Origin of the sequence: Acidocella sp. MX-AZ03 (genome assembly GCF_027626035.1) — a bacterium.
In the GTDB taxonomy this organism is placed as follows: domain Bacteria; phylum Pseudomonadota; class Alphaproteobacteria; order Acetobacterales; family Acetobacteraceae; genus Acidocella; species Acidocella facilis.
Window position 1 is genome coordinate 609907 of the sequence record NZ_CP110774.1, and the last position, 55685, is coordinate 665591.

Annotated in this window: 51 protein-coding genes and 8 pseudogenes (3 of these 59 cut by a window edge); 39 read left to right on the plus strand and 20 right to left on the minus strand. The window is 65.1% G+C overall.

Going from position 1 to position 55685, the window contains the following annotated elements; translation table 11 throughout:
• Both GT370_RS03475 and GT370_RS03480 read left to right on the plus strand, forming a co-directional pair.
• On the plus strand, nt 1-50 hold the 3' portion of the coding sequence (locus tag GT370_RS03475; RefSeq protein WP_270184348.1) for a p-hydroxycinnamoyl CoA hydratase/lyase. Its footprint begins 532 nt before the window's first position; the window shows 50 of its 582 coding nt (coding positions 533-582); its start codon lies beyond the left edge, outside the window; it ends in the stop codon at nt 48-50.
• A gap of 26 nt (nt 51-76) precedes the next feature.
• Nucleotides 77-1579, plus strand: coding sequence for an AMP-binding protein (locus GT370_RS03480; RefSeq protein ID WP_008493197.1), 1503 nt, complete (start codon nt 77-79; stop codon nt 1577-1579).
• An 8-nt stretch (nt 1580-1587) separates the two neighbouring features.
• Here GT370_RS03480 and GT370_RS03485 read toward each other — a convergent pair whose 3' ends face one another.
• Both GT370_RS03485 and GT370_RS03490 read right to left on the minus strand, forming a co-directional pair.
• A complete protein-coding gene (locus GT370_RS03485) occupies nt 1588-2340 on the minus strand; it encodes an AraC family transcriptional regulator (protein WP_442865529.1) in 753 nt (250 codons plus the stop codon).
• The gene (locus GT370_RS03490) at nt 2304-2459 is read right to left on the minus strand and encodes a hypothetical protein (protein WP_270183906.1); all 156 of its coding nucleotides are present in this window, start codon (nt 2457-2459) and stop codon (nt 2304-2306) included. The genes GT370_RS03485 and GT370_RS03490 overlap by 37 nt, the downstream gene beginning before the upstream one ends.
• A gap of 198 nt (nt 2460-2657) precedes the next feature.
• On the opposite strand from GT370_RS03490, the pseudogene pobA reads away from it, so the two are divergent.
• From pobA to GT370_RS03550, 12 genes and pseudogenes are all read left to right on the plus strand, one after another.
• Nucleotides 2658-3772 (plus strand): annotated as a pseudogene (gene pobA / locus GT370_RS03495) (4-hydroxybenzoate 3-monooxygenase).
• Nucleotides 3773-4118: 346 nt separating this feature from the next.
• Complete coding sequence (locus GT370_RS03500; protein WP_008493193.1) at nt 4119-4976, plus strand: helix-turn-helix domain-containing protein; 858 nt, start codon at nt 4119-4121, stop codon at nt 4974-4976.
• A gap of 616 nt (nt 4977-5592) precedes the next feature.
• Nucleotides 5593-6246, plus strand: a complete 654-nt coding sequence (locus GT370_RS03505) for a SphA family protein (protein ID WP_270183907.1) — start codon at nt 5593-5595, stop codon at nt 6244-6246.
• 30 nt (nt 6247-6276) lie between these two features.
• Nucleotides 6277-7587 carry an ABC transporter substrate-binding protein gene (locus GT370_RS03510; protein ID WP_008493191.1) on the plus strand — a complete coding sequence of 437 codons (1311 nt, stop codon included), beginning with the start codon at nt 6277-6279 and terminating at the stop codon, nt 7585-7587.
• Between the two features lie 80 nt (nt 7588-7667).
• The gene (locus GT370_RS03515; RefSeq protein ID WP_008493190.1) at nt 7668-8483 is read left to right on the plus strand and encodes an alpha/beta hydrolase; all 816 of its coding nucleotides are present in this window, start codon (nt 7668-7670) and stop codon (nt 8481-8483) included.
• Nucleotides 8480-9211, plus strand: coding sequence for an ABC transporter ATP-binding protein (locus GT370_RS03520; protein ID WP_008493189.1), 732 nt, complete (start codon nt 8480-8482; stop codon nt 9209-9211). The genes GT370_RS03515 and GT370_RS03520 overlap by 4 nt, the downstream gene beginning before the upstream one ends.
• A complete protein-coding gene (locus tag GT370_RS03525; protein WP_008493188.1) occupies nt 9208-9915 on the plus strand; it encodes an ABC transporter ATP-binding protein in 708 nt (235 codons plus the stop codon). The genes GT370_RS03520 and GT370_RS03525 overlap by 4 nt, the downstream gene beginning before the upstream one ends.
• 12 nt (nt 9916-9927) lie before the next feature.
• Nucleotides 9928-10824 carry a branched-chain amino acid ABC transporter permease gene (locus tag GT370_RS03530; RefSeq protein ID WP_008493187.1) on the plus strand — a complete coding sequence of 299 codons (897 nt, stop codon included), beginning with the start codon at nt 9928-9930 and terminating at the stop codon, nt 10822-10824.
• The gene (locus tag GT370_RS03535; RefSeq protein ID WP_081822085.1) at nt 10821-11894 is read left to right on the plus strand and encodes a branched-chain amino acid ABC transporter permease; all 1074 of its coding nucleotides are present in this window, start codon (nt 10821-10823) and stop codon (nt 11892-11894) included. The genes GT370_RS03530 and GT370_RS03535 overlap by 4 nt, the downstream gene beginning before the upstream one ends.
• 25 nt (nt 11895-11919) lie before the next feature.
• On the plus strand, nt 11920-13392 hold the full coding sequence (locus tag GT370_RS03540) for a benzaldehyde dehydrogenase (protein WP_051060200.1): 1473 nt from the start codon (nt 11920-11922) through the stop codon (nt 13390-13392).
• A gap of 10 nt (nt 13393-13402) precedes the next feature.
• The gene (locus GT370_RS03545) at nt 13403-14500 is read left to right on the plus strand and encodes an NAD(P)-dependent alcohol dehydrogenase (RefSeq protein WP_270183908.1); all 1098 of its coding nucleotides are present in this window, start codon (nt 13403-13405) and stop codon (nt 14498-14500) included.
• Between the two features lie 193 nt (nt 14501-14693).
• Complete coding sequence (locus GT370_RS03550; RefSeq protein WP_008493180.1) at nt 14694-15332, plus strand: hypothetical protein; 639 nt, start codon at nt 14694-14696, stop codon at nt 15330-15332.
• 110 nt (nt 15333-15442) lie between these two features.
• Here GT370_RS03550 and GT370_RS03555 read toward each other — a convergent pair whose 3' ends face one another.
• Entirely contained in the window at nt 15443-16309 is an 867-nt protein-coding gene (locus tag GT370_RS03555; RefSeq protein ID WP_270183909.1) for a PDR/VanB family oxidoreductase, read from the minus strand.
• A complete protein-coding gene (locus GT370_RS03560; protein ID WP_270183910.1) occupies nt 16221-17432 on the minus strand; it encodes an aromatic ring-hydroxylating oxygenase subunit alpha in 1212 nt (403 codons plus the stop codon). Before GT370_RS03560 ends, GT370_RS03555 begins: the two co-directional genes overlap by 89 nt.
• Before the next feature lie 109 nt (nt 17433-17541).
• Between GT370_RS03560 and GT370_RS03565 the strand changes: the two genes are divergently transcribed.
• On the plus strand, nt 17542-18258 hold the full coding sequence (locus GT370_RS03565; RefSeq protein ID WP_008493177.1) for a GntR family transcriptional regulator: 717 nt from the start codon (nt 17542-17544) through the stop codon (nt 18256-18258).
• A 46-nt stretch (nt 18259-18304) separates the two neighbouring features.
• Here the strand turns inward: GT370_RS03565 and GT370_RS03570 are convergent, their stop codons facing one another.
• Nucleotides 18305-19336, minus strand: coding sequence for a histone deacetylase family protein (locus GT370_RS03570; RefSeq protein WP_008493176.1), 1032 nt, complete (start codon nt 19334-19336; stop codon nt 18305-18307).
• A gap of 39 nt (nt 19337-19375) precedes the next feature.
• Nucleotides 19376-20413: an enoyl-CoA hydratase/isomerase family protein gene (locus GT370_RS03575; RefSeq protein WP_008493175.1), complete on the minus strand. Its 1038-nt coding sequence runs from the start codon at nt 20411-20413 to the stop codon at nt 19376-19378.
• A 116-nt stretch (nt 20414-20529) separates the two neighbouring features.
• Between GT370_RS03575 and GT370_RS03580 the strand changes: the two genes are divergently transcribed.
• Nucleotides 20530-21480, plus strand: a complete 951-nt coding sequence (locus tag GT370_RS03580; protein WP_008493174.1) for an AEC family transporter — start codon at nt 20530-20532, stop codon at nt 21478-21480.
• Here the strand turns inward: GT370_RS03580 and GT370_RS03585 are convergent.
• Nucleotides 21454-22236, minus strand: coding sequence for a helix-turn-helix transcriptional regulator (locus tag GT370_RS03585; RefSeq protein WP_035178751.1), 783 nt, complete (start codon nt 22234-22236; stop codon nt 21454-21456). The two genes, GT370_RS03580 and GT370_RS03585, sit on opposite strands and share 27 nt — an antisense overlap.
• Before the next feature lie 78 nt (nt 22237-22314).
• Here GT370_RS03585 and GT370_RS03590 point away from each other — a divergent pair, with 78 nt between their 5' ends.
• The gene (locus GT370_RS03590; protein WP_008493172.1) at nt 22315-23079 is read left to right on the plus strand and encodes a class I SAM-dependent methyltransferase; all 765 of its coding nucleotides are present in this window, start codon (nt 22315-22317) and stop codon (nt 23077-23079) included.
• Between the two features lie 124 nt (nt 23080-23203).
• Here GT370_RS03590 and GT370_RS03595 read toward each other — a convergent pair whose 3' ends face one another.
• The 4 genes and pseudogenes from GT370_RS03595 to xseA form a co-directional block, all read right to left on the minus strand.
• A complete protein-coding gene (locus GT370_RS03595; RefSeq protein ID WP_008493169.1) occupies nt 23204-23758 on the minus strand; it encodes a PqiC family protein in 555 nt (184 codons plus the stop codon).
• Complete coding sequence (locus tag GT370_RS03600) at nt 23755-25347, minus strand: PqiB family protein (protein ID WP_008493168.1); 1593 nt, start codon at nt 25345-25347, stop codon at nt 23755-23757. Before GT370_RS03600 ends, GT370_RS03595 begins: the two co-directional genes overlap by 4 nt.
• Nucleotides 25344-26586, minus strand: a pseudogene (locus tag GT370_RS21200) (paraquat-inducible protein A). Before GT370_RS21200 ends, GT370_RS03600 begins: the two are co-directional and overlap by 4 nt.
• Before the next feature lie 43 nt (nt 26587-26629).
• Nucleotides 26630-28112, minus strand: a pseudogene (gene xseA, locus GT370_RS03615) (exodeoxyribonuclease VII large subunit).
• Nucleotides 28113-28161: 49 nt separating this feature from the next.
• Between xseA and purD the strand changes: the two are divergent.
• A complete protein-coding gene (purD, locus tag GT370_RS03620; RefSeq protein WP_008493164.1) occupies nt 28162-29433 on the plus strand; it encodes a phosphoribosylamine--glycine ligase in 1272 nt (423 codons plus the stop codon).
• A 136-nt stretch (nt 29434-29569) separates the two neighbouring features.
• Here purD and GT370_RS03625 read toward each other — a convergent pair whose 3' ends face one another.
• Nucleotides 29570-30712, minus strand: coding sequence for an MFS transporter (locus GT370_RS03625; RefSeq protein WP_008493163.1), 1143 nt, complete (start codon nt 30710-30712; stop codon nt 29570-29572).
• Nucleotides 30713-30721: 9 nt separating this feature from the next.
• Nucleotides 30722-32479 (minus strand): ABC transporter ATP-binding protein, encoded by a 1758-nt coding sequence (locus GT370_RS03630; RefSeq protein ID WP_008493162.1) that lies wholly within the window; start codon nt 32477-32479, stop codon nt 30722-30724.
• A gap of 64 nt (nt 32480-32543) precedes the next feature.
• On the opposite strand from GT370_RS03630, the gene GT370_RS03635 reads away from it, so the two are divergent.
• Nucleotides 32544-33206 carry a tyrosine-protein phosphatase gene (locus GT370_RS03635; RefSeq protein ID WP_039885026.1) on the plus strand — a complete coding sequence of 221 codons (663 nt, stop codon included), beginning with the start codon at nt 32544-32546 and terminating at the stop codon, nt 33204-33206.
• A gap of 124 nt (nt 33207-33330) precedes the next feature.
• On the opposite strand, the gene GT370_RS03640 is transcribed toward GT370_RS03635, so the two are convergent.
• From GT370_RS03640 to rfaD, 5 genes and pseudogenes are all read right to left on the minus strand, one after another.
• Nucleotides 33331-34218, minus strand: coding sequence for a hypothetical protein (locus tag GT370_RS03640; RefSeq protein WP_144052661.1), 888 nt, complete (start codon nt 34216-34218; stop codon nt 33331-33333).
• The gene (pgeF, locus tag GT370_RS03645; RefSeq protein ID WP_008493159.1) at nt 34215-34952 is read right to left on the minus strand and encodes a peptidoglycan editing factor PgeF; all 738 of its coding nucleotides are present in this window, start codon (nt 34950-34952) and stop codon (nt 34215-34217) included. The genes GT370_RS03640 and pgeF overlap by 4 nt, the downstream gene beginning before the upstream one ends.
• Nucleotides 34949-35842: a class I SAM-dependent methyltransferase gene (locus tag GT370_RS03650; RefSeq protein ID WP_035178909.1), complete on the minus strand. Its 894-nt coding sequence runs from the start codon at nt 35840-35842 to the stop codon at nt 34949-34951. The genes pgeF and GT370_RS03650 overlap by 4 nt, the downstream gene beginning before the upstream one ends.
• A 23-nt stretch (nt 35843-35865) precedes the next feature.
• Nucleotides 35866-36722 (minus strand): annotated as a pseudogene (gene lgt, locus GT370_RS03655) (prolipoprotein diacylglyceryl transferase).
• The gene (gene rfaD / locus GT370_RS03660) at nt 36719-37702 is read right to left on the minus strand and encodes an ADP-glyceromanno-heptose 6-epimerase (protein WP_008493156.1); all 984 of its coding nucleotides are present in this window, start codon (nt 37700-37702) and stop codon (nt 36719-36721) included. The pseudogene lgt and the gene rfaD overlap by 4 nt, the downstream one beginning before the upstream one ends.
• A 45-nt stretch (nt 37703-37747) precedes the next feature.
• On the opposite strand from rfaD, the gene GT370_RS03665 reads away from it, so the two are divergent.
• From GT370_RS03665 to GT370_RS03705, 10 genes and pseudogenes are all read left to right on the plus strand, one after another.
• Nucleotides 37748-38008 (plus strand): accessory factor UbiK family protein, encoded by a 261-nt coding sequence (locus tag GT370_RS03665; protein WP_008493155.1) that lies wholly within the window; start codon nt 37748-37750, stop codon nt 38006-38008.
• A complete protein-coding gene (locus GT370_RS20720) occupies nt 37992-38429 on the plus strand; it encodes a class I SAM-dependent methyltransferase (RefSeq protein ID WP_333490014.1) in 438 nt (145 codons plus the stop codon). Before GT370_RS03665 ends, GT370_RS20720 begins: the two co-directional genes overlap by 17 nt.
• Nucleotides 38426-38659, plus strand: coding sequence for a hypothetical protein (locus GT370_RS20725; RefSeq protein WP_333490015.1), 234 nt, complete (start codon nt 38426-38428; stop codon nt 38657-38659). Before GT370_RS20720 ends, GT370_RS20725 begins: the two co-directional genes overlap by 4 nt.
• 99 nt (nt 38660-38758) lie before the next feature.
• The gene (gene sdhC, locus GT370_RS03675; protein WP_008493153.1) at nt 38759-39196 is read left to right on the plus strand and encodes a succinate dehydrogenase, cytochrome b556 subunit; all 438 of its coding nucleotides are present in this window, start codon (nt 38759-38761) and stop codon (nt 39194-39196) included.
• A gap of 5 nt (nt 39197-39201) precedes the next feature.
• A complete protein-coding gene (sdhD, locus tag GT370_RS03680; protein ID WP_008493152.1) occupies nt 39202-39609 on the plus strand; it encodes a succinate dehydrogenase, hydrophobic membrane anchor protein in 408 nt (135 codons plus the stop codon).
• Nucleotides 39610-39621: 12 nt separating this feature from the next.
• A pseudogene (sdhA, locus tag GT370_RS03685) lies at nt 39622-41435 on the plus strand (succinate dehydrogenase flavoprotein subunit).
• 15 nt (nt 41436-41450) lie between these two features.
• Complete coding sequence (locus GT370_RS03690; protein WP_008493150.1) at nt 41451-42233, plus strand: succinate dehydrogenase iron-sulfur subunit; 783 nt, start codon at nt 41451-41453, stop codon at nt 42231-42233.
• 213 nt (nt 42234-42446) lie between these two features.
• Nucleotides 42447-43009 (plus strand): annotated as a pseudogene (gene ahpC, locus GT370_RS03695) (alkyl hydroperoxide reductase subunit C).
• A 119-nt stretch (nt 43010-43128) separates the two neighbouring features.
• Nucleotides 43129-44709: an alkyl hydroperoxide reductase subunit F gene (ahpF, locus tag GT370_RS03700; RefSeq protein WP_008493148.1), complete on the plus strand. Its 1581-nt coding sequence runs from the start codon at nt 43129-43131 to the stop codon at nt 44707-44709.
• A 7-nt stretch (nt 44710-44716) separates the two neighbouring features.
• Complete coding sequence (locus tag GT370_RS03705) at nt 44717-45625, plus strand: hydrogen peroxide-inducible genes activator (RefSeq protein ID WP_008493146.1); 909 nt, start codon at nt 44717-44719, stop codon at nt 45623-45625.
• Nucleotides 45626-45758: 133 nt separating this feature from the next.
• Here the strand turns inward: GT370_RS03705 and GT370_RS03710 are convergent, their stop codons facing one another.
• Both GT370_RS03710 and GT370_RS03715 read right to left on the minus strand, forming a co-directional pair.
• Complete coding sequence (locus GT370_RS03710; RefSeq protein WP_008493145.1) at nt 45759-46013, minus strand: DUF3297 family protein; 255 nt, start codon at nt 46011-46013, stop codon at nt 45759-45761.
• Nucleotides 46010-47269, minus strand: a complete 1260-nt coding sequence (locus GT370_RS03715) for a D-alanyl-D-alanine carboxypeptidase family protein (protein ID WP_144052659.1) — start codon at nt 47267-47269, stop codon at nt 46010-46012. The genes GT370_RS03710 and GT370_RS03715 overlap by 4 nt, the downstream gene beginning before the upstream one ends.
• 171 nt (nt 47270-47440) lie before the next feature.
• On the opposite strand from GT370_RS03715, the gene lepB reads away from it, so the two are divergent.
• Complete coding sequence (gene lepB / locus GT370_RS03720; protein ID WP_008493143.1) at nt 47441-48205, plus strand: signal peptidase I; 765 nt, start codon at nt 47441-47443, stop codon at nt 48203-48205.
• Nucleotides 48202-48872, plus strand: a pseudogene (gene rnc / locus GT370_RS03725) (ribonuclease III). Before lepB ends, rnc begins: the two are co-directional and overlap by 4 nt.
• Nucleotides 48869-49762, plus strand: coding sequence for a GTPase Era (gene era, locus GT370_RS03730; RefSeq protein WP_008493141.1), 894 nt, complete (start codon nt 48869-48871; stop codon nt 49760-49762). Before rnc ends, era begins: the two are co-directional and overlap by 4 nt.
• A 273-nt stretch (nt 49763-50035) precedes the next feature.
• Nucleotides 50036-51421, plus strand: coding sequence for a hypothetical protein (locus GT370_RS03735; protein ID WP_270183911.1), 1386 nt, complete (start codon nt 50036-50038; stop codon nt 51419-51421).
• Nucleotides 51422-51512: 91 nt separating this feature from the next.
• On the plus strand, nt 51513-52289 hold the full coding sequence (locus GT370_RS03740) for a class I SAM-dependent methyltransferase (protein WP_168118393.1): 777 nt from the start codon (nt 51513-51515) through the stop codon (nt 52287-52289).
• Nucleotides 52280-53107: pseudogene (locus GT370_RS03745) on the plus strand (carbon-nitrogen hydrolase family protein). The gene GT370_RS03740 and the pseudogene GT370_RS03745 overlap by 10 nt, the downstream one beginning before the upstream one ends.
• A complete protein-coding gene (locus tag GT370_RS03750; protein WP_008493135.1) occupies nt 53104-53862 on the plus strand; it encodes an NAD kinase in 759 nt (252 codons plus the stop codon). Before GT370_RS03745 ends, GT370_RS03750 begins: the two are co-directional and overlap by 4 nt.
• A gap of 193 nt (nt 53863-54055) precedes the next feature.
• Entirely contained in the window at nt 54056-55147 is a 1092-nt protein-coding gene (locus tag GT370_RS03755) for a hypothetical protein (RefSeq protein ID WP_270183912.1), read from the plus strand.
• On the plus strand, nt 55102-55685 hold the 5' portion of the coding sequence (locus GT370_RS03760; RefSeq protein ID WP_270183913.1) for a hypothetical protein. It continues 1 nt past the right edge of the window; only the first 584 of its 585 coding nucleotides appear in the window; it begins with the start codon at nt 55102-55104; only part of the stop codon is in view: it crosses the right edge, with 2 bases visible at nt 55684-55685. The genes GT370_RS03755 and GT370_RS03760 overlap by 46 nt, the downstream gene beginning before the upstream one ends.
• Nucleotides 55683-55685, plus strand: partial view of a hypothetical protein gene (locus tag GT370_RS03765; RefSeq protein ID WP_270183914.1) — the beginning only. It continues 168 nt past the right edge of the window; 3 of the gene's 171 nt are visible here — the first part of the coding sequence; it begins with the start codon at nt 55683-55685; the stop codon falls past the right edge of the window. The genes GT370_RS03760 and GT370_RS03765 overlap by 4 nt, the downstream gene beginning before the upstream one ends.

Here is a 55685-nt window from a genome sequence, read left to right on the forward strand (position 1 = left end):
ATGAAAAAACCTACAAGCCTGGGCTTGGCGCCTATCGTTTGAAAGACTGAGCGCGCCTACCAGGGGAGGAACCGCAATGGTCAATATCGTGGACGATCCCGGCCTGCAGGCAGGGCTGCAGCCGGAAGCGCTGGCGGTGCTGGAATTCGCCAGCGGCCGCAAATGGAACTATGCGCAATGGGACGCGGCGATTGCCCAGACCGCCGGGCTGTTGGTGTCGCATTACGGCATCAAGCCGGGGGAGCGCATCGCGGCGCTGGGGCGCAATTGTGCCGAGCAGGCGCTGCTGCACCTCGCCTGCGCGCGCATCGGCGCGATTTTCGTGCCGCTGAACTGGCGCCTGGCATTGCCCGAGCAGCGCCGGCTGCTCGATGATTGCGATCCCGCCTTGCTGGTTGGCGATGCCGAGTTTCTGGACCCGCTCGGCGCTGCGGTGCGGCAGACCTTGTTGCCCGCGCTGCGTAGCGAGATTGAACAGGCTGCGGCGCTGGCGCCGGTGCCGTTCGACCGTGCCGCGCCCAGCCTCATTCTCTACACCTCCGGCACCTCCGGCCGGCCCAAGGGCGTGTTGCTGAGCGAACGCAACATCACCCAGACCGCGGTGAATTTCGGCCTGCTGGCCCGTGTCACCCATGCGAGCATGATGCTGGCGGAAACGCCGATGTTTCATGTCATGGGGATCATCACCAATCTGCGTCCCGCCTTCATGCGCGGCGGCGCGGTGCTGATCAGCGAGGGCTTTGACGCCGCCCGCACATTGGCCCGGCTCTCCGATCCTGACTTGAAGATCACGCATTATTTTTGTGTGCCGCAAATGGCGAAGATGCTGCGCGCCGAGCCGGGCTTCGACCCGCAACGCCTGCGCACCCTCACCGGTATTTTTTCCGGCGGCGCGCCGCACCCGGCCGCCGACATACGCGCCTGGCTGCGGGATGGCATCGCCATTGCCGATGGGTTTGGCATGAGCGAGGCCGGGACGGTCTCCTGCATGCCGGTTCATATTCCGCTGATCGACCAGAAGGCGGGTGCCGCGGGGCTGATCCCGCCCTCCATCCAGACGCGTATCGTCGATGCCAATGGCGATGATGTAGCGCCGGGCATGGCCGGGGAGTTGCTGCTGAAGGGCGAAAACATCTTCACCGCCTACTGGCGCGCGCCGGACGAGACCGCCAAGGCCTTCACCGCCGAGGGCTGGTTTCGCACCGGCGATATCGCCCGCCAGGATGAGGACGGGTTCTTTTTCCTGGTCGACCGCAAGAAAGACATGTTCATCTCCGGCGGCGAGAATGTTTATCCGGTGGAGATCGAGGCGGTACTGGCGGGGATGCCGGGGATCCGCGAGGCGGCGGTCATCGGCGTGCCGGATTCGCGCTGGGGCGAGGTGGGGCATCTGGCGGTGGTGGTGGCCGAGCCCGGGCCGGATGCGCAAGAGATCCTCGCCTTTCTCAATACGCGTCTGGCGCGCTACAAGATTCCGAAATATGTCAGCTTCCTCGCGGCGCTGCCGCGCACCGGCACCGGCAAGATCCTGAAGCCTGGCCTACGTGATCTGCTCTCCGCGCGGCCCGACCAGACCTGAGCGCCGCCTCACTGCGCCGCCGCCCGGAAGGCGCGCGGGGACTGGCCGGCATGGCGCGTGAAAAACCGGGAAAAATGTCCGGGATCGGCAAAGCCCAGCGCATAGCCGATCTCGGCGACGGACAGGTTTGAATAAAGCAGCGCACGCCGGGCTTCCAGCATTGCGCGTTCATCCAGCAAGGTGCCCGGGGCGGCGCCGGCGATGCGTGTGCAGGCGTTGCCCAAGGCGGTGACGGAGACGCCCAAAGCCGCCGCGTAGGCGGGGACCGGTTCGCGCAGCCTGAAGCGCTCTTCGATGCGCGCCCGCAGCCTGGCGACCAGCCCGGCGTAGTGCCCGGCGCGCGGCGCCGGTGCGCCGGCCTGCGCGCAGGCGCGGATGCCGGCCAGCAAAATCGCCAGCATTGCCGCATCCACCGCGGTTTTATGTCCGGGGGCGGACCAGCCTAGTTCACGCATCAAATCCCGTGTGTGGCGCTGCAAGGACGCTGCCGCGCCCGGCGGCAGCGCCAGTGAAGCGGCGTTGGCGAACAGGGCGCTGGCATCCGCATCGCGCGCGGTGAGGCCGGCGAGGTAGGTGCTGGCCATGGTGATCACCACCCCGGCGGTTTCCGCCACCCAGGTGAACCCATGGACGAGTCCGGCGGGCACCACCAGCAGGCTCGGCGCCTGAAAGCGCAGCGTGCGGGCCTCTGCGCGCATGTCGCCGCCACCCTTGCTGATGAAAATCAGCTGTGCCAGCTCGCGATGCGCATGCGGGCGGATTGTCCAGTCCGAGGGCGGGAGCGGTCATCCAGCGCTTCCGCGTGCACGAAGCCGGGGGCGGCGGCGCGGTGGGATTCGCCATATAAATAGAAGCTCGGTACCGCGCTGGAATCCTGCATGGCGCCACTTAGCCTGGACTTGGTGAAATATCCAAGTTTTTTGGCGTAGCCTCCATGGGCGGCGCGGCGCGGCTGATTATTATGTGATGTAACATATACAACGCGCCGTTATCCTGGCGTTTGGGGAACATCCTGACCATGAAAACTGACATCGCAATCATCGGCGCTGGCCCTGCCGGCATGTTGCTCGCGCATCTGCTGTCCCAGGAGGGGATAAGCGCGGTGGTGCTGGAGCGGCGCGACCGGGCTTATGTCGAGGCGCGCGTGCGGGCTGGCGTGCTCGAGCAGGTGACGGTTGATCTGTTGCGCAGGCTTGGGCTGAATGCGCGGATGGAGCGTGAGGGGCTGGTGCATGGCGGCACCAATCTGGCGCTGGATGGAGAGTTGTTCCACATCGATCTGGCAGCACTCACCGGCGGGCGGCATGTTGTTGTTTATGGCCAGCAGGAGGTGATGAAAGATCTGTTCGATGCCGCGCCGGCACGCGGGTCGAGATCGTCTGGAATGCCGAGGATGTGGCGCTGCATGGGCTGGATGGGGATGAGCCAATTGTGACCTGGACCGCGCAGGGGGAGGCGAAGCAGCTCGCCTGCCGCTTCGTGGCCGGGTGCGACGGGTTTCATGGCGTCAGCCGGGCGGCGATTCCCGCCACGGTGCTGCGCCAGTTCGAGCGTGTCTATCCGTTTGGCTGGCTCGGCTTCCTCGCCGATGTGCCGCCGGCGGATGAAGAGCTGGTCTATGCCAATCACGAGCGCGGCTTCGCCCTGGCCTCGATGCGCTCGCCGACCCGCAGCCGCTATTACGTGCAGTGCGGATTGGAGGAGAAGCTCGAGGATTGGCCGGATGAACGGTTCTGGGATGAGCTCTGCCTGCGGCTTGGCCCGCAGCTGGCGGCGAAGGTGACGCGCGGGGCCGCTTTTGAGAAATCCATTGCGCCGCTGCGCTCTTTTGTTGCCGAGCCGATGCGCTGGGGACGTTTGTTTCTGGCCGGGGATGCCGCCCATATCGTCCCGCCGACCGGCGCCAAGGGGATGAACCTGGCCGCCTCCGATGTCACGTTTCTGGCAGAGGCGCTTGTTGAATTTTTCAAGTCCGGCAAGGCTGGCGGGATTGAGGGCTATTCCGCGCGCGCCTTGGCGCGGGTGTGGAAGGCGGAGCGCTTTTCCTGGTGGTTTACGTCGGTGACGCATCGCTTTCCGGAGATGGATGGATTTTCCCGGCGGCTGCAAATGGCGGAGCTGGATTATATCCGCCAATCCGAGGCGGCGCAGCGGAGTCTGGCGGAGAATTATGTCGGCTTGCCAATGCTCTAGCTTTTGTGTTGGCGCGTCGATCTGAACCTGTATCGTATAGGGATCGCCCACGCGCTTTGGCGCCGGTCAGGTGGTGTTGTCTGCCGATGATGTCGCTGACACGGGCGGAGCCCTGGGCATGAGGCCGGTATGATATGATATATATTAAATCGATCTGACCCGAAATTCTTGACGGCGTTCCGCCGATCGCTCTATTCTGACCGTTAAAATCAAAACTAAAACAGCTGCTGCGGGCATTGGGATGAAACGGCATGTCATGTGAAACGACGCCGGGGACATGGATCGAGGCTGTTGGCGCGAGTCAGATGCCCGTTTGGGATCATGCGCTTTGGCAAATGATGGGGGGTTGAAATCCAACATCATTGACGACGCACCGTTTTTTGGACGTGCCCGCTTCCAGGAAGCGGGGCAAGTCAAGCTTTGCGAGCTTTCGTCCTCCTCTGTGGCGGTGGTGCGGGAGGCGCGCAGTGCCAATAACGGTCCACGTGAATTCGTAAAAGTCGCTGTCCAATTATCCGGACGCAGCCTGTTCGCCCAGGCTGGGCGGGAGGTGGTGCTCGACGGGGCGGGATGGACATTTTACGATACGGCGCGGCCCTATCGGGTGGTGAATCTGACCGAGGTCCACCAATTCGTGATTCTGGTGCCGAAGGCAGAGTTGCATTTACCCGCTGCCCAACTGGATTGTTTCGGGGTGCATGATTTCGGCCAAGTGTCGGCCGTAGGAAGAATTTTTCCGAATTACATCAACAGCATTCTGGCCGAGGGCGCGCGGGCCAACGCCAGCGAAGCGGCGGGGCTTGGGGAGGTGGCGACCAATCTGCTGCGCCTTGCCATCGCCGGCGCCGCGCAGGAGCGCGCTAGCGTTTCCGCCGCCCAGACGCTGGAATTTCAGGTGAAGCATTATATCCGTACCCATATCGCCGATCCGGAGCTTTCGGTGCAGACCCTGGCCGAGCAGTTCGGGTGCTCGAAGCGGCATCTGCATCGCGCCTTTGCCGGGAGCGACATCTCCTTGTCGGATTTTATCTGGCAGTCTCGCCTGGAGCGCTGTGCCCAGGCGCTGCGCGCCACGGCGCAACGCCATCTTGCTGTCGGCGAAATCGCATTCGCTTATGGATTCAATAATTTTTCGCATTTCAGCAGGGCATTTCGAGAGCGTTTCGGCTGCAGCCCCAGTGCGTATCGGCAGACGAACCACTAAACCCGGCCTGTGCCGCCAAGATTGAGTCTTGAGAGCCTGTCCCTTTCGGACAAATCTCCATGTCTCCCCTGGAACAGCGTGGCCGAGGCCAGAATGCGATAAGCTTCGCAGCGCCGGATTCAACGTGGCGGCAAGAGGCAAGAGGCAAGGGGAGGGAGGCTTGGAATGCCGTGAATGCTGTGCGGTATCTCTAAAAGGTATGTAATATAACATAACTAATGCTTGGGCCGCTCCATCGGTTCCTTAAAATCAACGCCGCAAAGGCGTATCCAATATGGGAGCGTTCAATGAAAACAAGAAAATTCAAGGCTGTTTCATCCGCGGTTCTGGCCCTGGCGCTGGCCTGCGGTGCGGCGCTGAAGCCCGCCCAGGCGGTGACGGTCAACGAGCCGTCGGGCATCAATCTCGGCGGCACCAGTTTCTTCGATGCGCTGGGTAAATACACGCCTGGTCTGATCTACCAGCAATATTTCCAGATCCAGCATTTCAACGCCATCAACGACACCAATGGCAACGCGATTCCGGTGTTCAAGAACACCAGCATCACCGCGATCGTCTCGCTCAACCAGTTCATCTATGTGTCGCCTTATCATCTGTTTGGCGGGGTGCTGGGGCGATGGCGATCGTGCCGCTGGTCGATCTCAATGCCTCCTTCGCGCATGACAGCCCGGTCCGGCTGGTCGCCAATCGGGGCATGGGGGTTGGCGACATCACCTGGGGTCCGTTCATCGCGTTTCCGCCGGTCATTCGCGGCGGCCGCCCGGTTTTCGCGCAGCGCATGGAATTCGACGTGATCTCGCCCAGCGGGTCGTATGACACCTCGAAGGACATCAATCCCAGCTCGGGCTTCTGGTCGATCAATCCCTACTGGTCGGTGACAGTGCTGCCGACCGCCAAAACCGAATTGTCGGCGCGGTTCAACTATCTGCATAATTTCACCAACTCCCAGCCGGCCTCCAGCGCGCCGCTGCCGGCCGGCACCACCACCCAGGCGGGTGATGCGGGCTGGGTGAACTTCACCGCCTCCTACGAGGTGCTGCCGAAGCTCAATGTCGGGCTCAACGGCTATTACTTCAAGCAATTCACCGACGACCAGGTGAATGGCGTGACCCAGAAAGGCACCGAGACGGAAAGCCTCTCGATGGGGCCGGGGGCGACCTACATGTTCAACCAGAACAATATTGGCTTCCTGAATGTCTATCTGCCGGTGGTGAAGAAGAACACCACCAACGGCTTCAATGTCATTCTGCGCTACATCCATGCCTTCTGAGATGCCAACAGCAAAGAACGGGGAAACACCATGAGCGTTCACGATTCAAACACCCGTGACGGGCTGTCGCGCCGGCTGCTCGTCGGCGCCGGTGCCGGCGTTGCGCTGGGGCTTGGCGCCGGCTGGCGCCCGGCGCGGGCGGCGGCGGCGAATACGCTGCGCATCGGCTTCATCAGCCCGCGCACCGGGCCGCTGGCCGGCTTCGGCGAGGGCGATCCGTTCATTCTCGGGCTGGTCCGCAAGGCATTCGCGAACGGGCTGACGCTGAACGGCACCACCTACGAGGTCACGATTTTCGACCGCGACACCCAGTCCGATCCCGCCCGGGCCAGCCAGCTCGCCAAGGATCTGATCAATGGCCAGCAGATCGATCTGATGCTGACCACCTCGACGCCGGAAGTGGTCAATCCGGTGGCCGATGCGTGCGAGGCGGCGGGCGTGCCGTGCCTGTCCACCATCGTGCCCTGGGAGTCCTGGTATTTCGGGCGCGGCGCCAAGCCGGGCCAGCCTTCGCCGTTCAAATGGACCTACCATTTCTGCTTCGGCACCGCGCAGTTCCGGGATCTCTACATCTCCAGCTGGAATAATGATGTGGCCAGCAACAAGCGGGTGGCGGTGCTGTGCCCCAACGATGCGGACGGGAATGCCATCCGCGCGCATCTCTTGCCCGACCTCGCCAAGGCCGGGTTCGATATGGTCGATCCTGGCGGCTACCAGGACGGCACCACCGATTATTCCGCACAGATCGCGATGTTCAAGAAGGCCGGCTGCGAGGTATTTTGCACCTTCCCGATCCCGCCGGATTTCACCAGCTTCTGGCGCCAGGCGGCGCAGCAGGGGCTGACCCGGCAGATGAAGATCGTCACCGTCGCCAAAACCGGTCTGTTTCCCTCGCAGATGGAGGCGCTGGGCCCGCTGGGCTACCGGATCAATGCCGGCGCCTACTGGCATCCGGCCTTTCCATATGGTTCGGCGCTCACCGGGCTCAGCTCGGCGCAGCTCGCCAGCACCTACCAGGCCACGACCGGGCGGCAATGGCAGCAACAGCTCGGGCCTTCCCTGGCATTGTTCGACGCCATGGTGGCCACGTTGAAATCCGCTGGCAATCCAAAGGACAAATCCGCGGTGGCGAAGGCGATGAGCCGGTTGCAGACGACCACGGTGATGGGCCGGATCGATTTCGTCAACGGTCCGGTGCCCAATGTCGCCACCACCAATCTCATCGGCGCGCAATGGCTGAAGGCGACGTCTGGCAAATATAAGCTGGATTACCGCACCTTCGAGCATGCGGAGGATCCCTCCGTGCCCATCCAGAGCCCGCTTGAGCCGTACAAGATGTGAGGAGGCGCGGCATGTCGTTGGTTGAACTTGATGCTCTTTTGGCAGTGATGGCGGCAAATCCTCCACCGCAAGGCGGTCCCTTGGAATTGCGGGATTGGTTCAACGTCGCGCATGCCGCCCTGCCGGTTCCAGAGGGGCTGGAGATCCGGCGCGTTGAGGCGGGGCCGGTGGGCGGGGATCTCATCCTGCCGGCCGATGCCGTGCCCGGCAGGCTGATCATTTATTATCATGGCGGTGGCTTCGTGCTGGGGTCCGCTCGGACCCACCGGACGGTGGCGGCCAATCTCGCCCGCGCCGCGAACATCGCGGTTCTGGCCGCGGATTACCGTCTTGCGCCGGAACACGCGTTTCCCGCCGCCCATGACGATGCTCTGTCCGCATTTCATTGGGCCTTGGCGGAAGGATACGAGGCAATTGCCCTGTCGGGGGACAGTGCGGGTGGCAATCTTGCTTTGTCCACGGCCGTCAGGGCACGCAACGGAGGAGGGCAAAGCCCCGCCGCCCTGGCCCTGATGTCACCTGCCCTGGATTTTGCGGGGGATGGTGGGACACATCACAGCGTCTCCGATGATCCGATTCTCTCCAAGGAGCTGGTCGATCTGTTCCTCAGCGCCTATTTGCCAGGCCAGAGTTTGCGCGACCCGGCGGTGACACCTTTATTCGCGGAGCTTTCCGGTTTGCCGCCGGTGCTCGTTCATGTCGGATCGCGGGAGATGCTTCGCGACGATTCCGTCACCATCGCGCGGAGGCTGCGCGATGCAGGTGTGCAGGCCGAACTGCGGGTTTGGGATGGCATGTGCCATTCCTGGCAGCTCTACGCGCCGCTGGTGCGTGAAGGGTTGGACTCCATCGAGGAGGTTGCCAGCTTCCTTCGCGGCCATTTGGTGGCTTCATGACCATGCTGCTGGAAGCAACCGGGCTGGTGAAGCGTTATGGCGCGCTGGCCGTCGTCAATGGCGTGGGGTTCCACGTGGCGGCGAACGAGGCTGTCGGCATTGTCGGCCCCAACGGGGCCGGCAAGACCAGCCTGCTCAACCTGCTCTCCGGCGCGGTGCCGGTGAGCGAGGGGCGCATCACCCTGCGCGGGGAGGAGATCACCGGGCAGGACGCGGCCTGGCGCTGCCGCCACGGCATTGGCCGGTCGCACCAGGTGCCAAAGCCGTTCGGCGGCATGACGGTGTTCGAAAATCTGCTGGTGGCGGCAACGCAAGGCGGCGGCTTCGCGCGGCGCGAGGCTTATGACCGGGCGGTGGATTCGCTGGAGCTGTGCGGCATGCTCGCCGTCGCCAACCGTCCGGCGGAAACGCTGGGGCTGCTGGAGCGCAAGCGGCTGGAGCTGGCGCGCGCTCTGGCCACTGGCCCGGATCTGCTGCTGCTCGATGAAATCGGCGGCGGCCTGACCGATGGCGAGGCGCTGGAGCTGGTGGAGGTGATTCTGGATCTGCGCCGGCGCGGCATCGCCATCGTCTGGATCGAGCATATCGTGCACATCCTGGTCAAAGTCGTCACCCGGCTGGTCTGCATGGATGCCGGGCGCATCATCGCCGAAGGGGAGCCGCAGGCGGTGCTGAAAGACCCCGTGGTGATCAGCGCCTATCTCGGTTCGGAGGAGGTTCCGGCATGACTCTGCTGACGATTGAAAATCTCAAGGCCTGCCATGGGCTGCTGGTCGCGCTGCATGATCTCTCCTTCAGCATGGCGCCTGGCGAGGTGCTGGCCATCGTCGGCGCCAATGGCGCGGGCAAGAGCACGTTGATGCGCAGCATCGCCGGCGCGCACCGTCCCGTGCAGGGGCGGATCATGTTTCGCGGGCAGGATGTCACCCGGTTGTCCGCGCACCGGCGGGTGCGGGGCGGCATCGCGCTGGTGCCGGAGGGGCGGCGGTTGTTTCCGGGGATGAACGTGCAGGACACGCTGCACCTCGCCGCCTGCCGCAAGGGGGTGTGGAATTTCGAGACCGTGCTGGAGGCGCTCCCCCAGCTCAAGCCCATTCTCAAGCGCCAGGCCGGGCTGCTCTCGGGCGGGCAGCAGCAGGCGGTGGCGATCGGCCGGGCGTTGATGACCAACCCTGAGCTGCTGCTGCTGGATGAGCTTTCGCTTGGCCTCTCGCCGGTGGCGGTCGATGGGGTTTACGAAGCCCTGCCGAAGCTGCGCACGGCCGGCACCAGCATCATTCTCGTCGAGCAGGATCTGCGCCGAGCCATGGCGGCGGCGACGCGGCTGGTTTGCATGCTGGAAGGGCGCATCGTGCTCTCCGGCGCCGCCGGCAGCCTGACGCGCGAGGCGGTGATGGACGCCTATTTCGGCCTCAACCGGCAAGCGCATTGAAAGGATGTAGCGATGTTCTGGCTTAATCAGATTCTGCAAGGCGTGCTGCTCGGCGGGTATTACGCCTTGCTGGCGGCCGGGCTTTCCTTTCTGTTCGGGGTCATGCGCGTCATCAATCTGGCGCATGGGTCGCTGGCGGTGCTGGGCGCCTTCATCATGATGGTGATCTATCAGACGCTCGGCATCTCGCCGCTGGGCGGTCTCGCCTTGATGTTGCCGGTGATGGCGCTGCTGGGCGTGGCGCTGCAACTCTGCATCATCGAGCCCAGCCTGAAAGGCGGCGCGCTGGTGCCGCTGCTGGCCACGTTCGGCCTGGCGCTGATCTGCGACAATGTGCTGTTCAGCATATTTGGCGCGGATACGCAGTCCTTCGCCGCGGATATCGGCACGCTCTCTTACGGCAGCTGGGCCATTGGCGGGATTTTCATCAGCCAGCTCGCCTGCCTGGTGTTCGCCGCCGCGCTGCTGGTGCTGGGAGGCACGCAGCTTTTACTTTCGCATACCCAGATCGGCCGGCGCATCCGCGCCACCGCGGAGGATGAGGATGCCGCCCGGCTCTCCGGGGTCGATACCAGGCTGGTCCGCGCCGCCACCACGGCGCTGGCCATGGTCATGGTCGGGTTGGCCGGCGCGGCGTTGGGGGCGAGCGGGAGCTTCGATCCCTATGCCGGTGGCCCGCAGCTGCTCTACGCCTTCGAGGCGGTGGTGATCGGCGGCACCGGCTCGCTCTGGGGCACGCTCATCGGCGGCATCGTGCTGGGGGTGGCGCAGGGCGTGGGCGGGGCGCTCAACACGCATCTGTCGCAAATCGCCGGCCATGCCGTGTTTCTCGTCGTGCTGATCGCCCGGCTCTACCAGGGCGGCGCGCTCAGCGCCTATCTCCGCCGTCTCCGCATGAGGGTCGCATGACGCACGCCTATCACGTCCAGCGCTGGACACGCCGCTCCATCGCCAGCACCGCCCTGATCGTGGCGCTGAATTTAGCACTCCTGGCGGGCCCGCTTCTGCTTTCGGCGAATGCGGTCGATCATCTGACCACCTTGTTCGTGTATGTGATGCTGGCGATCACCTGGAACGCGCTGGCCGGCTATGGCGGGCTGGTCTCGGTCGGGCAGCAGCTCTTCTTCGGCTTCGGCGCCTATGGCGCGATCCGGCTCTCCCAGGCCGGCGTGCCGGTCTATGCGGCGCTGCTGCTGGGCGGTGTGAGCAGCGCGGTGCTGGCGCTGATCGTGTCCAGCTTCATGCTGAAGCTGCGGGCGGGGGAGTTCGCCATCGGCATGTGGGTGCTGGCGGCGCTGGTGCAGCTGCTGGTCAGCCTGGACCCGATCGTGCAGGGCGCGACCGGCACCTCGCTGCTGGCGCTCAACAGCTTCGCCCCCGCCGCACGCAGGGCGGACACCTACTGGTTCGGGCTGCTGGCCATGGCCGGGGTGGCGCTGCTGCTGTTCCTGCTGCTGCGCTCGCGGCTGGGGGCGGCGGTGCAGGCGATCCGCGACAATGAGGAGGCGGCGCGCTCGGTGGGCGTGCAGGTCGGGCGCACCAAGCGCATCATCTTCGTGCTGGCGGCGCTGGGGGCCGGCATGGCCGGGGCGGTGTGGCTCGCCACCTCGATCTCGTTTCAGCCGAACACCTATTTCGGCGTGCAATGGACCGCCTACATGATCTTCATGACCCTCGTCGGCGGCATCGGCACGTTCGAGGGGCCGATCCTCGGCGCCATCCTGTTCTTCGCGGTGGAGGCCGGCTTCGGCGCCCAGGGCGTGTGGTATCTCATCGGCATTGGCGCCGCCGCGGTGGGGTTCGCCCTGCTGCTGCCGCAGGGCATCTGGGGCTGGGTGGAGCGCCGCTACGCGCTGCGCCTGCTGCCTGTTGGTTACATGTTGAACTTGCGGGGCGGGGAGGCTGGCCGGCAGCGTGGCTTCGCTCGCCGCCCCTCCACGAAGCCGCCCGCCGCAAGCCCGGCTTCCGAACCATCCTGAATCAATCAAACACGGAGTTAGCATCATGTTGGACGCAATCACCCAAGGCGCTTTCCTTGGTACCGGCTGGGAGGGCAAGCTGTTCAATGGCGACTGGGTCGCCGCCCCCACCATCGCTGACGTGCTGGAGCCCGCCACCGCTGGCGTGCTGACCCGCGCCGGCATTGGCGGTACGGCGGAGATTGCCGCCGCCGCCCAGGCGGCGACGGCGGCCCAGCCTGCCTGGTTCGCCACCCATGAGCGCCAGCGCGAGGCGATTTTGCTGAAGGCGGCCGAACTTTTTGAAACCCATGCCGAGGAGCTGGCGCTCTGGATCGCCCGTGAGACCGGCGCCATCGTCCCCAAGGGCCAGCACGAGGTGCGCGAGGCGGTGGAGATCTGCCGCGCCGCCGCCGCCCTGCTGCACCATATCCCGAGCCAGGTGCTGCCCTCCACGCCGGAGCGCCTCTCCATCGCGCGGCGGGTGCCGCTGGGGGTTGTCGGGGTGATCTCGCCGTTCAATTTCCCGCTGATCCTGGGGCTGCGCGCCGTGGCGCCCGCTTTGGCCATCGGCAATGGCGTGGTGCTGAAGCCGGACCCGCAGACGGTGGTCTCGGGCGGCGTCATCATCGCCCGCATCTTCGAGATGGCCGGGCTGCCGAAGGGGCTGCTGCATATGGTCCCCGGCTATGTGGAGGCGGGTGAGGCGGTCTGCACCGATCCCAATATCCAGATGGTCGCCTTCACTGGCTCCACCGCCGCCGGGCGAAAGGTGGGCGAGAGCTGCGGCAGGCATCTGAAGAAGGTCTCGCTGGAGCTGGGCGGCAAGAATTCCGTCATCGTCCTGGGCGATGCCGATCTCGCCGCCGCCGCCTCCAACGTCGCCTTCGGTGCCTGGTTCCATCAGGGGCAGATCTGCATGGCTTCCGGGCGCATCCTGGTCGAGCGGTCGCTGGTGCCGGCACTCACCGCGGCGCTGGTGGAAAAGGCCAATCATCTGCCGGTGGGCGATCCGGCCTCCGGGCAGGTGGCGCTGGGGCCGCTGATCAACCAGCGCCAGCTGGAGCGTGTGCACAAGCTGGTCACGGACTCGGTGGCGGCCGGCGCGAAGCTGGCGGCGGGCGGCACCTACGAGCAGCTATTCTACAAGCCCACCGTGCTGGAGGATGTGCGCCCCGGCATGCCCTGCTTCGATGAGGAGATTTTCGGGCCGGTGGTGAATATCGTACCCTTCGATACCGACGAGGAGGCGATCGCACTCGCCAACAACACCGAATACGGGCTCTCCGCCGGCATCATCGGCAAGGATATCGGCCGCGCCATGAAGATTGCCCGGCAGCTGAAGACCGGCCTGATCCACATCAACGACCAGAGTGTCGCCGATGACGTGGCCAACCCGTTCGGCGGGCGCGGCGCCTCGGGCAACGGCACCGCCGTCGGCGGCCCCGCGAGCTGGGAGGAATTCTCCATGTGGCAATGGATGACGATGCAGGCCGACGCGCCGATGAAGCCGTTCTGAGGAGGTCAGGATGCATATTCAGGCCGCTGTCACCCGCGCGCCGGGTGGTAAATTCCATCTCGAAACCCTCAGCCTCGAAGCCCCGCGCGCGGATGAGCTGCTGATCCGCATCACCGCCGTTGGCATCTGCCACACGGATCTGGCGATGCGCGACCAGGTGTTTCCGGTGCCCCAGCCGATTGTGCTGGGGCATGAGGGGGCGGGCATCGTCGAGCAGGTGGGGGCGGGGGTGTCCGGCTTTGCGGTGGGCGACAAGGTGGTGATGAGCTACCGCGCCTGCGGGGCCTGCCCCTCTTGCGCGGCGCACGCGCCCAGCTATTGCCACGGCTTCTTCCCGCTGAATTTCAGCGGCGCGCGGGCCGATGGCAGCACCGCGCTCAGCTGTGATTCAGGCCCGGTGCACAGCCATTTCTTCGGCCAGTCCAGCTTTGCCAGCCATGTGGTGGCGCATCAAAGCAATGTGGTGAAGGTGGCGGCGGATGCCGATCTCGCGGTGCTGGCGCCGTTTGGCTGCGGCATCCAGACCGGTGCCGGCGCCGTCATCAATGCGCTGAAGGTCGGGGTGGGGGAGAGCCTCGCCGTGTTCGGCACCGGCTCGGTCGGGCTCTCGGCGGTGATGGCGGCGAAGCTGGTGGGGGCCACCTCCATCATCGCCGTGGACCGCAACCCGGCCCGGCTCGATCTCGCCAGGGATCTCGGCGCCACCCATGCGGTGAATGCCGGCACGGACAATCCTGTCGAGGCGATCCGGCAAATCACCGGCGGCGGCGTGGCCTACGCGATCGACACGACGGCGCTGATCCCGGTGCTCTCCCAGGCGTTGGCGGCGCTGGCGCCGCGCGGCACGCTGGGCATCATCGGCGCCTCGCGCCCGGATGAGGTGCTGCCGGTGCCGGTGATCGACCTGCTGACCAGCGGCAAGCATATACGCGGCATCGTCGAGGGCGATGCCGAGCCGGCCGTGTTCCTGCCCAAGCTGATCGAACTGCACGCGCAGGGCCGCTTCCCGGCGGAGAAGATGATGCGGTTTTACGATTTCGCGCAGATCAACGAGGCGGTGCATGAGTCGGAAAGCGGCGCCTGTGTGAAAGCGGTTTTGAAACTCTGAGCGTGCAAAAAGGCATGGAGGCTTTGCGATGAGCCTCCATGCGCCCGCCTCGCGGTAGGCAGCGGCGGCTGCGCGAAATGTAGGCTGCGTAGTTTTGCTATCTGCATCAAAACAAATGGCCTTGTGACTGGGGCGCGCGCCGGTTATCAATATCTCTAGGCATTCAAAAAATGACAATGGCAAGGAGAGGCCGATGAGCAGACGCCAGTTAAAGGATGCGGCCTTGCGCGCCAGGGCGCTTTCCGACCAGGGCGTGGCCAAGCCGGAAATCTTCAACCAGATTGCGTCAGAGGTCCAAAAACCCCTGATGGCGGCGCGGATTGTCGCCTCCATTCCCTCGCCGGAAGGCATGCGCCGGTATCGCCGGATGAATATCGTGCTTGCGACTTTGATGATGCTGCTGGCGGTTCTCATCGGGCTGGCGAAGGCCGCGCAGGTCAGCGCCAAGCTGGGGCCGGAACTGGATCCCGGCACGTCGGCGGTCGTCGCCATCCTGCTCGGGCTTTTGTTTTTCGGCGTTTTCGCCTCTGTTTCGCTCAGTATCTTCAAATATAAATATGGCGGCTATATTGGCGCGGTGGTCTTGTTGCTGCTGATGATTCCGCAATCCCTCAGCGCCACCATGCAAACGCTGGCCGACCCGTCCTCCGGCGCGCTGCCGCTATTGGAGCTGTTGCTTGGCGTTCTGCTGCCGATTGTGCTGATCTGGTTGACTTTGAAGGTGCGCAACAATGTGTTTGTGAAGGCAAGGCTGTTCGGCGCGCCGCGTAAGAAGAAGGATGGCAGCTTTGAGTTCTCGACCGCCTTTGAGCTTCGAAACGCAAAAGGCTGATCGTAAATTTTTAAAAACGCGGCCGGTTTCGCACGGGCCGCGTAGCCTATCCAGTAGGCGGAACGGTCCGGCTTGATCGCCTCTTGATTCAAGCTGGACCGAGCGCCCTGTTAAAGATCCAGCACCAGTCTCGCTGTTTTGGCGCGTGAGCAGCACGGGGTGAATTGATCATTGGCGGCATGCTCTGCATCGGTCAGATAGCTGTCGCGATGCTCGGGCAGGCCGGATTTCACCCCCACCAGGCAGGTGCCGCAAATGCCCTGCTCGCAGGATACCGGCACGAACAGCCCGGCTTCGTCCAGAACCGCCCAGGCGCTGCGCCCTGGCGGCACGGTGAGCACCTGGCCGGTACTGGCGATCTCGATCTCGAACGCCTGGTCGCCGACGGTGTCCGTTGCCGGGGCTGTGAAATATTCCCGGTGCAGCCTTGATTCATCCCACCCCGCCGCCTGGGCGCTGGCGAGCACATACGCCATGAAGCCGCCCGGGCCGCAGACATAAAGATGCGTGCCTGCATCCGGATGGGCCAGCACGGCCGCGGCGTTCAGGGCCTGGGCCGGCGCGCCGTCATCGAAATGCGTGACCACCCTGGCCGCGAACGGCGCCTGGCGCAGCGCCTCCAGAAACGCGGCCCTGGCCGGGGTGCGGGCGCAATAATGCAGCTCGAACTCCGCCCCCAGCCGGTGCAGCCGCCGGGCCATCGCCAGCAGCGGCGTGATGCCGATGCCGCCCGCGAAGAGCAGGGTTTTCGATGCCGTCTCATCCAGGGCGAAGAGGTTGCGTGGCGGGCTGATCGTCAGCCTGGCCCCTTCCTGCAACCCGTGCATCGCCACCGAACCGCCGCGTGAGGCGGGCTCGCGCAGCACCGCGATTTCGTAAGGGCCGCCTTCATCCGGGTCGCCGCACAGCGAATATTGCCGGACCAGCCCGCCAAGCAGATGCACATCCACATGCGCGCCGGCGCTGAAGGGCGGCAACGCGCCCGCCACGCCAGCGAGGGTGAAATGCCGCACATCCAGGCCAGCATCGCGGACCGCGACCAGCTCGGTCTCGATCGTCAGCGGCGCCAGCATCAAGCCGCCTGCGCGGCCAGCAGCCGCTCGATGATCCGGCGGGACTGCACCCCCCCGCGTCGATATTCAGCTTCAGCAAGGCCCGCTCCGGCCAGCGCAGCAGATTTTGCTGCTGCTGTTCCAGCATCTCCCGGTCCTCGTTGAAGATCTTGCCCTGGCCCTCGCGGATCTTGGCGGTGAGTTCGGCATCGCCCGGTTTGAAATGCCGCGCCATGCCCCAGAAATACCAATGTGAGGTCTCGGTTTCCGGGGTGATGAAATCGACCACGATGCTGGAGGCCTTCACCGCCTCCGGCGCCTGGTAGCCGCCATGCCCGGCATGCGCCACCCCGACCTCGATCAACACATGCGAGGGCGGATGGAAATGGCAGATCTGCCAGCGATCAACCGCCACATCCGGCGCCAGATCATTCATCCGCAGCGCCATCTGCCAGAAAGGCGGCGCCTTGATATTTTCCATGAAACGGCTGGTGATGACGTGATCGCCGTCGAGCCTGGTGGAAACCGGCGCTTCGTCGATCTCCTTCTGGCCGATGGAGCCGGCATGCACATAGGTTTCGTGTGTGAGATCCATCAGATTATCGATCATCAGCCGATAATCGCAATTGATATGGTAGAGCCCGCCGCCATAGGCCCATTCCGGATTCACCGCCCATTCGAGATGATGGATGGTCGCGGGATCGGCCTTGGCCTTGTCGCCCGGCCAGACCCAGATGAAGCCGTAGCGCTCCTCCACCGCGTAGGATTTGATCGCGGGGAAGCCGTTCACGCGCTGGCCCGGCATCTCCAGCGCCTTGCCCTCGCAGCCCATCGCCAGCCCGTGATAGCCGCAGACGAGCTTGCCATCCTCGACATAGCCCAGTGAGAGCGGGGCGCCGCGATGCGGGCAGAAATCCTCCACCGCCGCCACCTTGCCGCCGGCGCCGCGGTAAAACACCATTTTTTCGCCGCAGATCGTGCGGCCCAGAGGCGTCTCCGCCAGCTCATCCGGCATCGCCGCCACATACCACGCATTTTTCAGAAACATCGCGTTTCCACTCCTGGATTATTCTTGCTAATGTATCCAATAAACGCGGAATCATGGGTGTGAGTCAATTTGAATCGACTAAATTGTATCCAATTTATGGGTTTTGGCCATGAGTGGTGAACGCACCGGGCAGCGCGTGCTGGTGACGCTGCGGCGGATGATCAGCGCCGGGGAACTCGCCGCCGGGGAGCGTGTGGCGGAAATTCCGCTGGCGCAGCGCCTTGGCGTCTCGCGCATGCCGGTGCGCATGGCCTTCCGGGAGCTGGAACAGGAAGGGCTGCTGGTGCGGGCCGGTGCGCGCGGCTTCGCGGTGCGCGCCGTGTCATCGGCACAGATCGTCGGCGCGGTGGAGGTGCGCGGGGTGCTGGAAGGGCTGGCCGCGCGGTTGCTGGCCGAGCGCGGCGCCAATCATGCGGTGCTGCAAACCCTCAAGCTCTGCCTGCGGGAAGGCGATGCCCTGCTGGAAAAGGGCAGCTTCACCGAGGCGGACGCGCCGCTCTATCTGGATCTCAATATCCGCTTCCACGCCGCCATCATCGAGGCCTCCGGCAATGCCGCCATCCAGGAGGCACTCTCGCGCAACGATCATCTCCCCTTCGCCTCGGTGAAGGCCCTGGCGATCGACCGCAATAATCTCGCCGCGGAATATAAGCGCCTGAATTACGCCCATATGCAGCATCACGCCATCGTCGAGGCGATCGCCGCCGGGCAAGGGGCGCGGGCGGAGGCGCTGATGCGCGAACATGCCAACGCCGTGCTGCGCTACACGGAATTGGATCCAGCGCGCGAGGGGGTGGCGATTCTGCGCAGCGGTCAGTTCAGCTGATGGCTTGAGCGGTTGTCAGAGGCCGGGGGCGGCTTGGATATGGCGGCTAAGCCGCTTCAAATCCCGTCAGCACATTCACCGCGTTGATGCCGATCTCCGCCACCGCATAGCCGCCCTCCATCACGAACAAGGTCGGCCGGTTCAGCGATTTGATGCGCGCGCCCATGTGGGTGAAATGCTCATGCTCCAGCTTGAAATGCGAAATCGGATCGTTCTTGTAGGTGTCCACGCCGAGCGAGACCAGCACCACATCCGGCGCGTAGGCATTGATGCGCTGCAGCCCATCCTCCAGCGCCGCACTCCAGTTTTCCCATTCCGTGCCCCAGGGCAGCGGATAGTTGACGTTGCAGCCTTCACCGGCTCCGGCCCCGGTTTCGTCCGCGAAGCCCAGCATATAGGGGAATTCCTGGTCCGGGTCGCCATGCAGCGAGACGAACAGCACATCGTCGCGGTGATAGAAAATATCCTGGGTGCCGTTGCCGTGATGGTAATCGACATCGAGGATGGCAACACGCTTCGCCCCCTGGTCCAGCAGGGATTGCGCGGCGATGGCGGCGTTGTTGAGGAAGCAATAGCCGCCGAACTGGCTGGCGGTGGCGTGGTGGCCGGGCGGGCGGCAGAGGGCGAAGGCGCTCTCCTCGCCGTCATTCAGCAATTTCGCGCCGGTGAGGGCGACATCGGCGGAGGCTTTGATCGCCTGCCAGCTGGTCGCGGTGATCGGCGTGCCGCAATCGAAGCTGTGAAAGCCCAGCTTGCCGTCTATCTCTTTTGAAACCCGGTCGGTGCGCATGCCGCGCGCGGCCCAAGTATAGGGGTAGGCGGCGCCGCTGCGGCCGCTGGCCAGCCACTGCGCGTGCGCGGTCTGCAGCAGCTCGACCAAGGCCGGGTCATGGATGCGGGTGATCGCCTCCAGCGAGAAGGATTCGGGGGCCAGAACCGGGCCCAGCCCGACTTCACGGGCCCGTGCCAGCACCAGCCGGGCGCGCTCTGGCTTCTCGAACGCCTCGGTAAAGCCGCCGAGGAACAGCTCGCCGGGGCTCTGATGCAGCTCATGGTCTTCGGAGAATATTATTTTCATGCAAGGAATATTATCCGGCTTTTCGGTAGCGGCAAGCGGTCAGAACAACTGCGCCCTGGCGGGGCGGAAATAGGGCGCGATCAGCGCCGGTGTGATCTCGGCCAGGCTGGCCGGGTTCCATTTCGGCTGGCGGTCCTTATCCACCACGGCGGCGCGGACACCTTCATAGAATTCGCCGGTCGCCAGCACCTGGGCGCAGGCGGCGTATTCGCGTTGCAGGCATTCCCGCACATCCGCCGAGGTACGGGCCGCGCGCAGCAGGCGCAGCGCCACCTGTATGCCGGTGGGGGATTTTTGCGCCAGCACGTCCAGCGTTTCCTGGGCGAAGGCCGAGCCCTCCCGCGCCAGCGCCTGGACGATCTGGCTTGCATCGTCAAAGGCGAAGCAGCGGTTGATGAGGTCCAGCTGTGCGGCGAGCTTTGCCTCCGGCACGGCGCGCGGCAGCAGGGCGATGATGTCCGCCCGTGTGGCGCTGGCCGGCAGGGCTTCGAGGTCCGCGCGCAGAGCGGGCAGGGAGGTGCTCTCCACCAGAGCGTCCGCCAGACCGGCCAGGATCGCATCGGCGCCGCCGATGATCTGCCCGGTCAGCGCCAGATAGGTGCCAAGCTCGCCCGGCGCGCGGGAGAGCAGCCAGCTCGCCCCGACATCCGGGAAGAAGCCGATGCCGGTTTCCGGCATCGCCAGGCGCGTGCGCTCGGTGACGATGCGCACCGAGCCATGGGCGGAGATGCCGACACCGCCGCCCATGGTGATGCCGTCCATGATCGCGATATAGGGCTTGCGGAAGGAAGCGATCTGCGCGTTCAGCCGGTATTCGGCGGCGAAGAAGGCGAGGCCCGGGCCGGTGCCCTCGGCGCGATGGTCGTAGAGGGCGCGAATATCGCCACCGGCACAGAGGCCGCGCTCGCCCTCGCCGCTGACCAGCACGGCGGCGATGGCGGGATCGGCGGCGAAACGGGTGAGGGCGGCGTCCAGCCCGTTCACCATCTCCAGGGTCAACGCGTTGATCGCCTTCGGGCGGTTGAGCCGGATGATCCCCAGCGCGCCTTTGGTTTCGATCCCGAGTTCTACTGACATGGCGTTCCGCTCCTGAGGTTTTGCGGGTAATGGACCATGACCCGTCCCACGCGCCAAGGGCAGCCTTGCGGAAAACTTATCTTGCCGCACCGTAAGAAGTCTGAAATCAGGACAGCATGGATCACGTAATCGCGTCGGTTTTTCCGGTTTTTGGGCTGATTTTTCTGGGCTTCATCGTCTCCAAGCGCGGAATTCTCGGGCCGGAGGCGACGGATGCGCTGAATAAATATGTGGTCTGGCTGGGGCTGCCGGCTTTGCTGTTTCAGGCGATGGCGCATATCGATGGCGCGCAGCTGGACCATCCGGCCTTCGTCGCGGCGTTTCTGATCGGCGCGCTGGCGTGTTTTTTACTCTCCTTCGCGCTCGGCCACCGGCATCTGCCGCCGGGGCATCGGCTCTCGGATCGCTCCATCGACGGGCTGAACGCCAGCTATTCCAATACCGGCTATATGGGCATTCCGCTCTGCCTGACGGCGATGGGCCAGGCCAGCCTGGTGCCCTCGATCATTGCCACCATCATCGTCGCCTGCGTGATTTTCGCCGGGGCGATCGTGCTGATCGAGATCGATTTGCAGAAAAGCCCTGGCATCGGTGCGGCGATTGTGAAAGTCGGCTCCTCGCTGCTGCGTAACCCGCTGATCTGCGCGCCGCTGGCGGGGCTGGGCTTCGCGTTGCTGCGCGGCGCTACGGGCTGGGCGCTGCCGGCGCCGGTGTTTCACCTGACCGACCTGCTGGGCGCCTCCGCCAGCCCCTGCGCGCTGGTGACCATCGGGCTGTTCCTGGCGCAGTCGAAAGCGGTGGCGGAAGTGAGGGTGATTGTCCGGTTGGTCGGGCTGAAGCTGGTGGTGCAGCCGCTGCTGACCTTCCTGCTGGCCTATAAGCTCTGGGCGATGCCGGAGGTCTGGGCGAAGACGGCGGTGATCATGGCGGCGATGCCGACCGGCACCGGGCCGTTCATGCTGGCCAAGCTCTATGACCGCGAGGCGGCGGTCACCTCGCGCTCGATTTTGATTTCCACGGTGCTGTCGCTGGCCACGGTCTCAGCCTTGCTCGCCTGGCTCGATTAGCATGATCAGCCGGTAGCGCTCGCCGGCCAGGTGCTGGAAATTCACCTGTGTGAAGCAAAGCGCGCCCTGGGTGGGGTGGTTGAAGCGGCGCAGCCCGCCCAGGCGTGCCTGCACGTCGCGCGCGGCCCAGGCCTTGGCGAAATCCGGGCTTTGCGCGCGCAACTCGTCGAGCAGCCGGTGCAGGCGTGGATCGTCTGGGGTTTCAGCGGTTTCGGCGCGGAATTCGGCGACAAGACGGCGCGCGCTGGCGGCCCAGTCCTGAATGAAATCCCGCGCGGCGGGGACCAGGAAGACGAAGCGCAGCAGGTTGGGCTCGCCGCTTTCATGCCAGGGGGCGAAGAGGGCGCGGGCCGGGGCATTCCAGGCGCGGGCGGTGAAACGGGCATCCAGCAGGTAGGCGGGGGCTGCGATGGCGCTGAGCGCGCGTTGCAAGGCGGCGGGCACCGGGGCCAAAGCGGGCAGCTTGGGCGGGGTGGCGGGGTCGCGGATCTGCCCCAGCGCGAAGAGATAGGCGCGCTCGGCCGGGGTGAGGCTGAGCCCCTGCGCCAGGGAAGCGAGGGTGCGGGCGGTGAGGGAAATATCCCGCCCTTGCTCGATCCAGGTATAGAGTGTGGGGCTCAGCGCGCAGCGCGTCGCGGCTTCCTCGCGGCGCAGGCCCGGGGTGCGGCGGCGGCCGCCGCCGGGCGGAGGGCTCAGCGCCTCGCGCCGGGCGCGGATGAAGGCGCCGAGTTCGCGCCGCTGCGGGAGGTGATCCATGGTGGAGTTTATACCAGGATAATTTTGCTCCTTATACCGGTTTATTTACCTGGATAGGGTGAGCCCAGGAGACAAGATATGAGCCAGACCGAGCCGAATTTCGCCGCCACCCACTACGCCCCGCGCGCCGATGCCTATGTGCAGAGCGCCGTGCATGCCGGCGGGGCGGATCTTGACGAGATGGAGGCGCTGCTGCGGGCGCGCGCCCCCGCCTGCGTGCTGGATCTGGGCTGCGGCGGCGGGCATGTGAGCTACCGTGCCGCCCCGTACGCAAACCGGGTCGTGGCGTGCGACGTGACGCCCGCGATGCTGGAGGCGGTGGCGCGGACGGCGTCTGAGCGTGGCCTGGGCAATATCGAAACCCGGCTCGCCGCCGCCGAGGCGCTGCCCTTCGAGGATGGGCTGTTCGATGCGGTGCTGTGCCGGTTTACCGCGCATCATTGGGCGGATGTGCCGGCCGGGCTGCGGGCGGCCAGGCGGGTGAGCAAGACGGGGGCATTCGGGGTGTTCATCGATACGGTGGCGCCGGCGAAGCCGGTGCTGGACAGCCATCTGCAGACGATGGAGCTGCTGCGCGACCCCTCGCACGGGCGCAATTACAGCGTCGCGGAGTGGGGGGCGATGCTGGCGCAGGCGGGCTTCGGGCTGCGCGGGATGACGGTGCGGCGGCTGCGGATGGAGTTTGCCAGCTGGGTGGCGCGCACCGCGACGCCGGCGGTGATGCAGCAGGCGATCAGGGCTTTGCAGCAGGGGGCGCCGGTGGCGGTGAAGGCGTATTTCGCGATTGCCGAGGATGGCAGTTTCGACCTCGAGGTCGCGACCATGATCGTGGATATGGTGTAAAAGTTTTTGGTGCAGCTTTTTTCAAAAAGCTGCGAAAAACGTTGGGGCGTATGCAACGCCGTCGCCACCACCCCAGACATTTCGCGACCCTTTTTGAAAAAAGGGTCGCCCCCAAAAACTTTTGCTAACTGAGCATCTCGGCGACGCGGTCGGCGGCCTCGCCCCAGAGGCTGCTCATCGCCGCGGCGATGCCCTGGGCGGTGGCGCCCCCCTGCGCCGTGCCGGTGAAGCTTTGCAGCTGCCATTGCTGTTGTTTCGCCGGGCGGGTCGCCAGCTGCGCGCTCAGCGTCACCTTGCCCGCCGCATCGGGCGCGAATTGCAGCACCTGGATTTCCACCAGCTGATCCGCCGCCGCGCCGATGGCGCCGCCATCGGCCAGCACAGTATCGCCCGGCAGGCGCTGGGCGAGGTCCTGCACCATCGCCGTCTGCAGCAACTGCGCCAGCGGGGCGGCCCATTGGTCGTTGGCGAAAGCATCCGCCGCGTAGGCGCCGCCGGGTTTGGGCACACCGGACTGGTTCAGCGCGCCGGGCAGGCCGATGCTGCGCACCCCGATGCGCTGCCCGGCCCCGCCGCGTGCCTGCCCCGGCAATGCCGCAATCTGCCAGCTTCGCACCTGCGCCGAGGCGCAGCCCGAGAGCAGCGCCGCGCCGCCGATGAGCACATAACGCCGCTTCATTTGCCGCTCCGTCCGAAGAGCACCGCTTGCGGGTGCTGGTTGAGGTAGGTGGTCAGCGCCTGCAGCGATTGCAGCGTGGCGTTGGCCTGGGTGAGAATCTGCTGCAGGCTTCTCTGGAAATCCGAATCATTGCCGAAGCCCTGGTTCAGCCCCTGCAGCGTGGTGTTGGCGGTTTTCAGCGTGTCGCTTAGATTTTTCAGCAACGCCTTGGTCTGCGCGCTGCCCAGCGTGCCGTTGGCGGTGGCCAGCAGCTTGTTGAGGTTATCGCCGATCTGCTTGAAGGGCATCTGATCGACCTTGCCGGTGATATCGGCGGCGTTGGCCATCAGCGCATCCAGCCCGCCTGGCTTGTAGGGCAGCACGATGGCGCCGCCTTCCATTGTCACCTTTGCCGGCGGCGCCTTGGGGTCGATGGCCAGATTAATCTCTTTCTGCCCGGTCACATAATTCTGCGTGCCGAGTTCGACGCGCATGCCGTTATCGACGAAACGCTGGAACACGGCCTGCGGATCCGGGGTTTTTGCGTTCGGGCCGAGCGAGAGGATGCGCTGCGGCTGCAGCTGCATGGTCACCTTCACCTTGGCGGTGCCGTTTTTCTGGTCGACCATCAGCTCCACGCCGGTGACATCGCCGACCTGGATACCAAGGGCGGTGACCGGGGAGCCCGGGGTGAGGCCGCTGACATCGCTGGTGATGTAGGAGACAACCTGGATCTGGGTGTCATAGGCGCTGGATTCCGCCTGCTGCTGTGACGAATAGAGCCGGAAATCGGCGCCGTTCGGGCTGGGTTTGTCGTCCAGCGCCGCATGCGGCAGGCTGAAGGAGATGCCGCCGGCCACCAGCGCCTGGATGGATTGCAGCTGCAATTGCAGCACGCCGCCCTTGATGCCGAAGGCAACGCCAGAGGAGTTCCAGAAGCGGCTATCCTCGCGCACCAGATCGTCGAAGGGGGCGCGGATGAAGATGCTGATCTTGATCGGCCCGATGCCGTTGCCGATGTCATAGCCCAGCACCTCGCCCACCGGCACATCGCGGTAGAAGATCGGCGAGCCGGAATTGATCGAGCCGATGGTGTTGGCGGTGAGTGTGTAGGTACGGCCGGGCTCGTCGGAGCGCACGCCGGGCGGCGTTTCCAGCCCAGTGAAATGGTCCTTGTAGGCGCCACGGGTCTTGCCGGGGTCCACGGAGATATAGGCGCCGGAGACGATGGTCTCGAAGGCGGAGATGTCGGAGAAATTCAGCCGCGGCCGCACCACCCAGAAGCGCGCGTTGGAATTGAGGAAGCGCTCGCCGACATCGTTCATCCGCACCCGGACGATGACGTGGGAATTATCCTTGGCGAGATCGATGCCCTCGACCGTGCCCAGCGCCACGGCTTTGTATTTCAGCTGGGTCTGGCCGGCGGTGAGGCCATCGGCATTGACGAAGCTCAGCGTCAGCAGCGGGCCGCGCTCCATGATGGTGCGATAGCCGAGATAGCCGGCGATGATCGCGGCGACGATCGGGATCAGCCAGACCAGATGGAAGCTCTGGCGGCGCAGCTTCGCACGCGGCGGTGTATTGGGCGGCGGCGCCTGCTGGTCGCTCATGCTTCGGGCTCCTGGTCATTGTCCCACATCAGGCGGGGGTCGAAGGCGTTGACGGCGAACATGGTGAGCACCACCACCGCCGCGAAGCAGATGGCCCCACATTCGCCCTGACATTGGCGAATTGCCCGAAATGCACAAGGGCGATGAGGATGGAGACCATGAACACGTCGATCATCGACCAGCGGCCAATGAAATCGATGATCCTGTAGGCCTTGGTGCGCCCCTGCAGCATATGGCCGCTGCAGAATTGCGTGGCCAGCAGCATATAGCCCATGCCGAGCAGCTTCAGCAGCGGAATGGCGATGCTGGCGAACAGCACCAAGGCCGCCAGCGGCCACAGCCCGACATCCGCCAGCTCCACGATGCCGCCCATGATGGTGTAGGACTGGGTGTGGGCGAGGCTGGTCAGATCCATGAACGGATAGAGATTGGCAGGAATATAGAGGCAGGCGGCGGCGATGGTGTAGGCCCAGGCGCGGGAGATGCTGGCGGGTTTGCGGGTGAACAAGGGCGCATCGCAGCGCCGGCAGAGATCGCCGGTCTCGCCATTGCTGACCTGGCCGCAGGCATCGCAGCTGATCAGCCCGCCAGCTTGTGCGCTCGGCGCGGTTTTGTCAGGCTGGTCTAGCGCCCGCCAGACGATTTCCTGGTCCAGCCCGGCATCGGCGGCGGCCATGGCCAGCATCAGCCCGATCAGCGCGTAGAGGGCGGTATCCAGCCGCACGCTGAACATGCCGGCGAGGCGGGTATAGGCGACCAGGAAGCCAAGCAGATAGACATCGATCATCGCCCAGGGGGTGATCGGGGCATAGTAGCGGAAAATGCCGCGCAGCCAGCGTTTGGGCAGGTGGAATTTCAGCCCCAGCAAGGTGGTGAGCGTGATCGCGAGCTTGAGCCCGGCAGCACCAGCGTCACCGCGAAGACCAGCGCGCCGACCAGCCCCCATCCGGCCTCGACCAGCCGCAGCGGCCCGGTTTCGATCCGCGCCAGCGAAAAGCGGCCATAGGCGTCCACCTCCAGCATCGGGGCGATCAGCGCGAAGAGGTAGAACAATCCGGCGGCGAGCGAGCAGGCCAGGGGAAAGTTGAGCGTCGCCCGGCGCATGCGCCAGAGCGTCTGGTCACAGCGCGGACATTCCGCCACCATCCCGGGCTGGATATGGGGCAGACGGCTGAACAGGCCGCAATGCGGGCATTCGCGCCAATCATCGTCGGGAGGGGCCAGCGGCGGCGTGGTCATGTCCGGCTGATTTGGCGCGCGCGCGGGGCCGGTTCAAGCTTTATCAAAGCCCGAGATCGAGCTGATCGGGCTTGGGCGCGGCGCCGGCTTTCACCTCCACCTTGCCATCGGCGAAGCGCAGCCGCAGCGCCGCGCCGGGTTTCACCGCGGCGGCGCTGGTCACGGCCTCGCCCTTGGACGTGGTGACGAGCGCGAAGCCGCGCGCCAGAACCCGTTCATAAGAGGCACTCTCCAGCCGGGCGGTGGCATTATAGAGCCGGGTGGAGGCTTCCTTCAGCCGGGCCGGCAGCGGCACTTGCAGCCGGTGGGCGGCCAGCGCCAGGGCGGCCTGGCGCGGCTGGAGCTGGCCCTGAGGCGGCGGCAGGCGGTGAGCGGTGGCATCCAGCCGGCGCTGGGCGGTGCGCAGCAGGGCGGGCAGGCCGATGGCGAGGCGATGGCCGAGGAGATCAACCTTGCCCTTGAGCCCGACCAGAATGTCGCGCGGGTGGCGCAGCACTTGGCGCTCCAACCGGGCGCGGCGGCCTGCCATGTAGTTGGGCAGGGCCAGGGCATGGCGCTCGGTGCGGTCATCCAGCCGCTGGCGGGCGGTGTTCAGCATCGTCGGCAGGTCCGGCAGGCGCGCGGCGGCGCGTTCCAGCCCGTTCGCGGCCTGGGTGGTGTGGCGGGCCATCGCCCCTTGCAGGCGGGCGGCGCGCTGGGCGAGGTCGGCCAGCAGCTCAAGCCGCGCCGGCACCGCCATCTCGGCGGCGGCGGTGGGGGTGGGGGCGCGGCGGTCCGAGGCGAAATCGATCAGCGTCGTGTCCGTCTCATGGCCGACGGCGGAGATCAGCGGGATGCGGCTGGCGGCGGCGGCGCGCACCACGATTTCCTCGTTGAAGGCCATCAGATCCTCCAGGCTGCCGCCGCCGCGCGCGACGATCAGCACGTCGGGCTGCGGAAAGCCGGGGGGAGGTTGTTGAAGCCCTCGATGGCGGCGGCGATCTTCTCCGCCGCCCCCTCGCCCTGCACCGGCACCGGCCACAGCAGCAACTGGCGGGGAAAGCGCCGGGCGATGGTGGTTTTGATGTCCTGCAGCACTGCCCCCTGGGCGGAGGTGACGAGGCCGATGATTGTGGGCAGCATCGGCAAGGCCCGCCGGCGCTCGAACAGCCCTCGGCCTGGAGCTTCGCCTTCAGCATCTCGATTCGCGCCAGCAGCGCGCCGGCCCCGGCATATTCCAGCTTCTCGACGATCAGCTGATATTCGGAACGCTCCGGATAGGAGGTGATGCGCCCGGTGGCGATGACCTCCAGCCCGTTTTCGGCCTTCAGCCCCACGCGCGGCACCACGCCTTTCCAGATGATGCCCCGGATTTTCGCACTCTCATCCTTGAGCGCGAAATATTGGTGGCCGGAGCCATAGGCCTTGAATTCGGTGATCTCGCCGCGCACCCGTACCCGGCCGAACGAGCCCTCCAGCGTGCGTTTGACCGCCCCGGCCAGCTCGGAGACGGAAAATTCAGGCGTATTGGTCACGGATTCACTCATGCGCGCAGATTATGATACAGCGCCCCCCGGTAACAGAGGGGTTTGCGAGATGCGGGTATTGATCATCGGTTCGGGCGGACGGGAACACGCGCTGGCCTGGGCGATCGCCAAGAGCCCGCTGCTGACGAAACTCTATGTCGCCCCTGGCAATCCGGGCACCGCGACGCTGGCCGAGAACGTGCCCCTGCGCGCCCTGGACGTCGAGGGCATCGTGAAATTCGCCCTGGAACAGAAGATCGATTTGGTGGTGCCGGGGCCGGAAGCGCCTTTGGTGGCCGGGGTGGCGGATGCGCTGGCGGCGGCCGGCATCGCCTGTTTCGGGCCTTCGGCGGCGGCGGCGCAGCTGGAGGGCAGCAAGATCTTCACCAAAGAGGTGGCGGATGCCGCGAAGATCCCCACCGCCGCCTGGGAGAAATTCACCGACGCCGAGGCCGCGCACGACTATCTGGACGAGGTTGGCGCGCCGATCGTGATCAAGGCGGACGGGCTGGCGGCGGGCAAGGGCGTTGTCGTCGCCACCACGCTGGAGGAGGCGCACGAGGCCGTCACCGCCATCATGGAGGACAAGGTGCATGGCGCCGCCGGGGCCTCGGTGGTGATCGAGCAATGCCTGGTGGGTGAGGAGATTTCCGTGTTCGCGCTGTGCGATGGCGAGGATGCTTTGTTCTTCGGCGCGGCGGCTGACCATAAGCGCGTCGGCGAGGGCGATACCGGCCCGAATACCGGCGGCATGGGGGCGATTTTCAATCCGCCCTGGGCGACGCGGGAGGTTCTGGGCCGGGCGATGGAGGAAACCGTGCGTCCGGCGCTGAAGGAGATGGTGCGCCGGGGCACGCCGTTCCGGGGCTTCCTGTTCGCCGGGCTGATGGTGGAGGCGGATGGGCCGAAGCTGATCGAATATAATGTCCGTTTCGGCGACCCTGAATGCGAGACGGTGCTGCCGATGCTCTCTTCTGACCTACTGACCGCGTTGAAGGCGGCGGCGGAGGGGCGGCTTTCTGAGGTAAAGGCGGAATTCGCGGCGGGCGGCTCGGCGACGGTGGTGATGTGCGCCAAGGGTTATCCCGGCGCCTATGCCACGGGCAGCGAGATTTACGGGCTGGACGAGGCGGGTGCGGTGGAGGGTGTGACCATCTTCCATGCCGGGACGATGGCGGACCAGGGCGGGATTCTCGCCAATGGCGGCCGGGTGCTGGCGGTGAATGCGGTCGGCGTGGACCTGAAACAGGCGCTGGGCCGGGCCTATGAGGCGATCGGGCGGTTGGACTGGGAGGATGGGTTCTGCCGGCGGGATATCGGGCGCAGGGCTGTGGGAATCTAACAAAAGTTTTTGGGGTGTGGGGACCTTTTTCAAAAAGTCCCCACGAAGGCCTGGGGTGTTGGCAACGCCGTGGCACACGCCCCGGCCTCTTCGCCGCTTTTTTGAAAAAAAGCGGCACCAAAAAACTTTTATAACTTCAGGCCAGATGTTGCTGGCTGGCCCCCGCCCGCAGCAGCGCCACCAGCCCGACCACCGCCACCAGCGCCAGCCCCAGCGCGAAGCCGGTGGCCCCCAATATGCTCATGCACAAGCCCAGCAGCGGCGGGCCGGCGATGCCGCCCAGCGTGTACACCACCATCGACAGCGACATCGCGCTGGCCAGCCCCAGCCCGGCATAGCGCGAGGCCAGGAACACGATGCCCAGCGTGAACATCCCGCCCTGCGCCATGCCCCAGACGAACAGCCACGGCCACAGGCCCTGGTGCAGCGGCAACGCCAGCCCCAGCGGCATGATCGCCATGATGATCGCCGTGGCGTCGCGCAATTTATTGCGGTCCATATGGTCGGCCAGCACGCCGAGCCCGATGGCGCCCGCCGCCGCGCCCGCCTGCACCGCCGCCGCCATCAAGGCGGAGAGATGCACGGAAAACCCGTCCGAGAGACCATAAAGCGGCAGCAAAGAGAGATTGCAGGCCTCGGTGAAGCCCACCAGGAAGATGCCGATGAAGGCCGGGCGCTGATGGCGCAGAATGTCGCGCTGGCGGGCAGGTGTATCCTCGTCCTCATCCTCCGCGCTGGCTTCGCGTCCGGCCAGCAGCAGCAGGCAGGCGGCGAACGCCGTCACCCCGGCACCGAACAGGAAGGGTAGCGCGCCCTGGTTGCCGGCAATGGCGACCAGAGCCGGGCCGAGCGCCATCGAGCAGCCCAGGATCAGTTCGTACACCCCCGTGAGGCGCCCGCGCAGATGCGCCGGAAAGGAGCCGTTCATCCAGGTGTCCAGCCCGGCCCAGCGCAGCGCCACCGCGCCGCCCATCACCAGGCAGAGCAGGCTCCAGACCCACACCTTGCCGGTGGCGGCGAAGCCCAGAAACACGAAGATGGTGATGCAAACCCCGGTGAGCACCATGCGCTGCAGCCCGAGCTTGCGGGTGACACGCGGCACAAAGCCGGAAACCGCGAGCAGCCCGACCCAGGGCAGGGCCGAGATGATGCCCACCCAGAAATCATCCACCCCCTTGGCCCGCAGCGCCACCGAGAGCAGCGGCAGGAACATCCAATAGGCACCAGCCGAGAAAAACGCCCCGGCAATGGCGATGGAGAGACGCAGCGCCGCGTTCATGCCGGGCTCTTACGCCGCCAGGGCCTGCGCCCGCACCAGCCGGGCGAAGGCACCGTTCTGGGCGAGCAGATCCTCATGCGTGCCGGTTTCCACCGCCTGGCCGTCGGCCATCACCACGATCTGGTCGGCATCGCGAACGGTGGAGAGGCGGTGTGCCACGACGATGGTGGTGCGCCCGGCGCGCAGCCGCGCCAGGGCGGCCTGCACCAGCGCCTCGCTCTCGGTGTCCAGCGCGCTGGTGGCTTCGTCCAGCAGCAGGATGCGGGGGTTGCGCAGGATGGCCCGGGCGATGGAGACGCGCTGGCGCTGCCCGCCGGAGAGGCGCTGGCCGTTCACCCCGACACGGGTTTTGAAACCCTCCGGCATGTCCTTGATGAAGCCACAAGCGGCGGCCTCGGCGGCCTGGGCCACCTCCGCATCGCTGGCACCTGGGCGGCCGAGGCGGATATTCGCCTCGATGCTGTCATCGAACAAAAGCGCTTCCTGGCCGACATAAGCGATGGCGCCGCGCAAAGAGGTGAGGGTGACGTGGGAGATATCCGCGCCATCCACCAGGATTTCGCCCGCTGAGGGGGTGTAAAGGCGCGGGATCAGCGCCAAAGCCGTGGATTTGCCGGCACCCGAGGCCCCGACCAGGGCCAGCATCTTGCCGGGTGCGGCGGTGAAATCCAGTGATTTCAGGCCGATGCGCCCATCCGGATAGGCAAAGCCGATTTGCCGGAAGCGCACTTCGCCAGGGCCGGCGGGCAGCGCCACCGCGCCTGGGGCATCGGCGATGGCGGCGGGTTCGTCGATCACATCGAACACCCGGATCATTCCCGCCAGCCCTTCCTGGATGGCGGCATTCATCGTCCCCAAAGCGCGCAGCGGGCGGGACATGATCAGCAAGGCGGACATGAAGCCCATGAAGCTGCCAATGCCGGCCCCGCCGGTGGCATTGCGCCAGCCCTCGAAGCCGATGACCAGCGCCACCGCCACGCCGGCCAGCACTTCCAGGATCGGGTCCAGCCGGGCGCGCACGCGGGTCATGCGGATCAGCGCGCGGTAGAGCCCGGTGAAGGTGGCCTCGGCGCGCTGCTGCTCGATCTCTTCCAGCCCGTAGGCGCGCACGGTGCGGGCCTGGGCGAAGCTTTCATTCAGGATGGCCGCCGCCTCGCCCAGCTGCGCCTGCATGCCGCCGGAGGCGCGGCGCATGCGCCGGCCGATGCGGTCGATCGGCATCGCCGCCAGCGGGTAGATGAAGGCGGAGATCAGGCTGAGCTGCCAATCGATCACGAACATCGAGACCACGAGCCCGACGACGGTGGTGGCATCCGCCACCGCGTTCACCGCGCGGGTCATCGCATCGCGGATCACGGTGGCATCGGTGGTGAAGCGTGTGGCGAGCTGGGCCGGGGCCTCGCGTTCCACCCGCGCCAGGGCGGCGTTGGTGAGATGGCCGAACATGGAAACCTGCAGCCGGCGGATGACCAGCAGCACCATGTCCTGCGTCATCACCGCCTGCAGGTACATCGAGCTGCCCTTCACGGCGGTGACGGCCAGCACCATCAGCGGCACCTGGTAGAGGATGCGCTTATCCTTGTCCGCGAACAGGTCGAACGCCCATTTGATGATGATCGGGTAGAGCGCGGTGGTGGCCGAAAGCGCCAGCGTGGCGGCGACGATCAGCGCGATCCGGCCCTTGAAATGCCGCACATGCTCGCGCCAGAGCCGGCGGACCAGGGCAATGGTGGAGGCGTTGGCGGCGGAAATCGGGGCTTTGCTCATGGCGGCGTGGTTAAGCACAGTTTGGGCCGGCGGAAAAATGCGCTACAGCCCGGGCATGGACACGATCTACAAGGGCGACCTTTCCACCCCCCATGGCCGGCGCAATGCCTGGGTGGATGCGCTGTTTGTCGACCACGCCTTTCTGCGCATCTTCTGGACCAATTTCGCGCCGGTGGTGCCGGGTGTGCTGTATCGCTCCAATCACCCAACCCCGGGCAATCTGCGCCGGTTCAAGGAGAAGGTGGGGCTGAAGAGCCTGATCAATCTGCGCGGCCAGGCGAAGAACGGCTCCGATGCGCTCTCGCGCGAGGAAGCGCGCCGGCTGGGGCTGGATTTCTACGACATGGCTTTCGAGTCCCGTGGCGCCCCGCATAAGGACCGGATTTTGCGGCTGGCCCAGATTGTCGAGACCATGCGCGGGCCGGCGCTGATCCATTGCAAATCCGGCGCGGACCGGGCGGGGCTGGCGGCGGGGCTGTTCATTCTGATCAAAGGTGGCACGGTGGGGCAGGCGATGGGGCAGCTCTCGCTGCGCTTTGGCCATATCAAGCAGTCCAAGACCGGGATTTTGGACGCCTTCTTTGAGCTTTATCGGCGCACGGGCGAGGGGCGCAAGCCATTCCTGGACTGGGTGCGCGAGGATTATGACGAGGCCGAGCTGCGGGCGGCGTTCAAGGCCGGGCAGGTGGCGGAGTTTATCAACGGGAAGATTCTGGGGAGAGAATAGCAAAAGTTTTTGGTGCAGCTTTTTTCAAAAAGCTGCGAAAGACCGCGACGTGGGGCAATTGCGGTGCCACAACCCCAAACGTTTTACGGCCCTTTTTGAAAAAAGGGCCGCACCCCAAAAACTTTTAGTTTTTTGGCGCTGCGCTGGGCTTGGTGGCCTTCTTCAAAATTTCATTCTGCACCACGTTCTGGATGCCACCCGCCGCCTCCTGCGTCGCCGCCGCCGCGACATCGCCCCAATAAGGCGCCATGTCCGAGGGCTTCAGCGCATGGATCTGCGTGACCTGGCCGATCACCCGGTCATTCACATCCCGCACCACCCAGGTCAGCTGCACCTCATCCTCGCCCTGGCCCGCCGGGGTCGCCTTGACCGTGCCGGTGACGGTGAAATCGGCGGTTTTCTTGTCCTTCACCAGGATCAGATCGGGGCCGGGCAGGGCGTGCGCCAGATCGGTCGGCAGCGCGGTGTCGCCATCGCCCGGCGCGCCGGTGACGCCGGCGATGAAGATGCGCGGCGTGCGGTTTTCCAGCGATTGCGGATTGCTCTGCTGAATATCGGCATTGATCCCGGCCATCAGCTTGGACAGGCCCGGTGCCGCCGCCTTCGCCGCCGCGTCCAGCGTCCCGGGATCGCCGTTCGACCAGCCCTGGGCGGAGACCGGCGCGCCGGTCTGGTGCCCGTAGATCTTCTTGTCCGGCCCGACCACCGCATAGGCGGGCACCACGCTCGCACCCTCCAGCTTGGCGGTGACATCAAGATGCCAGTTCAGCGTCTGCGCCGGGCCGGCGACGCTCGGCACGTCATAATCCGCCAGCTCGGTGGCGAGGTCCTTGGCGTAGAGCTGGGCCGCATCGTCGCCCAGCAGGGCTTGGCCGGGCGCGGGCACGAACAGCACCGGGGCCGGCGGGATCGAAAGCCGGGCGCCGGCCGGGCCGGGATTGCCATAGAACGGTTCGGGCAGCGTGCCGCATCCGGCCAAAGCGAGAGCGAGGAGAAGGGAGGCGCGTTTCATGAGCATATGACCGAAAGCTGATGGCCCGTGGCGGGCGCCTGCCGCAAGGTCTTGCGGCGATAGGAAAAGAAATTCACCTCATCCGCGCAGGTATCGTGCGGCAGGATTTCGGCGGTGACACCCGCCCGGGCCAGACGCGCGGCGCAATAGCCGGGCAGGTCGAACCAGAAATGGCCTGGGCGGCCGGCGGTGAAGAAACTGGCGGCGGCACGGGATTCATCCAGCACGGCGGCACGCATATCCTCGCCCACCTCGTAGCTGGGTTGATGGATGCAGGGGCCGATGGCGGCCTGCACGCGGACCGCACCGAGACCCCGCAGCGCCATCACGGTCGCTTCCAGTACCCCGGCCAGCGCGCCGCGCCAGCCGGCATGCGCGGCGCCGACAGTGCCATTATCGCCATAAAACAGCACCGGCGCGCAATCGGCGGTGATAATGCCCAGAGCCAGACCGGGCAGGGCGGTGACCAGCGCATCCGCGCTCGGGCCGTCGCCTTCGGCCCAGGGCGTAGTGACATTTGCCACCAAAGCCCCGTGCACCTGTTTCAGCCCCAGCAGCGCGTCACGCTCCACCCCCATGGCTTCAGCGATGCGGCGGCGGTTTTCCCGCACGGCATCGGCGTCATCGGACGAGAAGCTGGCATTCAGGGTGGCATAGTGGCCGGTGGAGACGCCGCCATGGCGGGTGAAGAACCCGTGCCGGGCGGGCAGATCGGCCGTAATGAAATCGGTCATGCGAATCCTGGCAAAGTCGGCAGGTCGGGCGGACAGATTGCCAGCACCTTGAACAGGCTGCCCATCGCCTCCGGCGCCGTCAAGCGCTGCACGGTCAGGCGCAGATCCATCGCCTTCTCCGGATGGCGCTGGGCCAGGCGGTCGCTGCGCTGATAGAGGCCGAGCGAGGTGAGGAAATGATTCTGCTTCACCGGGCCCTGGGACGGGACAGCGCGTTTCAGCGCGCCGAAATCGACATGGGCGGTGAGATCGGCCTCGCCCGGCGCGGCCAGCGGGTCGGCATAGGCGCCGTCACGGATGGCCTGCACGCTCTCCCCGGCGGCACTCTCCGCCGGGCCGTAATCGATGAACAGCCCGACGCCGCCGCGGGCCGACAAAGCCCGCACGAAGTCCAAAGCCGGCTCATTCACCTCGCGCACGCTGCCGATGGGATCGTCCGGCAGGGCGTAGTGGGTGGGGTGTTCGGCATAGGCGCCGTCCGCCACATAGCGCTCCATCCAGCCGGTTTCGCGGCGGATGAACTGGCGCACCGGCAGCGCGTCCAGGAATTCATTGGCGAGCAAAATCAGCGGGCCGTTGGGGATGTCGGCTAAGCTGTCATGCCAGTGCGCATGGGGCACGCGGGCGGCCTGTTCGGCGCGCAAGGCCGGCGAGGTTTCGATGAAATGCACCGAAGGCGCGGGCCATACCCGCAGCGCATCGGCCATCAGCACGCCGCGCCCGGGGCCGGCTTCGGCCAGCATGATGCCCTCCGGCGCGCCCATCAGCTGCCAGACCACTTTCGCCCAGGCGCCGAGCAGCTCGCCGAACACCTGGGTCAGCTCCGGCGCGGTGACGAAATCCTGGCCGAAGCGGCCCTTGGCGTAATAGGCGGCGTTGGCCGCCGCCATGAAGTGGTCGAAACGCTGCGCGCTCACGCTTTGAGGTCAGGCGTTTTGGGGCTGGAAGCTGTGGGTTCGCGCAGGATGGTTTCCCGCGCCGGGCGGGCGAAATACAGGAAGATCAGCCCGGCAATCACCATCGGGATGGAAAGCAGCTGCCCCATCGTGGTGCCGAAGGGCAGGAATCCCAGGAACGGGTCCGGCTCGCGGAAGCACTCGCCGGTGATCCGTGCCAGCCCGTACCCGACCAGGAAGATGCCGGTGAGCGTGCCGGTGCGGGTGCGGATGCGCAAGGAGTTGGCGAAGCACAGCATGATGATGAACAGCGTGATGCCTTCCAGCGAGGCCTCGATCAGCTCCGAAGGGTAGCGCGCCAGCTGATACGGGTCGGCGGGATAGACCATCGCCAGCGGGAAGCCCGGCGGGGCGGCGCGGCCCAGAGCTCACCATTGACGAAATTCGCGCAGCGCCCGAGGAACAGCCCGATCGGCACCGCCACGGCGATGCGGTCGGCAAAGCGGAACGGGTTCAGCCCGTGCTTCCAGCAGAAGCTGAGAATCGCCACGGTGACGCCGAGGAAGCCGCCATGAAAGCTCATCCCGCCATCCCAGACTTCCGGGATCGCCAGTGGATGGGTAAAGAAATAAACCGGCTGGTAGAACAGAACATAGCCGATGCGCCCGCCAAGGATGACGCCGAGCACCGCCCAGGTGAGGAAATCATCCACATGCAGCCCGCTGGCCGCCACCGGCGGGCGGGCCACCATGCGCCGCACCAGCCGCCAGCCCAGCAGCAGCCCGACAATATAGGCCAGGGCGTAATAATGGATGAAAAGCGGGCCGATATGGAACCCTTTGGGGAAGACCGGCAGAATGATCGGGTGGCTCATTTATAGGGATCGGCCTTCAATAGATGGTTCTGGATATAGGCGGTAACGCCCGCTTCCAAAGAGATGAATTGATGATTGAAGCCCAGCGCGCGCATCCGCTGCATCGGCGCCTCGGTGAAGGATTGATACTGCCCGCGCAGCGCCTGCGGCATGTCGACATATTCGATCCGCTCTTCCACCCCGTTGGCGGCGCAGACGGCGCGGGCCAGGTCCGCATAGGTGCGCGCCGTCCCGGTGCCGAGATTATAGATGCCGGCGAGGGAAGGGGTGGTGAGCAGGAATTTCAGCCCCGCCACCACATCGTCCACATGGATGAAATCCCGGCTCTGGGCGCCGTCCGCCAGCTCCGGGCGATCCGATTTGAATAAACGCGCGGGGCCGCCGGCGATGATCTCGTCATGCTTGACCTTCACCACCGAGATCATCTTGCCCTTGTGATATTCATTCGGGCCATAGACATTGAAGAATTTCACCCCGGCCCAGGCCGGCGGGGCGGGGCGGTGGGCGGCGACCTGCCGCAGCGCCCAGAGATCGAAGGCGAGCTTGCTCCAGCCATAGAGATTAAGCGGACGCAGCCGGGCCATCGCGGCGAGGTCGTTATCGTCGCTGAAGCCCTGCGCGCCATCACCATAGGTGGCGGCGGAGGAGGCATAGATGAAACGCACGCCATGCCGCGCGCACCAATTCCACAGCATCTGGCTCAAGCTGACATTGCTGCGCCAGACCAGATCCGCATCGCGCGCCGTGGTCTCGGAGATGGCGCCCATATGCACAATGGCGGAGAGACGCGGGTTGCTGCCGAGCCACGCCTCCAGCGCCTCCGGCGCCACCACATGGGCGGGCGGGTTATGGTAGAGATTGCGCCATTTCTGCCCTTCCTGGCCCAGCCAGTCGGCGATGGCGACCTCCTGCCCGTCGGCGGCGAGCGCCGCGTTGAGATTGGAGCCGATGAAACCCGACCCGCCCGTGACCAAAATCATGCCCGGGTTATATGGACAAGCAGGACAAGCTGGAAGGCCCCGCAGATGATTGAACGACCGAAAATTTTTGACGATCTGGCCGGCGTGGCGGGCGGCGCGATCTCCGCCCTGGCGGGTTTGCGCGAGGAAATGTCGGCGCTGGCCAAGGCGCGGGTGGAAGAGGCGCTGCGGCGGATGGATCTGGTCCGGCGCGACGAGTTCGACGCGATGGCCGAGCTGGCCCGCCGTGCCCGCGAGCAGGCGGATGCGCTGGAGAAACGCGTCGCGGCACTTGAGCTGGCCGGCAAGGATGGCGCCGAGCCTTAAAGAGGTGGCGCCGGAGGGCTTCATCACCGCCCAGCTCGCGATCGGGCGGGCGGCGTTGGTGCCTGAGATCCGGCTTTATCTGGCCAGCGCGCTGACGCCGCTCTGGCAGGCGACGGAGGCGTTTCTCGCCGAACAGAATATCGCCCCGCCTTACTGGGCCTTCGCCTGGCCCGGCTCGGAGGCGTTGGCACTGTATATAATGCAGCATCCGGAGCTGGTGCGGGGCAAGCGGGTGCTGGATTTCGCCGCTGGCTCCGGGCTGGCCGGCATCGCCGCCGCGCTGGCGGGCGCGCAAAGTGTGGAAGCCGCCGAGATCGACCCGATGGCGCAGGCGGCGATTACCCTGAACGCGGCGTTGAACGGGGTGGAGATCAGCCTCAGCCCGGCAATGTGGTGGGGCAGGCGGGCGATTGGGACGTGATCATCGCCGGGGATATATGTTACGAAAGCGCGATGGCGGCGACGATCATGCCCTGGCTGCGTGGCTTGGCAAAATGCAAGATAGTTCTGCTCGCCGACCCTGGACGGCGCTACCGTCCGGCCGATCCAGGTGAGATTTTGGCGCGTTTTGAGGTGCCGACCAGCCTGGAATTGGAAGATTCGACCACAAGACAGGTTTGTTTATACGCGATTTCCTCTGGTCTGGATTGAACAGAGCAGAGTTTCGTTCCGAATCGTTGACCGCCCCATTCATGGGGACTAAGCACCTGCAACATAATATGGCTGCACTGACCTGAGAGAAAGGTTCCCATGAAGGATGTCCGCGAAGCCCTGATGATAGGGCGCAATTCCGAGGGTAAGCTGGTCCGCCGGCCAGTTTCTCCCTTTATGCTGGGCAGCGCCTATCGCTTCCAGATGTCGTCGCTCTCCTCCATCCTGCATCGCATCACCGGGTGCGCGCTGGGTGCCGGGACGATTTTGATGACGCTGTGGCTGGTCTGCGCCGCCTCCGGTGATGGGGCCTTTTCGATCATTCAGGCGATCTGGGCCTCCTGGATCGGCATGCTGATCCTGTTCGGCTTCACCGTGGCGCTGTTTTACCATTTCTGCAACGGCATCCGCCATCTGGCCTGGGATTCGGGCAAGGGCTTCGAGCTGCCGGACATGCACCGCAACGGCAAGCTGGTGTTCGCGGGCACGGTGGCCCTCACCGTGCTGTTCTGGGTCGTTGCCCTTCTGGTGTGGTGAGAGATATGAGCACGCAAGACAAATCCCCCTCGATCACCATGCGCCGCAGCCAGCTGGGCCGGGCGCGTGGCCTTGGTTCCGCCAAGCATGGCGCCGCCCATTGGTGGGCGGAGCGCGTCACCTCCGTGGCGCTGCTGCCGCTCTCGCTCTATTTCGTGGTCTCGGTGATCATGCTGCTGGGCGCTGACGCCCACGCCATGCACGCTTACATGGCCGAGCCCTGGAACAGCGCGCTGTTCCTCGCCCTCATCATCATCATGTTCTACCATCTCTCGATGGGGCTGCAGGTGGTGGTCGAGGATTATGTGCCGAACGAGGCCAAGCGGTTGCTGATGGTCATGGTGCTGAAAGGCATCATCATCTTCCTGGCCCTGGCCTCCGCCGTTTCCGTCCTTAAGCTCGCCCTTTCCTGAACGAGGCGTAATATGAACGCGATCAGCAAGCCCTCTTTCGGGGCGTATAACATCATTGACCATACGTACGATGTCGTGGTCGTCGGCGCCGGCGGCTCGGGGCTGCGGACCACTTTGGGCATGGGTGCCGCCGGTCTGAAGACCGCCTGCATCACCAAGGTCTTCCCACCCGCTCGCACACCGTGGCGGCGCAGGGCGGCATTTCCGCCGCTTTGGCCAATATGGGCGCGGATGATTGGCGCTGGCACATGTATGACACCGTGAAGGGGTCCGACTGGCTGGGCGACCAGGATGCCATCGAATATCTCTGCCGCGAGGCGGTGCCCGCGATTCGCGAGCTGGAGCATTTCGGCATGCCCTTCTCGCGCACCGAGGACGGCAAGATCTATCAGCGCCCCTTCGGCGGCCATATGCAGGATTACGGCAATGGCGAGCCGGCGATGCGCGCCTGCGCCGCCGCTGACCGCACCGGCCACGCCATGCTGCACACGCTCTATCAGCAGAGCCTGAAGCACGAGGTCGAGTTCTTCGTGGAATATTTTGCGCTCGACCTGATCATGGACGAGGAAGGGGCTTGCCGTGGCGTGATGGCCTGGTGCCTGGAAGATGGCAGCATGCACCGCTTCCGCGCCCAGACCGTGGTGCTGGCCACCGGCGGCTATGGCCGCGCCTATCTCTCCTGCACCTCCGCCCATACCTGCACCGGTGATGGCGGCGGCATGGCGCTGCGCGCCGGGCTGGCGGTTCAGGACATGGAGTTCGTGCAGTTCCACCCGACCGGCATTTTCCCGGCTGGCTGCCTGATCACCGAGGGCGCGCGCGGCGAGGGCGGCTATCTCACCAACTCCGAGGGCGAGCGCTTCATGGAGCGCTATGCGCCGTCCGCCAAGGATCTGGCCTCGCGCGACGTGGTCTCCCGCTCGATGACCATCGAGATCAATGAAGGCCGCGGCGTGGGTCCGAACAAGGACCATATCCTGCTGCATCTCGAGCATCTCGGCGCCGACATTCTGCATGAGCGCCTGCCGGGCATTTCCGAAACCGCGCGCGTGTTCGCCGGGGTGGATGTGACCAAGGAAGCCATCCCGGTGCTGCCGACCGTGCATTACAACATGGGCGGTATCCCGACGAACTATCACGCCGAAGTGCTGCGCCCGACGCCTGAGAACCCCGATGCGGTGGTACCCGGCCTGATGGCTGTGGGCGAGGCAGCCTGTGTGTCCGTGCATGGCGCCAACCGTCTGGGCACCAACTCGCTGCTGGATCTGGTGGTGTTCGGCCGTGCCGCCGGGCATCGCGCCGCCGCGACGATCAAGCCCGGCGCCGCGCAGCCGAACCTGCCGGCCGGCGCTGGCGAGGCCTCGCTGGCCCGCTTCGATGCCACCCGCTACGCCAAGGGCGGCACCAAGGTGGCGGAACTGCGCGACCAGCTGCAGCGGACCATGCAGTCCCACGCCGCGGTGTTCCGCAACTCCAAGTCGCTCACCGAGGGTGTCGACAAGATGGAGAAGCTCTGGGCCGGCATGTCCGACATGAAGGTTCAGGACGCGTCCCTGATCTGGAACTCCGACCTCATGGAGGCGCTGGAGCTGCAGAACCTCATGGGCAATGCGGTGGCCACCATGGTTGGCGCCGAAGCCCGCAAGGAGAGCCGTGGCGCCCAGGCGCATGACGATTTCCCCGAGCGCGACGACCATGAATGGATGAAGCATACGGTCGCGTATGTGGCAGATGACGGCAAGGTGGCGCTGAGCTACCGCCCGGTGAAGATGCAGACCCTCACCAACGAGGTGTCCGTGTTCCCGCCGAAGAAGCGCGTTTACTAAGGGGAGATCAGGAAGATGGCTGAATTCAAGCTTCCCGCGAATTCCAAGATCGGCACCGGCAAGACCTACAAGGCCGAGGCTGGTGCCAAGCGGGTGAAATCCTTCCAGGTCTATCGCTGGAACCCGGATGACGGGAAAAACCCGGTGATGGACACCTATGAGGTGGATCTCGATAAATGCGGGCCGATGGTGCTCGACGCGATCATCAAGATCAAGAACGAGATCGACAGCTCGCTGACCTTCCGCCGCTCCTGCCGCGAAGGCATTTGCGGCTCCTGCGCGATGAACATCGACGGCACCAACACCCTGGCCTGCCTGAAGCCGATCGCGGAGGTGAAGGGCGATGTGAAGATCACCCCGCTGCCGCATATGCCGGTGGTGAAGGATCTGGTGCCGGATCTCTCCCAGCCTTACGCGCAGCTGCGCTCGATCGAACCCTGGCTGCAGTCCGACACACCGGCCCCGCCGGATGAGGAGCGCTTGCAGTCCAAAGAAGAGCGCGCCGAGCTGGATGGTCTGTGGGAGTGTATTCTGTGCTTCTGCTGCTCCACCTCCTGCCCGAGCTATTGGTGGAATGGCGACCGTTATCTCGGCCCGGCCGTGTTGCTGCAGGCTTATCGCTGGATCGCGGATAGCCGCGACGAGGCGACCGGCAAGCGTCTGGATGCGCTGGAGGATCCGTTCAAGCTGTATCGCTGCCACACGATCATGAACTGCACCCAGACCTGCCCGAAGGGTCTGAACCCGGCCAAGGCGATCGGCAAGATCAAGCAGCTGATGCTGGAACGCCAGGCGTAAGAGTTAGAACACCGTCCAGGAGAGCAAAGGCCCGGCCACAAGCCGGGCCTTTTTGTTTGCAAAAGTTTTTGGGGAGCGGGGCATCCGGCCTTGGTCTTATTCCCGATGATCGATCCACTCGATCATCGCGTCACATAAAATCAATTTCCTGGATAAGAGATTTATGTCTACATAGCTCACGTTGCGATGCAGCAAACCCAAAAGGAGCTAAGTATGTCTCTGATCAACACCGAAGTGAAACCCTTCACCGCCCAGGCCTTCCATGGTGGCAAATTCATCACCGTGAGCGATGCCGACCTCAAGGGGAAGTGGTCTGTGGTGTTCTTCTACCCGGCTGATTTCACCTTCGTCTGCCCGACCGAGCTGGAAGACCTGGCCGACAATTATGTCGAGTTCAAAAATCTGGGCGTTGAGATCTACGCGGTTTCCACCGACACGCATTTCTCCCACAAGGCCTGGCACGACAGCTCGGACGCGATCAACAAGATCGATTACCCGATGGTGGGCGACCCGACCCATGTGATCTCGCGCAATTTCGACGTGCTGATCGAGGAGGCCGGCCTGGCTGATCGCGGCACCTTCGTGATCGACCCGAGGGCAAGATCCAGATCGTCGAGATCACCGCCGGTGGCATTGGCCGCGACGCCAAGGAGCTGCTGCGCAAGGTCAAGGCCGCGCAATATGTCGCCGCCCACCCCGGTGAGGTCTGCCCGGCCAAGTGGCAGGAAGGCGAAAAGACGCTTGCCCCGTCGCTCGACCTCGTCGGCAAGATCTGATTGTTGACCCGCCCCCGCCGGGCTTCCGGCGGGGGCACCCAAAAATTATTCAGGCGACGCGCGGCTGTGCGGATGATCCCGGCCCACGCGCCTTTAGTCTCGAAGCAATGGAGCACCCCATGTTGGACGACAGCCTCAAAGGCCAGTTGAAGACCTATCTCGCCCGGATGCCGGAGCCGATCGAACTGGTGGCGTCGCTCGATGACGGCGCGCTGTCAAAGGAAATGCGCGGCCTGCTGGAGGATATCTCCGCGCAGAGCGAGAAGATCACGCTGAAGCTGGATGGCGCCGATGCGCGGGTGCCCTCCTTCGAAATCCGCAAAGCGGGTGCGGCGCGCGGCGTGCGCTTCGCCGGCTTGCCGATGGGCCATGAATTCACCTCGCTCGTGCTGGCCCTGCTGCAGACCGGCGGGTACCCGCCGAAGATCGCGCCGGAAGTGATCGCGCAGATCAAGGAGATCAACGGCGAGTTTCACTTCACCACCTATTTCTCGCAATCCTGCCAGAACTGCCCGGATGTGGTGCAGGCGCTGAACCTGCTCGCCATCCTCAACCCCGGCATCACCCATGTCGCCGTCGATGGCGCGGCCTTCCAGGATGAGGTGAAGGCCGAGAAGGTGATGGCGGTGCCGACGATCAAGCTCAACGGCGAGGCTTTCGGCCAAGGCCGCATGGAGATCGAGCAGATCATCGCCAAGCTGGATAGCGGGGCGGTGGCGCGCGAGGCGGCCAATCTCTCCGCCAAGGAGCCGTTCGAGGTGTTGGTGGTGGGTGCCGGCCCGGCCGGCGCGGCGGCGGCGATCTATGCGGCGCGCAAGGGGATTCGCACCGGCCTGCTGGCGGAGCGCTTTGGCGGCCAGGTGCTGGATACGATGGCGATTGAGAATTTCATCTCTGTGCCGCATACCGAAGGCCCCAAACTGGCGGCAGCACTTGAGCAGCATACGCGCGATTATGAGGTGGACATCATGAAGGGGCAGCTTGCCTCCGCGATTGTTCCGCCGGCGCATAAAGGCGGCCTGTTCGAGGTGAAACTCGCAAGCGGCGCCTCGGTGAAATCGAAATCTCTGGTGCTCGCCCCCGGCGCGCGCTGGCGCACGATGAACGTGCCCGGCGAGGCGGAATACCGCAACAAGGGTGTGGCTTATTGCCCGCATTGCGATGGTCCCTTGTTCAAGGGCAAGCGCGTCGCGGTGATCGGCGGTGGTAATTCCGGGGTGGAAGCGGCGATCGATCTGGCCGGGCTGGTCAGCCATGTCACGCTGATCGAGTTCGATGGCCAGTTGCGTGCCGATGCGGTGCTGCAGGCGAAGCTGAAGAGCCTGCCGAATGCCAGCATCATCACCTCCGCCAAGACCACCGAAGTGCATGGCGATGGCGAGAAGGTTGTTGGCCTGTCCTATGAGGATCGCAAGAGCGGCGAGGTGCATCGGCTGGCGCTGGACGGCATCTTCGTGCAGATCGGGCTGGTGCCGAACACGGAATGGCTGAAGGGCGCGCTGGCGCTGACATCGCGCGGTGAGATCGAGATCGATGTGCGCGGCGAGACCTCGCTGGCCGGGGTGTTCGCGGCGGGGGATGCGACCATCGTGCCCTATAAGCAGATCATCATCGCCGCCGGGGAAGGGGCGAAGGCGGCTTTGTCCGCATTCGATTATTTGATCCGTCTGGCGCCTGAGGTGGCGGTGGCGGCCGAATAAAGCCGTCATGGCCTATCTGCCGAGCCCGCAGCAGCTGCGCTATCTGGTGATGCTGGCGGAGACAGGGCATTTCGGCCGCGCGGCCTCGGCCTGCGCGGTCTCGCAATCCACCCTCTCCGCTGGCATCCTGGCGCTGGAGCGTTCGCTCGGTGCCTCGATCCTGGATCGTTCCGCATCCAAGCATCCGGTTTTCACCCCGCTGGGGCTGGAGCTGGTGGCGAAGGCGCGGGCGGCCCTGGCCGCGCTGGCGACGGTGGCGGAGACGGCGGATGCGGCGCGGGCCCCGATGTCCGGCCCGTTGCGGCTGGGAGTGATTCCGACCGTCGGGCCGTTTCTGCTGCCCCGGCTGATGCCGCAGCTGCGCGAGCGCTACCAGGCGCTGAAGCTGTTCCTGCGCGAGGACCAGACCGAGCGGTTGCTGGAGCAGCTGGATGCCGGGATGCTGGATCTGCTGATCCTGGCCGAGCCTTGTGCTTGCGCGGGTGCGGAGACGCTGATGTTGGCGCGCGATGAGTTCCTGGTGGCGCTGCCGCCCGGCCATGTGCTGGCGGCGCGGGCTTCGCTCACCCCGGCGGACCTGGCGGCGGAGCAATTTCTGCTGCTGGAGGATGGGCATTGCCTGCGCGACCAGATGCTGGCGGTGTGCGGCGCCGGGCTGGGGCGCGAGCGCGTGCAGCAGCGTTTTGCCGCAACGTCATTGCACACCTTGATTCAGATGGTGGCGGGCGGCCTGGGGGTGACCTTGGTGCCGGAGCTGGCGGTGCGGGCGGGGCTGGCCAAGGGCACCGGGGTGGAGCTGCGCAAATTGGAAGGCGGCAGCGGGTGGCGCAGCCTGGCGCTGGCCTGGCGGGAAGGCAGCCCGCGCGCGCCGGAATATCGCGCCTTGGCCCCGGTCATCGCCGAGGCTTGTATTTAGGGAGCAAAAGTTTTTGGGGTGTGGCCCTTTTTTCAAAAAGGGCCACGAAACGTTCGGGGCTTTGGCATGTGTTTGCCAAAGCCCCGAACGTTCTTCGCCGCTTTTTTGTAAAAAAGCGGCACCAAAAAACTTTTTACCCTTCGGCCTTGGGCTCTTCGCGGAAATACGCCTCCACGCTGCCCTTGAGCTTCACCGTCAGGGGCTTGCCCTTGCGGTCCACCGCCTTGCCGGCGGCAACCCGCACCCAGCCCTCGGAGATGCAATATTCCTCGACATTATTCTTCTCGACGCCATTGAAGCGAATGCCGATACCGCGCTCCAGAATCGCCTCATTGAAGAATTTGCTGTCCTGATCGATGCTCAGGCGGTCGGGCGGGGAGTCGGTCATAGCATTTTCCGTATCTTGTTTTTCAGTTTGGTGATGAAGCTCGCCGGCGGAGAATCCGCCAGGGCGATCACCGGCGCGCTCGCCAGTTCCTTGCCATTGGCGCTGTACGTCACCGTACCCAGCGTCTCGCCTTTCTTCACGCCGGGCGTCAGGTCGGCGGTGTAGGTGATGCTGTGGGTGATCGCCTTCTGCGCGTCCACCGGCACCGTCAGCACGAGATCCTGCGCGGTGCCGACAGCGACCTGGCCGCTATTCAAAGCCTCGCTCTTCAGCGTGTCGATCGGCTGGTTGGCGCTGGCGATCTGCATGTCGGTGAAGAAGCGCTGGCCATAATCCAGCAGGCTCTCCACCGCCGCGGTGCTCTCACCCCAGGTGGGGCCACCGGTGACGACGGCGATGAACCTCATATCGCCGCGCTTGGCGGTGGCATCGATGCAATGGCCGGCCTCGCGGGTCAGGCCGGTCTTCAGCCCGTCCACCGTGGGGTCCTTGAACAGCACCGGGTTCCAGCTGCGCTGGGTGATGCCGCCATAGGTGTAGCTCTGCTCCTTGGAGATATCGAGGATCTCCGGCTCGTCCTGCAGAATCGCGCGCGACAGCTTGGCGACATCCATGGAGGAGGTGCGCAGCGCCGGGTCGGGCAGGCCGGTCGGGTTGGTGTAGTTGGTGTCGGTCATGTCCAGCTTGCGGGCCGTGTCGTTCATCATCTGCACGAAGGCGCCGGTGGAGCCGGCAACCTCCTCGGCCAGCGCGGTGGCGGCGTCATTGCCGGAGACGATGATGAGGCCATGCAGCAGCTGGTCCACATTCACCACGGAGCTGGGCTGGATGAACATGGTGGAGCCCTGCTGGTGCCAGGCATCGACCGAGACCGGCACGGTCTGGTCCAGCTTCAGGCTGCCATGATGGATGGCCTGAAAGACCAGATGCGCGGTCATCAGCTTGGTCAGGCTGGCAGGGGGCACCTGCAGATGCGGCGCGGCCTCGGCGATGATGGCGCCGGTCTTGGCGTCCATCAGCACATAGGAGGTCATGTCCGGCAGCGCCGGCGGCTGCGGGGTGTTCTTGTCGGCGATCGGGCTGTCGGGCGTGGGCGCCGGGCCGGTGGGCGCGGCGGTGGCGCCGATCTTCCCGGTATCGCCATTGGCGCCCGAATCGGCGGCCGTGGCGGCATGTTGCGTCTTCGCCAGAACCGGCGAGGCGGCGGCCAAAGCGATGGCAAGGGTGGCACATGACAGGCCAGACAGTCTCAGCATAGGCGATCCACACTCCAGGCTTATTGGGGCGGGGCCTGTCTGCACCCGAACCGCCGCGCCGCGCAAGGCGTCGCGCGTTAACGGCTTGTAACCGCGCCGCATCAGACCGGCGTTTCTTGACAAGCGGCGTGGCGCTTGTTTGAAGCGCCAATCTTGCGGGAAAAGGGTTTCATGGCACGGCGCGGCAAAGAATCAGGCGGTCTGGGCGAATTCATCAAAACGGTCGTCTATGCCGGGTTGATCGCGGTGGGCATCCACACCTTCCTGTTCGAACCTTTTTACATCCCGTCCGGCTCGATGGTGCCGACGCTGCTGGTCGGTGACTATCTGGTCGTCGATAAATTCGCCTATGGCTACTCGCATTATTCGCTGCCCTTCGCGCCGGACTGGTTCAAGGGCCGGATTTTCGGGCGGATGCCCAAGCGCGGCACCGTGGTGGTGTTCCGCCCGCCCGGCGCCCCGGATGAGGATTACATCAAGCGCGTGATCGGCCTGCCCGGCGATACGGTGCAGATGATCGCCGGGCAGCTCTATATCAACGGCAAGGAAGTCCCGCGGACCTTTGTCGGTGATTATACCGACACCTCGTCGGGCGCGCCGGTGGTGACCAAGGATTACCAGGAAACCCTGCCGGGCGGCGTTACCCATGCCATCCTGAAAGTGACCAACGCGCCGGAGAATGAAGGCGGGGTCGATCCCAATAACACCCCGCTCTATACCGTGCCGCCGGGCGATCTCTTCATGATGGGCGATAACCGGGATAATTCCGAGGATTCGCGCTTCATGGACGGGCCGGTCGGCTATGTGCCGGTGGAGAATGTCATCGGCCCGGCGGAGATCATCTTCTTCTCTATCGATTTGCGGCACCCGTTCTGGCAGATCTGGCAATGGCCGTTTGAGATCCGCTGGGGCCGGATGCTGCACGGCATCAAGTGACCCGCACGGAAATCGCCGCCGCCTTTCTGGGACATGAGTTCTCCCGGCCCGCGCTGCTGAGCGAGGCGCTGACCCATCGCTCCGCCGCCGGGGCGAAGGGGGTCGGCTCGAATGAGCGGCTGGAATTCATCGGCGACCGGGTGCTGGGGCTGATCGTCGCGGAATGGCTGAGCGAGCGCTTTCCCAATGAGCAGGAGGGCAAGCTCGGCCCGCGCCTGGCGGCTCTGGTCTCCAAGCCGGCGCTGGCGGCGGTGGCGGAGGCGCATAATGTCGGCGCCATGCTCAATGTGGCACCGGGCGAGGCCAAGCGCGGGGTGAGCACCCAGCCCAACGTGCTGGCGGATGCGGTGGAGGCGATGATCGGCGCGCTCTATCTCGATGCCGGCTGGAAGCCGCGCGCGCCTTTGTGCATCGCGTGCTGGAAGATGTCGTGGAGGCGCAAGCGGCCCCGCCAAAGGACCCGAAGACCGCGCTGCAGGAATGGGCGCTCAAGCGCGGCCAGATTTTGCCGCTTTACGAAACGCTGGAGCAATCCGGCCCCTCGCACGCGCCGCTTTTCGTGGTACGGGTGAGTGTAGGCGTTGAAAGCGCCACTGCGCAAGCGGGCGCCAAGCGCGCCGCCGAACAAGAGGCGGCGCGGCTTTTATTAGGACAGTTACCAAAATGACCAAATGCGGCTTCATCGCGCTCATCGGCGCCCCCAATGCCGGCAAATCCACCCTTCTCAACCGGCTGACCGGGGCGAAGGTTTCCATCGTCAGCCCGAAGGCGCAGACCACCCGGGCGCGGGTGCTGGGCATCCTGGTGCGTGACGAGACGCAGCTGATCTTCGTCGATACGCCGGGCATTTTCGCGCCCAAGCGCCGGCTGGACAAGGCGATGGTGGAAGCCGCCTGGAACGGCGCCGGCGAGGCGGATCTGCGCTTCCTGCTGGTGGATGCCAAGCATGGCCTCACCGAAGGCGTGCGCGACATCGCCGCCAAGCTGGCCGAGACCGGCGCGCGACTCTCGCTGGTGCTCAACAAGATCGATCTGATCGACCGCCAGGAGCTGTTGCCGATGGCGCAGGCGGCGGCGGCGATGGCGAAGTTCGAGGAGGTCTTCATGATCTCCGCGCAGAGCGGCGACGGGATCGAGGCGCTATTGGATTATTGCGTGGCGCAGATGCCAGAGAGCCCGTATCTCTATCCCGAGGATGAGATGACGGACCTGCCGGACCGCCAGCTCGCGGCCGAAATCGTGCGCGAGCAGATTTTCCTGCAGACCCGCGACGAGGTGCCCTACGGCGCCACGGTGGAGACTGAGAGCTTCAAGGAGCAGCGCAACGGCTCCATCCGCATCGATGCGGTGATCTATGTCGCCCGCGAGGGGCATAAGGCGATTTTGATCGGCGCCAAGGGCACCCGGATCAAGGAGATCGGCAGCCGGGCGCGCCAAGAGCTGGAACGGCTGATGGAGGTGAAGGTGGATCTGTTCCTGCGCGTGGTCGAACGGCCGGGCTGGGACGAGGAAGCCGCGCGCATCCGCGCCGCCGGGCTCGATCTGCCGCGTGGCTGAGGCGTTCTGAGGACCATCGGCGAGGGCAGGGGGCGGACGCGCTGGGCTTGGCACGCCCTGGCTCTGGCCGCCTATCTCGCCAGCGCGCTGGTGGTGAGCTGGCATGGGACGGATTTGCACCAGGACGTGCTGGGCGTTGGAGCTGACCCATATATTTATGTGTGGTTCTTCGCCTGGTGGCCCTATGCGATCAGTCACCACCTCGATCCACTCTTTACGCATCTCTTGTGGCAACCAGGCGGCCTCAATCTCGGTTGGACGACCAGCGTGCCGGTGCTGGCATTGTTGGCCTACCCGATCACGGCTTTGTTTGGGCCGCTCGCGGCGTATGATGCGCTGATGGTCGCAGCGCCCGCCTGCGCGGCCCTGAGCGCCTATGCGCTGTGCCTGCATTTGTGCCGCAAGCCGGGGGCTGCTCTGGTTGGCGGATGGGTGTTTGGTTTTTCTAGCTATACTGCGGCGCATATCAACGAGCATTTAAACCTGGAATGGACGGCGCTGCTGCCCTTGCTGGTGCTGGTGGCGCTGCGGCGAATGCAGGGCCAGGGGAAGCGGCGCGGCACGGTTGTGGCGCTGGCGCTGTTGCTGGCGGCGCAGGCGGGAATCGCGATAGAGCTCTTGGCTACAAGCTGCTTGATGGCGGCCCTGGCATGGCTGTTGGCCTGGTGGCGCCTGCCGGATTGGCGCAAGCGGCTTTGGCTTTTGGCGCAGGATGTGATGTTGGCGGCACCGTTGACGCTGCTTCTATTGGCGCCGCTGCTATGGGCGATGTTTGGCCGGCCGCATGATCTGGCGTTGCCAAAAATGTGGCCGGAGTTTTTCTCGATCGACCCGCTCAATTTCTTCTTCCCGACCTTCACAACTTGGCTTGGTGGCCATGCGTTCATGCCGCTCACGAGCTATTTCGGCGGCACCTGGGGTGAGCAGACAGGCTATCTCGGTTTGCCAATGATGTTCATCGTCTGGCGCTATCTGCGCCGGGCCAGCGGCTTTGCGCGCTGGGTATTTCTTTGCACAATGTTGCTGAGCCTGGGGCCGGTGCTGGTGATTCATAGCAGCCCAACCTTCCTGATTCTCCCGTGGCGGATTATGCTCAGCCTGCCTTTGCTTAACAAAGCCTTGCCGGCGCGGATGATGGTTTATGCGTTTTTGCTGGCCGGATTGTTCACGGCTTTATGGCTGGCTGGAACCACCTCACGGTGGCGCTGGTTGGCGGCCGGGCTGGCGGTTATGTGGCTATGGCCGGCTCCCGCCCCAGTAGAGGCGATTCCGGTCCAGCGCTTCTTCAACAAGACCGAAATCATGCAATATCTCGGCCCCGATCGACGGGTGCTGGTTTTGCCCTGGGGAATCAAGAGCCCTTCGATGTACTGGCAGGTGACCAGCGGCTTCAGCTATTCGCAGGTCGGCGGCTATCTGGTGTTTCCGCCGGCCCGGGTGCAGGCGGATGGCGTTTTGATGAAGCTGTTTTTTGACATGATCGGCCCTGACACACTGGCTGATCTGAAAGCCTACGCCCTGGCCAGCGGTGTGCAGGATGTCATCGTTGTGCCCGGCACCGATCCGCGGCTGGCGGCCGGCATTGCCGGCTGGGGCTGGCCAGCGCGGCAGGTGGATGGGGTGAGCCTCTACACGGCGCCCTCGCCAAACCCGCAATGAGCTGGCTGCCCGTCCAGCAATGGACGTAACGACCTACAAATGCTTTGTTTGCCCGGTAAAGCGAAGACGCGATGAACCTGGTGGAGTGCCCTTGGAACGCGAGGCTTACGATGAAATGGCGGCGCTGGAGGAGGCGCATTGGTGGTTCGTGGGGCGTCGACATGTGCTCGACGCGGTCATTCGAAGCCTGAACTTCCCGTCTGAAGCCCGGATTCTGGAGCTTGGGTCCGGAACCGGCGGTAATTTTTCCATGCTCAGCCAATTCGGGCATGTGACGGCGGTTGAACGTGACGAGGCGGCGCGGGATTATGCCAGCCGCCGTCCTGAGAAGGTCGCTTTGTTCGCCGGCGCATTGCCGGACGATATTCCCTTCACTGATCAGCGTTTCGATCTGGTCTGTCTGCTCGATGTGCTTGAGCATGTTGAGGATGATTTGGGCACGCTGCGGCGCGTGGCCTCGCTACTCGTCCCTCGCGGCAAGGCGGTGATCACGGTTCCCGCCTACCAGTTCCTGTATGGGCCGCATGACCTCCAGCTCCACCATAAGCGCCGCTATGGCGCCGCGCAACTGCGGGGGTTGTTGCAGCAGGCGGGGCTGCAGCCGCGTATGTTCGGCTTCATGAACAGCGCTTTGCTGCCTTTGGCCTGTATAGCACGGATCATCGATAAGCTGCCGGGCCGCAAGAGTTCTTTGGGGCGCACGCCGCCAGGCGTTATATTGAATACCCTGCTTACTCATATCTTCGGCTTTGAGGCTAAATTGGTCGGCCGTATGAGTTTGCCGTTTGGTTTGTCGCTGCTAACGATCGTTGAGCCCATACCCGGGGAAGTCGCCCGGTCGGAGCAGGAGGTGCTGAAATGCGCATAGCCGTCATTCAAATGTCGCCGCAGGCGGATAAGGCGCAGAACATCGCCCAGGCCCGTGCCTTGATCGAGGCGGCAATGGCGGCGGAGCAGCCGGATCTGGTGGTGCTGCCGGAGATCTGGACCTGCCTGGGCGGCGACCGGGCGCAGAAATTCGCCGCTGCCGAGCCGCTCCCGGCCCCAGGCGGGCAGGGGGGCGAGGCTTATGAATTCCTGCGCGCCATGGCGGTGGAGAACAACATCCATGTGCATGGCGGCTCGATCGGCGAGTTGGCCGGGGAAAAGCTGTTCAACACCTCGCTGGTGTTCAACCCCCAAGGCGAGGAGCTGGCCCGCTACCGCAAGATCCATCTGTTCGACATCGTCACCCCGAATGGCGAGGGCTACCGGAGAGCGCCACCTACGGCGCCGGCGAGGAGGTCGTCACCTTCGAGATGCAGGGTGTGAGGATCGGCGTCGCGATCTGCTATGATCTGCGCTTTGCCGAATTGTTCCTGGCGCTGCGCCGCCAGGGGCGGAAATCATCCTGCTGCCCGCCGCCTTCACCTTGCAGACCGGCAAGGACCATTGGGAGGTGCTGCTGCGCGCCCGGGCGATCGAGACGCAATGCTGGGTCGCCGCCGCCGCCTGTACCGGCGTGCATCACGATGCCGGTGGCGAGCCGCGTTATACCTATGGCCATTCGATGATCATCGATCCCTGGGGCATGTCGTCGCCAAAGCCTCCGACGGGCTGGGCTTCGCCAGCGCGCGGATCGACCATGAGCTGACCGCGCGCACCCGCGCCAACATGCCCGTGCTCGCGCATCGCAAGCTCGCATGAAGCTCGCTTTCATCGCCGCGCAGACGGAGGGGGCCCGGGCCGCGCGCGCGCGGCTGCAAGGGCTCTATGGCGACCATGAGGTGAAAGCGGCCGATGTCATCGTCGCGCTGGGCGGGGACGGGCTGATGCTGGAATGCCTGCATCAGGTGCTGGGCAGCTCCATGCCGGTCTATGGCATGAATTGCGGCTCGGTCGGCTTCATGATGAACGAATATCACGAGGATGATCTGGCGGCGCGCATCGGCCGAGCGCAGCCCTCGCTGCTGCACCCGCTGCGCATGCATGCGGTCACCGCCTCCGGCGTGGTGGAAGAGGCGATGGCGCTGAACGAGGTCTCGCTGCTGCGCCAGGGGCGCCAGGCGGCGAAGATCCGTATCTCGGTGGATCAGCGCGAGCGCCTGGCGGAGCTGATCTGCGATGGGGTGCTGATCTCCACCCCCGCCGGCTCCACCGCCTATAACCTCTCCGCGCATGGGCCGATCGTCCCGCTTTCGGCCAATCTGCTGCCGCTGACACCCATCTCCGCCTTCCGTCCCAGGCGCTGGCGCGGCGCGCTGCTGCCGGCCACGGTGGATGTGCTGTTCGAAGTGCTGGAGCCGGAAAAACGCCCTGTGGCGGCGGTGGCGGATTTCACCGAGGTGCGGGATGTGATTTCTGTGGCGGTGCATGAGGATCGCAGCGTGGGTGCCACGGTGCTGTTCGACCCGGACCGGGCACTTTCGGAACGCATCATCACCGAGCAATTCACGGTCTGACGCGAGCGGGATCGTAGACGCCGTTTTGGCCGGCTTGTAGGGTTCAGCCATTGCCCGCGGCGCGCGCTGGTAGAGCAATAGTGTTTAGGTTGACGCGGGAGCGTCAAGATAACCACATAAAATAGCTCGCAAAAGCAAAAGTGAGCGCATCAAGCTAAAAGCTCGATGCGCTCAAGGCAGGGAGGTGTCTCACGTGCTCGAACTCCGCCAGATCCTGTTCGGCGACACGCCCGTGCCCATGGCTTTGCCCGTGCCGGAGGTGCGGCTGGTGATCTGGGACCTGGATGGGGTCGGCTGGCATGGCACGCTGGCCGAAGACGGGATAAGCCCCCGGCCGGAATGGCCAGTGATACTGGCCACGCTGGTGGGGCGCGGCATCATGAACAGCATCTGTTCGAAGAACGATCTGGAGGCCGCCAGAGCCACGCTGCAGGGGCAGGGGGTCTGGGAGCATTTCATCTTCCCCAGCATCGACTGGACGCCAAAGGGCGCGCGCCTGGCCGCCCTGGTGGAGGCGGTGCAGCTACGGCCGGAAACCATCCTGTTCATCGATGACGAGCCGGCCAATCTGGCCGAGGCGCGGTTCCACGTGCCCGGCCTGCAGACCGCCGGGCCGGAGATTGTTGCTGGCTTGCTGGATGACCCCCGCCTGGCCGGCAAGCCGGACCCGGCGCATGCACGCCTGGCTCAATATCGCCAGCTGATGGCGCGCCAACAGGCGTTCAGCGCCACCAAGGATGGGCATCTGGCCTTCCTGCGCGCGAGCCATGTGCGGGTGAGCATCGAGCACGATGTGGAGCCGCATCTGGATCGCGCGATCGAGCTGATCAACCGGACCAACCAGCTGAATTTCACCAAATCCAGACTGCCGGAAGATCTTGAGGCGGCGCGCGCGCAGCTGCGTGCCACGCTGGTGCGCGCCGATGTGTTTGCCGGGCTGGTGCGGGTGATCGACGATTACGGCGATTATGGGTTTGCCGGGTTTTATTGCGGCAAGATGTTCTTTGGCCAGCGCACGCTGACGCAGTTCTGTTTTTCCTGCCGTGTCCTCAATCTGGGGGTGGAGGCCTTCATTTATCGGCATATCGCCAGCCCGGCGCTGAAGATCGTCGGCGAGGTGGCGGGGATCCGTTCCGCGCCACCGAGATTGACTGGATCACGCTCGACGCGTCCTCCAGCTTCACCCCGGCGCGCGGGCCTAAATTGGTGGACAGGCTGGTGTTACGCGGCGGCTGTGAGATGCAGGCGCTGGCGCATTATCTGCGCCCGCTGGCCGATGAGGTGAGCGAAGAGCTGGCGGCGGCGCGGGGCAACCGGGCCTTTCGGATTGAGCATTCGATGTTCCTGGACCACGCGCTGTCACCCCCCGAAGGCGAGATACGCGCGGCGCTGGAAGCGCTCGGCCATGAGGCGGCGGATTGGCGCTCGGCCTTGAGCGACCCCCGGCCGGGCAAACGCGAGGCCTGGGTCTTCTCCCTCTGGGTCGATGATTTCATGCAGCTCTACAAACACAAGACACTGCCTTTGACGCTGCCCTTCGCCGCCCAGGGCGATGCCCGCGCGACTCAGGACCTGACGCGGTTTTCGCCCGAGGCGATGCGCGACATCATGACCGAGCCCGCGCATTATGAGGCGTGGGAGACATTGCGGCGGGATTATTGGTGTGTCGGCCCGCTATTTGAGTATCTGTTGGAGCCGGTCATTCACCGGCTGATGGCGGCGGCACGGCGCCAGGGGCGGTGGTGGTGTTCCTGCTCGCCCCCAGCCGATGGCGCCACCGGGCGGATGAGCCCGCGCATCCAAGGCCCAGCGCCGCCCGCATG

Excerpts from the sequence above, each read along its gene's own strand:
- GT370_RS03480 (WP_008493197.1), top strand. The coding sequence starts at position 77 with ATGGTCAATATCGTGGACGATCCCGGCCTGCAGGCAGGGCTGCAGCCG.
- GT370_RS03490 (WP_270183906.1), bottom strand. The coding sequence starts at position 2,459 with ATGCAGGATTCCAGCGCGGTACCGAGCTTCTATTTATATGGCGAATCC.
- GT370_RS03505 (WP_270183907.1), top strand. The coding sequence starts at position 5,593 with ATGGCGATCGTGCCGCTGGTCGATCTCAATGCCTCCTTCGCGCATGAC.
- GT370_RS03510 (WP_008493191.1), top strand. The coding sequence starts at position 6,277 with ATGAGCGTTCACGATTCAAACACCCGTGACGGGCTGTCGCGCCGGCTG.
- GT370_RS03520 (WP_008493189.1), top strand. The coding sequence starts at position 8,480 with ATGACCATGCTGCTGGAAGCAACCGGGCTGGTGAAGCGTTATGGCGCG.
- GT370_RS03525 (WP_008493188.1), top strand. The coding sequence starts at position 9,208 with ATGACTCTGCTGACGATTGAAAATCTCAAGGCCTGCCATGGGCTGCTG.
- GT370_RS03530 (WP_008493187.1), top strand. The coding sequence starts at position 9,928 with ATGTTCTGGCTTAATCAGATTCTGCAAGGCGTGCTGCTCGGCGGGTAT.
- GT370_RS03535 (WP_081822085.1), top strand. The coding sequence starts at position 10,821 with ATGACGCACGCCTATCACGTCCAGCGCTGGACACGCCGCTCCATCGCC.
- GT370_RS03540 (WP_051060200.1), top strand. The coding sequence starts at position 11,920 with ATGTTGGACGCAATCACCCAAGGCGCTTTCCTTGGTACCGGCTGGGAG.
- GT370_RS03545 (WP_270183908.1), top strand. The coding sequence starts at position 13,403 with ATGCATATTCAGGCCGCTGTCACCCGCGCGCCGGGTGGTAAATTCCAT.
- GT370_RS03550 (WP_008493180.1), top strand. The coding sequence starts at position 14,694 with ATGAGCAGACGCCAGTTAAAGGATGCGGCCTTGCGCGCCAGGGCGCTT.
- GT370_RS03560 (WP_270183910.1), bottom strand. The coding sequence starts at position 17,432 with ATGTTTCTGAAAAATGCGTGGTATGTGGCGGCGATGCCGGATGAGCTG.
- GT370_RS03565 (WP_008493177.1), top strand. The coding sequence starts at position 17,542 with ATGAGTGGTGAACGCACCGGGCAGCGCGTGCTGGTGACGCTGCGGCGG.
- GT370_RS03570 (WP_008493176.1), bottom strand. The coding sequence starts at position 19,336 with ATGAAAATAATATTCTCCGAAGACCATGAGCTGCATCAGAGCCCCGGC.
- GT370_RS03575 (WP_008493175.1), bottom strand. The coding sequence starts at position 20,413 with ATGTCAGTAGAACTCGGGATCGAAACCAAAGGCGCGCTGGGGATCATC.
- GT370_RS03580 (WP_008493174.1), top strand. The coding sequence starts at position 20,530 with ATGGATCACGTAATCGCGTCGGTTTTTCCGGTTTTTGGGCTGATTTTT.
- GT370_RS03585 (WP_035178751.1), bottom strand. The coding sequence starts at position 22,236 with ATGGATCACCTCCCGCAGCGGCGCGAACTCGGCGCCTTCATCCGCGCC.
- GT370_RS03590 (WP_008493172.1), top strand. The coding sequence starts at position 22,315 with ATGAGCCAGACCGAGCCGAATTTCGCCGCCACCCACTACGCCCCGCGC.
- GT370_RS03595 (WP_008493169.1), bottom strand. The coding sequence starts at position 23,758 with ATGAAGCGGCGTTATGTGCTCATCGGCGGCGCGGCGCTGCTCTCGGGC.
- GT370_RS03600 (WP_008493168.1), bottom strand. The coding sequence starts at position 25,347 with ATGAGCGACCAGCAGGCGCCGCCGCCCAATACACCGCCGCGTGCGAAG.
- purD (WP_008493164.1), top strand. The coding sequence starts at position 28,162 with ATGCGGGTATTGATCATCGGTTCGGGCGGACGGGAACACGCGCTGGCC.
- GT370_RS03625 (WP_008493163.1), bottom strand. The coding sequence starts at position 30,712 with ATGAACGCGGCGCTGCGTCTCTCCATCGCCATTGCCGGGGCGTTTTTC.
- GT370_RS03630 (WP_008493162.1), bottom strand. The coding sequence starts at position 32,479 with ATGAGCAAAGCCCCGATTTCCGCCGCCAACGCCTCCACCATTGCCCTG.
- GT370_RS03640 (WP_144052661.1), bottom strand. The coding sequence starts at position 34,218 with ATGAAACGCGCCTCCCTTCTCCTCGCTCTCGCTTTGGCCGGATGCGGC.
- pgeF (WP_008493159.1), bottom strand. The coding sequence starts at position 34,952 with ATGACCGATTTCATTACGGCCGATCTGCCCGCCCGGCACGGGTTCTTC.
- GT370_RS03650 (WP_035178909.1), bottom strand. The coding sequence starts at position 35,842 with ATGGCGGCGGCCAACGCCGCCTATTACGCCAAGGGCCGCTTCGGCCAG.
- rfaD (WP_008493156.1), bottom strand. The coding sequence starts at position 37,702 with ATGATTTTGGTCACGGGCGGGTCGGGTTTCATCGGCTCCAATCTCAAC.
- GT370_RS03665 (WP_008493155.1), top strand. The coding sequence starts at position 37,748 with ATGATTGAACGACCGAAAATTTTTGACGATCTGGCCGGCGTGGCGGGC.
- GT370_RS20720 (WP_333490014.1), top strand. The coding sequence starts at position 37,992 with ATGGCGCCGAGCCTTAAAGAGGTGGCGCCGGAGGGCTTCATCACCGCC.
- sdhC (WP_008493153.1), top strand. The coding sequence starts at position 38,759 with ATGAAGGATGTCCGCGAAGCCCTGATGATAGGGCGCAATTCCGAGGGT.
- sdhD (WP_008493152.1), top strand. The coding sequence starts at position 39,202 with ATGAGCACGCAAGACAAATCCCCCTCGATCACCATGCGCCGCAGCCAG.
- GT370_RS03690 (WP_008493150.1), top strand. The coding sequence starts at position 41,451 with ATGGCTGAATTCAAGCTTCCCGCGAATTCCAAGATCGGCACCGGCAAG.
- ahpF (WP_008493148.1), top strand. The coding sequence starts at position 43,129 with ATGTTGGACGACAGCCTCAAAGGCCAGTTGAAGACCTATCTCGCCCGG.
- GT370_RS03705 (WP_008493146.1), top strand. The coding sequence starts at position 44,717 with ATGGCCTATCTGCCGAGCCCGCAGCAGCTGCGCTATCTGGTGATGCTG.
- GT370_RS03710 (WP_008493145.1), bottom strand. The coding sequence starts at position 46,013 with ATGACCGACTCCCCGCCCGACCGCCTGAGCATCGATCAGGACAGCAAA.
- GT370_RS03715 (WP_144052659.1), bottom strand. The coding sequence starts at position 47,269 with ATGCTGAGACTGTCTGGCCTGTCATGTGCCACCCTTGCCATCGCTTTG.
- lepB (WP_008493143.1), top strand. The coding sequence starts at position 47,441 with ATGGCACGGCGCGGCAAAGAATCAGGCGGTCTGGGCGAATTCATCAAA.
- era (WP_008493141.1), top strand. The coding sequence starts at position 48,869 with ATGACCAAATGCGGCTTCATCGCGCTCATCGGCGCCCCCAATGCCGGC.
- GT370_RS03750 (WP_008493135.1), top strand. The coding sequence starts at position 53,104 with ATGAAGCTCGCTTTCATCGCCGCGCAGACGGAGGGGGCCCGGGCCGCG.